This window comes from Streptomyces sp. sk2.1 (assembly GCF_008120935.1).
In the GTDB taxonomy this organism is placed as follows: domain Bacteria; phylum Actinomycetota; class Actinomycetes; order Streptomycetales; family Streptomycetaceae; genus Streptomyces.
The window spans coordinates 967,060-1,023,274 of sequence record NZ_RDBO01000020.1; the positions used below are offsets into that span (position 1 = coordinate 967,060).

Genomic DNA, 56,215 nt, shown 5'->3' on the forward strand with positions numbered 1-56,215 from the left:
GGGCCGGGCGGGTCGCGACGACGACGGTCGCGTACCGCTCCTCGCAGGTGACCACGCGCGGGATCAGGCCGCTGCGGGCCACGGTCTCCTCGGCCCGCGCCGCCTGCCGTTCGCTCGTCTCGACCAGCAGGTGTCCGCCCGGGGCCAGCCAGCGCGGGGCCTCGGCGGCGACCCGGCGCAGGACGTCGAGGCCGTCCGCGCCGCCGTCGAGCGCCACCAGCGGTTCGTGGATGCGGGCCTCGGGGGGCAGCAGTTCGACGTCCTGGGTCGGTACGTACGGCACGTTGGCCAGCAGGATCTCCACCCGGCCGCGCAGCGACGCGGGCAGCGGGTCGAAGAGGTCGCCCTCGTGGACGCGGCCCGCGGCGCCGATGTTGCGGCGGGCGCAGCGCACGGCGGCGGGTTCGACGTCGGCGGCGTGCAGTTCGACCCGGCCCAGCTTCGCGGCGAGCGCGGCGCCGAGGGCTCCCGAACCGCAGCAGAGGTCGACGACGACCGCCCCGGGGCCGGCGAGCGCGGCGGCCCGTTCCACCAGGAACTCGGTGCGGCGGCGGGGTACGAAGACGCCGGGGTCCACGGCGATCCGCAGACCGCTGAACTCGGCCCAGCCGAGGACGTGTTCCAGGGGAAGTCCGGCGACCCGTCGTTCGACCATGGCCGCGAGGCCCGCGGGGTCGGGGGCCGTGGAAATGATCAACTCCGCCTCGTCCTCGGCGAATACGCAGCCGGCGGCGCGGAGCGCGGTGACGATGGCGGGGACGGAGAGCGGTGAAGCGGGTGTCGACATGCGGGCGGAGCCTTTCGGGGAAACCGATGGGCGCTCCGCGGTCGACTACTTCGGGTCGACGCGATCCTGTGGGAGGAGCACCCAGCCTGATCCAGCGGTAATGGGTCTCACCTCCTCGGTCGGGCCCCCGATGTGGGGATGCGTCACCCTACCCCATGCCCAGGTCGTGCACCGCCGCGCACGGCGGTGCCCCGCGCGGTCGCTTCGAGCGCCGGGCGGGGCACCGGGGGGTCGTGTCGACGGTTACAGGTCCACGCTGTCGCGCAGCTTCGTCGGCGTCAGGAACAGGGCGGCGACCACGCCGACCACCGCGATGGCCGCCGAGATGAGGAAGATGGTGCCGGTGGCGTCGCCGTACGCGGCGCGCACCACCTCCTGGATCTGCGGCGGCATCGCGGCGATGTCGAGGGTGGAGCCGCCCGAGGACGAGGCCGCCGGGTCGATGCCGAGCTTCGCCAGGCCGTCGGCGATCTTCGTGGCGACCTGGTTGGCGAGCACCGCGCCCAGCACCGAGACGCCGATGGTGCCGCCGAGCGAGCGGAAGAAGGTGATCGCGCCGCTGGCCGCGCCGAGTTCGCCGAGCGGGACGGTGTTCTGGAGGACCAGGACCAGGTTCTGCATCGACATGCCGACCCCGACGCCGACGGCGAGCATGCCGGCCGAGACGAGGACCAGCGAGGTCTCGTGGTCGATGGTGGACAGGCCCAGGAAGCCGAGGGTCAGGACGACGACGCCGGCGATGATGTACGGCTTGACCTTGCCGGTCCTGGAGACCAGGCGGCCGGCGACGGTGGAGGAGACCAGTACGCCGAACATCAGCGGGATGGTGAGGAGTCCGGCCTCGGTCGGCGAGTAGCCGCGGCCGATCTGGAAGTACTGGCCGAGGAAGACCGCGCCGCCGAACATGGCCATGCCGACCGCGAGGCTGGCGACGATGGCGAGGGCGGGGTCGCGGCGGCGTACCACGTGCAGCGGGACGACCGGCTCCGCGACCCGGTTCTCGACCACGACGGCCGCGACCAGGATCAGGGCGCCGGCGCCGACCATGGCGAGGGTCTGCCAGGAGATCCAGTCGAAGTCGTTGCCTACGAAGGTGACCCAGAGCAGCAGCAGGCTGACGCCGGCGGCGATCAGCGAGGCCCCCAGGTAGTCGACCTTCGTCTCCGACCGCCGGACCTCGTCCAGGTGCAGGGTGCGGGTGAGCATCACGAGGGCGACCAGGGTGAACGGCACGGCGATGAAGAAGCACCAGCGCCAGCCGAGCCACGAGGTGTCGGTGATGAAGCCGCCCAGCAGCGGACCGCCGACGGTGGCGACGGCCATGACCCCGCCCAGGTAGCCGTTGTACCGGCCGCGCTCCTTGGGGCTGATCATCGCGGCGATGATGACCTGGACGAGCACCTGGAGCGCGCCCATGCCGAGGCCCTGCACGGCCCGGAAGGCGATCAACTGCTCGGTGGACTGGGCGAATCCGCAGGCGATCGACGAGACGACGAAGATGCCGATGGATATCTGGAGCAGCAGCTTCTTGCTGAACAGGTCGGCGAGCTTGCCCCAGATGGGCGTGGAGGCCGTGGAGGCCAGCAGGGTCGCGGTGACGACCCAGGTGTACTGCGACTGCGTGCCGTCCAGCGAGCCGATGATCTTCGGCAGTGCCACCGAGACCACGGTGCTGCTGATCATCGCCACGAACAGCACGATCAGCAGGCCGCTCAGGGCCCGCAGCACATGGCGGTGGTCCATCGGCGCGGCGTCGGTCGGCGCGGCCGTTCGTGCGCTCACGCGCAACCTCCGGAGGGTTCGTACGGGGGTGGGAAAGGGTTCACCATACATGCTCATTGGGAAATTTTGCGCACTGAGCAATTATGCCCGGCGGGGAGATAATGAGCCCATGGAGAGCGCTGCGGGACTGCGGGAACGCAAGAAGGAAGCCACCAGGCAGGCCGTGCACGAGGCGACGCTGCGGCTGACCGTCGAGCACGGCTTCGACCACGTCACGGTCGAGGCCGTCGCGGACGCGGCCGGGATCTCCCGCAGGACGTTCTCCAACTACTTCGCGGGCAAGGAGGACGCCCTCCTGTACGGGGAGGAGCGGCAGACCAGGGACCTCGTCCGGGCCGTGCGGGACCGGCCCGCCGAGGAGAGCGCCTGGACGGCGCTGCGGGCGGCCGTGGCCCAGTTCGCCGAGCGGGTCTCGCCACCGGAGCGCGCGTGGGCGGTACGGACCAGGCTGGCGATGCGGCACCCCTCGCTGCTGGCCCGGCAGCTCGCCAACCACGCCGCCCTGGAACGTGATCTGGCCGCGGCGGTGTCGGGGCGCCCGGGCCCGTCGGAGCGGCCGGTCGAGCCGTTGGTGCTGGCCGCGGCGTTCCTGTCCTCGCTGCGGATCGCGATGCGGATGTGGATCGAGGAGGACCTGGCCCGGGAGCCCGCCGAGCTGATCGACGAGATCCTCGACCAGATGTCCTGCCGGTTCGACTGAGCGGTACGACGGGGACGGACGGCGGGGGCGGCACCGTCCGGTGCCGCCCCCGCCGTCCGTGCGTCCGTGCGTCCGGAACTCAGCGCGTCGTCGTGGCCGCCACCGCCACCGGCGACGAGCCGTCCTTCACCGCCATGCGGGGCTTCCCCGTCCCGTCCGCCGGCACGGTCCAGACGTCGCTCTTCCGGCCGGATTCGCCCGGCAGCCCGTAGGCGAGCGTGTCGTCGTCCAGCCAGGCCGCCTGGTCGTCGACGCTGCGCTCCTCCGCGAGCGGCGTCTCGCGCATGGTCCGCAGGTCGAGCACGTACAGCCGCCAGGGCGCGGCCGCGTCGTCGGAGACCTTCTTCTTGAAGGCAAGCCGGGTGTTGTCGGGCGACAGCGAGGGGCACTCGACGTTCTGCCGCAGTGCCTTCGCCGACCAGTCCCGCATGTTCCCCTCGACGAGGTACGTGCGGCCCTTGGTGGAGACGGTCGCGTAGAAGCGGTTGTCGTCGCGGGCGAAGGTCACCCCCCAGTAGTTGACGTCGGGGGCGTGGTAGCGGGCGCCGTCGATGGTGAGCGGGATGGTCTCGATGGACTTGATGAGGTAGCCGGTGCGCAGGTCGAGGATGGCGGTGCGGGTCGAGAAGGACGTGGTGGCGTACGAGTCGCCGGTCGCGAACACCGTCCAGGACAGCATCCGGCCGGAGGCGGAGACCCGGGCCCGGGTGGGGATGCCGGGCACGGTGATCCGGCGCTTCTCGCGCAACCGCCGGTCGAGGACGATCGCCTGGGTCTTCGGCAGCACCCCGGGTCTGGCCCGCAGGCAGAGCGCGCCGTCGCCGGAGGCGTGGAACCGGTCGCAGACGGGTCCGCCGGGGGTGCGGGCCGCGGTGGCGGGGGCCATCGGTCGGTGCGCGACCCGGCCGGTGCCGGTGTCCCGGAAGTACAGCGCGGGCCCGTCGAGCACGAACGAGGCGTCGGCCTCGGCCCGTTCGCCGCCCGTCCGGTGCTCCGCGTGCATCACGTACCCGACGGAGCCGCCCGTGAGGAGCAGCACCGCGGCCACCACGACGGCGATGCGGGCCCGGGGCCCCAGCGGGGCCGCGGGGCGCGGGAACCTGGTTCTCATGCGGTCCGCCTCTCGGAGTTCGGGTCCCCCGGCTCCGCGGGAGCCGGGGAGTCGTACGGGGTGCGCGGGGTGCGCGGCAGCAGTGCCCAGCCGGCCGCGAGCGCGGCGAGCAGGACCGTCGTCGCCGTCCACAGCGCGGGCCCCTCCCCCCACAGCGTCCACGCGGCGCCGAAGCCCGCCGCGGCGAGCATCCGCGCCAGGGCCTGGCCGGTCTGGAGCAGTGCGAGTCCGCCCGCCCTGCCGTCGGCGGGCAGGACGGGCCCGGCGAGGGCCATCAGCACCCCGTCGGTGGTGGCGTAGAAGACGCCCAGCAGGATCAGGACCGGGGCCAGGATCAGCGGGGCCGGTCCGCCGAAGGGGGCGAGGAGGGTGGCGTACACGCCGAGCAGCGCGAGGTGCCCGTACAGGAACGGCAGCCGCCGTCCGACCCGGTCCGCGATCCGGCCCGCCGGGATCGCGAGCAGCAGGTAGCACGCCGCCGCGCCGAGCGGCAGCAGCGGGAACCAGCCGACGGGGAGGTCGAGGCGGCGCTGGAGCAGCAGGTAGACGAAGGAGTCCCCGATGGTCGCGGCGCCGAGCAGGGCGGCGGCCGCGAGGATGCGCCGGAAGGCGGGGTCGCGGAGTGCCTCGAACACCTTGCGGGTGCGCCGGGCCGGTCGCACCGGCGGCGCCGGGGGGTGGCCGGGCACGTACAGGACCAGGAGCAGCACCCCGAGCAGGCCGATGCAGAAGCTGACGACGAACACCGCGTCGTAGGCGTCCGCGGTCGCCCAGAGCAGGGAGAACGCGGCGAGCGGGCCGAGCAGCGCGCCGGTGGTGTCCATCGCCCGGTGCACACCGAAGGACCGGCCGAGCGTCTCGGGCGGGCTGCTCAGGGTGATCAGCGCGTCGCGGGGCGCCGTGCGGATGCCCTTGCCGACCCGGTCGGTGGCCAGCGCCGCCGCGATGCCCGCGGTGGCGCCGCCCGCGAGGAGCAGGCCGAGCCGGGAGAGGGCGGAGAGCGCGTAGCCGATGCCGGCGACCCGTTTGTGGCCGCGGCCGCGGTCGGCGGCGTGCCCGCCGAGCAGCCGCACGATGGCCGCCGCGCCGTTGAACAGGCCGTCCAGGAAGCCGAATTGGAGGGGGGAGAGACCCAGTCCGAGGACCAGGTAGAGCGGCAGCACCGCGGTGACCATCTCGGAGGAGATGTCGGTGACGAGGCTGACCGCGCCGAGCGCGAGGACGGTGCCGGGGACGCGTCGGCCCGCTCCGCCGGTGCGGGGCGGGGCCGGCGCGTCCCGGCGCCCTGTGGTCGCCAGGTACATCAGTGGCAGGAGTACTTCGGTCCGGCGTCCTTGACCTTGCCGTCGGTGCCGACGTAGCTCCAGGTGTAGTCGGTGTCGGTGAAGTCCAGCTTCAGGACGCCGTATTCACCGCTGATCCGCTTCTGACTGTTGGGCTGGACCTCCTCGATGGGGTACGGCTCGGCGCCGCCCATCCCGCCGACGATCTCGGTGATGCCGTCCGCGACGGCCTTGCCGTCGGGGTTCTGCGGGGCGAAGCGCTCGTAGTGGTGGTCGTGCCCGTTGAGCACGAGGTCGGCCTTGGCGCCGTACAGGAGCTTCCAGACCGGCCGGCTGACCGGGTCGTTGCCGTGTCCGCCCGAGGAGTACAGCGGGTGGTGCCAGATCGCGGCGACGCACGCCTTGCTGTTCTTGGCGAGGTCGGCCTTGAGCCAGTCGATCTGGGCGCTCTGGTCGAAGGAGTTGGAGTCGAGGGCGATGAAGTGCCAGTTGCCCTCGTCGAAGCTGTAGTAGCTCTTGCCCTGGGGGTAGGCGATCGACCCGTAGTACGCCTTGTAGCCGGCCAGCGAACCGGCCGGGTCGTACGTCTCGTGGTTGCCGGGCACCGGGTGCGTCTTGTTCTTGAAGACGCCCCAGGTCTTGTCGTAGTAGGCGCGGTAGTCGGAGATCCGGGCGTCGTCGTACTGGTTGTCGCCCATCGTCAGGTAGAACTTGGGGTTGAGCTTCTGGGCGAGCGCGGCGGTCCTGGGGTGGGCGCAGTCGCTGTCGGACGCGGTGCACTGGGCGGCGATGTCACCGGCGGCGACCACGGTGAAGGCACCGGTGGGCTGGGGCGTTTCGCCGAGGGTGCCGTACACCTCGACCTCGTACAGCGAGTAGCCGTAGGAGGTGCCGCGCGCGGTGCCGTACACGCGCAGGTAGCGGCCCTTGCCGGTGAGCCCGGACCACTCGTCGGTGCCGCCGTCGCCGGCCGTCTCGTCGGCGAGCCGGGTCCAGTCGGTGCCGTCGGCGGAGACCTCGATCCGGTACGCCTCGGCGTAGGCGTCCTCCCAGTTCAGCCGCACCCGCGTGATGTCGGCGGTGGCGCCGAGGTCGACGCCCAGCCACTGCGGGTCCTCGCCCTCGGCGCTGGCCCAGCGGGTGGCGGGGTCGCCGTCGAAGGCGTTCTGCGGACCGTACTGGGAGTCCTCCTCGGAGGACGAGGTGGCGGTCTTGCCGCGCGAGATGAGCGGGTCCTCGGCGGCGCCGGCCCGGTCGGGGTGGGCGAATGTCAGGCTGCCGGCGAGCAGCAGCACGGCGGCGACGACCATGCCGACCGTACGGCGCTTCGCGGGTGGGGTGAGGGGAACTGAGCCGTTCGGGTGCATCCCTGGACTCCTGGCCTTGTGGGGGTGGCGAGAGCTGGGCATCAGTGCGTGACCCCGTCCCGGCCCGCGTACGGGCAGGGCGGGACCGTGGTGGCCGGGCCAGAGCTCTCACTGAGCGCGTCATGCCCACGGTGCGGGGCACCGCGCCAGGCCACCGCCGGGAATGCTAGCGAACAGTAAACTTTCCTACCAGTCCCTCAACTCCCTTTGCCCCGCATCGGATTCAGCCCTCGCACACCCGTTTGCACCCGGCTGCGCGAGGGCATGAAAAACGGCTTCGGGCCGACGGTTGGTTCTCCCTACCGCCGACCCGAAGCCGTTCACATCCGTCGGCCCGAAGCCGTTCACGCCTGCCGAGCCGAAGCCGCTCGCGTCTGCCGGGTCGGACCGGCCCCGGTCACAGCACCGGCAGCAGGTTCTTCAGCTCGAAGGCGGTGACCTCGCTGCGGTACTCCTCCCACTCCTGCTTCTTGTTGCGCAGGAAGAAGTCGAAGACGTGTTCGCCCAGCGTCTCGGCGACCAGTTCGCTCTTCTCCATCAGCGAGATCGCCTCGCCCAGGTTCTGCGGCAGCGGCTCGATGCCCATCGCGCGGCGTTCCGCGTCGGACAGCGCCCAGACGTCGTCGTCGGCGCCGGCCGGGAGTTCATAGCTCTCCTCGATGCCCTTGAGGCCCGCGGCCAGGAGCACCGCGTACGTCAGGTAGGGGTTGGCGCCGGAGTCGATGGAGCGGACCTCGACGCGGGAGGAGCCGGTCTTGCCGGGCTTGTACATCGGGACGCGGATGAGGGCGGAGCGGTTGTTGTGGCCCCAGCAGATGTACGAGGGGGCCTCGCCGCCGGCGCCCGCGGCGCGGGAGGAGCCGCCCCAGATGCGCTTGTAGGAGTTGACCCACTGGTTGGTGACGGCGGAGATCTCCGCGGCGTGGGTGAGCAGCCCGGCGATGAAGGAGCGGCCGACCTTGGACAGTTGGTACTCGGCACCCGACTCGTAGAAGGCGTTGCGGTCGCCCTCGAAGAGGGAGAGGTGGGTGTGCATGCCCGAACCGGGGTACTCGGAGAACGGCTTCGGCATGAACGTCGCCTGCACGCCCTGCTCCAGCGCGACCTGCTTCATCACCAGGCGGAAGGTCATGATGTTGTCGGCGGTGGAGAGCGCGTCCGCGTAGCGCAGGTCGATCTCCTGCTGGCCGGGGGCGCCCTCGTGGTGGCTGAACTCGACCGAGATGCCCATGGATTCGAGCATGGTGATCGCCTGACGGCGGAAGTCCATGCCGACGTTCTGCGGGGTGTGGTCGAAGTAGCCGGAGCTGTCGGCGGGGGTGGGGCGGCTGCCGTCGACCGGCTTGTCCTTGAGCAGGAAGAACTCGATCTCCGGGTGGGTGTAGAAGGTGAAGCCCAGGTCGGAGGTCTTGGCGAGGATGCGCTTGAGGACGTAACGGGGGTCGGCGAAGGACGGCGAGCCGTCCGGCATGAGGATGTCGCAGAACATCCGGGCCGTGCCGGGGGCCTCCGCGCGCCAGGGCAGGATCTGGAACGTTCCCGGGTCCGGCTTGGCGATCATGTCGGACTCGTACACCCGGGCGAAGCCCTCGATGGCCGAGCCGTCGAAACCGATTCCCTCGTCGAACGCCTGCTCCAGCTCGGCGGGGGCGACGGCGACGGACTTGAGGTAGCCGAGGACATCGGTGAACCACAGCCGTACGAAGCGGATGTCGCGCTCCTCAAGCGTCCTGAGGACGAATTCCTGCTGCTTGTCCATAGCCACATCCTTGCAGTTCAGACGGTCCGTGCACCACCGCCCGGGGTAGGGGAGGAACTCCAGTATCACGACCCGGGATTTCACCCAGATTACGCACACGACGTGAGATGGAGCACCCGGCCACCCACTACGATCGGCGGCCGTGGCACGCACGGGGCGAAGCGGCTTCGCAACGGCCCCGCACGCGCCCGTTCCCATGATCGGCAGCCGCCCCCGCCCCCTTCCCAGAAGGACCTGACGCCATGAGCTTCGTTCCCGGGCCCCACCCGCAGCAGCCGCACGACGCCCACCGCGCGCGGCAGCGCCGCGACCGCGCCCTGGCCATAGGGCTGAGCGTGCTCGTCGTCGCGGGCCTGGTCGGTTTCGGCTCGTACCTGGTGCTGAACACGTCCGAGGCGTCGGAGCAGAAGCAGGAGCGGGCTCAGGACGCCGGGTCCGCGTCCGGGGCCGGGTCCGAGGACGGCAAGGCGCCCGCGGAGGGCCGGCAGGGGAAGTCGGACGGCGGCCCGATCGAGGGGCTGCGGACGTGGGACGCGGAGAAGCTGACCCGCAACCACGTCACCACCCCCGTCACGTACCCGATGAAGCCCCCGGTCGGGGGTGACCACAACCCCGTTTGGATGAACTGCGACGGCGAGGTGTACGAGAAGGCGATCCCCGACGTGAACGCCGTGCACTCGCTGGAGCACGGCTCCGTCTGGGTGACGTACACCGGCAAGGCACCGGCCGCCGACGTGGCGAAGCTGGCCGAGCGGGTCGGCAGGACGCCGTACTCGCTGATGAGCCCGTACGAGGGACAGAGCGGGACGATCATGCTGAGTGCCTGGGGCAACCAGGTGACGGTGGACGGCGCCGACGACCCGCGGGTCGGCCGGTTCTTCGAGAAGTTCGTGCAGGGGCCGCAGACGCCCGAGCCCGGTGCGACGTGCTCGGGCGGGCTGGGGACGCCGTGACCGCCCCACGGCGCGTCCGGCGCGTCCGATGGGCGGTGGGGTCCGCCGCCGCGCTCGCCCTGCTGTGCGCGGGGGCGGCGACGGTCGCCGCCGCGCGGGACGACGGGGCGGGGCGCCCGGCGCACCACGCCGCCGGCGCTCCGGGCACGCCCGCGGCGGACTCGGCGGACGCCGGTTTCGCCCGCGACATGGCCGTCCACCACCAGCAGGCCGTGGAGATGTCCTTCGTCGTGCGCGACCGCACGCGGGACGAGGAGGTGCGCCGGCTCGCGTACGACATCGCCAACACGCAGGCCAACCAGCGCGGCATGCTGCTCGGCTGGCTGGACCTGTGGGAGTTGCCGAAGACGACGGCCGGGCAGGAGCCGATGGACTGGATGGCGGGCGGCGGGCACGAGGGCCACGCGCTGAACGGCGCGGACGGGGCCGGGAGCGCGGGGAGCGGTCACCGGGCCCACGACGAACCGCTCATGCCCGGCATGGCCACCAGGGCCGAACTGGCCCGGCTGCGCGCGGCGAGCGGCAGGACGGCCGAGGTCCTGTACCTCCAGCTGATGACCGACCACCACAAGGGCGGCGTCGACATGGCCCGCGGCTGCGCCCGGCTGTGCGCGGTGAAGGCGGAGAAGCGGCTCGCCCGCGGAATGGTCGCCGCCCAGCAGTCCGAGCTGGACGCGATGGCCGACATGCTGAAGGCGCGAGGGGCGAAGCCCCGGTCCTGAGGAACTCCCGCCGGACCCCGGCCCCGAGGGGCCCCCGCCGCCGGACCCCGCCCGGGTCCGGCGGCGGTCGCGTGCCCGGCTCCGGCGGCGGGCCCGGCCCCGTCCCTCTCACGCACTCGAAGCAGGCGCGAGCGGTCGCGTACTCCGAACGGGCGTATGACGATGGAATCACTCGGGGTCGTACAGCATGCCCACGGCATTCAGGAGGAAGCCCTCATGACCACCGCCAAGGACATCATGCACACCGGGGCCACGTGGATCCCCGCGCACGAGACGCTCGACCGGGCCGCGCAGCTGATGCGCGACCACAAGGTCGGTGCGCTGCCCATCTCGGCCAACGGCGAGCAGGACCGGATGATCGGCATCCTCACGGATCGCGACATCGTGGTCGGCTGTGTGGCGATGGGCCACGATCCGTCGAAGATGACCGCGGGCGACCTCGCCCACGGCACTCCCCGCTGGATCGACGCGGAGGCCCAGGTGGAAGAGGTCCTGGACGAGATGCAGACCCATCGGATCCGCCGGCTCCCGGTCGTCGAGAACAAGATGCTGATCGGCATGATCAGCGAGGCGGACCTGGCACAGCACCTCACCGAGGAGCAGATCGCCGGCTGGGCGGAGAAGGTCTACGCGCGCGGCTGACCGGCACCCGCGGACACCGGCCCGACGACGGCCCGTCGCCCCCTCGCCCGAGGAGGTGGCGGGCCGCTTCGGTGCCCGCCCGTCCCCGCGTCCGTCGGTTCCGGCACCCGTCCCTCCCGCGGACACCGTTCCGGCACCCGCCCTCTCCGCGCCCGTCCCCCACCCCATCAGGCCCGGAACCATTGGGGCGATACGTTTCCGCACGCCTCCGTGTTCCTCCGCGCGCGAGTGATACCCGGCGGGGGTAGGGTGCTCGACATGACCCTGAGTGGATGTGCGACGTACGGACAGTTGTCCCTGTTCGTCTCGCTGCTCATCGGGATCGCCCACCTCCTCGGGTGCGTCCCGGCGCGGTTCACTCCGGTGGCCGGTCCGGTGCCCCGTCCGGCCCCGGTCCGTCCCGCCCCGTTGTCGGTGCTGCGCATATAGAGGGGCGCGCCTCCCCTCCGCCCCGCGGCAAGGGGACGCCGCCCCTCCTCCAGCAGACCGGAATACCGACAACACCCCGAGGTGCACTCTCGTCATGCGCACTCCCCCCACCCGGCGCGCCGTGCTCGGCGCCGCTGTCGCCACCGTCGGCACGGCAGTGCTGACCTCCTGTTCCGGCGACGGCGACACCGCCGCCGCCGGCAAGAAGACCGTCGGCGCGAACGCCGGTGGCACGAGCCACGGCAGCGTGAACCACGGGGCCGCCCCCGGCAGGAAGACCAAGGGCGAGTACGTCTCCCCCGACGGGGAGGAGGTCGCGCGGGCCGAGGCCCGGCGGGGCTCGGGCCCCGTGCGGAAGGTCGATCTCGTCGCCACCCCGTCCCGGCTCGACCTGGGCGGCCTCACCGTCGGCTCCTGGGCGTACGAGGCCCGGCTGCCCGGCAAGGAACTCCGGGTCACGAAGGGCGACACCCTGGCCCTCACCCTCGCCAACCACCTCCCGCACGACACCTCGCTGCACTGGCACGGCCTCAACGTGCGCAACGACATGGACGGCGTGCCCGACCTGACCCAGCCGCCCATCAAGGCCGGTGCGGAGTTCCCCTACCGGTTCACCGTGCCGCACGCGGGCACGTACTGGTTCCACCCGCACACGGGCGTCCAGCAGGACCGCGGGCTGTACGCGCCGCTGATCGTCGAGGACCCGAGGGAGCCCCTCAAGTACGACAAGGAGTGGGTCGTCGTCCTCGACGACTGGGTCGACGGGGTGGACGGTTCGACCCCGGACTCGGTTCTCGACGAGCTGAGCGGCGGCAGGGGCGGCATGGACCACGGCGGCGGCAGCCACGGAGCGCCCGCCGCCTCCTCGAAGCCCGCCACCCCCTCCAGGTCTGCCGGGCCCTCCGGGGTCGGCAGGGGCCCCGAGTCCACCCCGCGCCGTTCCGGCCCCTCCCGGCTGAAGCGGGGCTCCTACAGCGAACTGCTGAACAGCCACGGGGGCGACGTCGCCTACCCGCACTACCTGATCAACGGCCGCATCCCGAAGTCCCCCACCTCCTTCACCGCCAGGCCCGGCGACCGGATCCGGCTGCGCATCATCAACGCGGGCGGCGACACCGCGTTCCGCGTCGCGCTCGGCGGCCACCGGATGACGATCACCCACACCGACGGCTACCCGGTCCGGCACACCACGACGGACGCCCTGCTGCTGGGCATGGGCGAGCGCTACGACGTGCTGGTCACCGCCGAGGACGGGGTGTTCCCGCTGACCGCGCTCGCCGAGGGCAAGGGCGCTTCGGCGCTGGCCCTGCTCCGCACCGGGAAGGGCACGGCGCCCACCGCGTCCGTACGGCCCGACGAGCTGTACGGAAAGCTGGTGCAGGCGTACGACCTGGACCCGGACGAGTCGGTGATCCTGTCCCGGCGCGAGCCCGACCGGATCATCCGGATCAGGCTGACCGGCAGCATGGAGAAGTACGACTGGGCCTTCGACCACGAGCCGTACGACCCGGAGCGGCGCCGCTCGGTGCGGGAGGGCGAGCGGGTCAGGCTGGAGTTCTTCAACGTCACGGAGATGTGGCACCCCATCCACCTGCACGGGCACTCCTTCGGCCTCGTGGGACCGGCGGGGCCCGCGCACCGGGCCACCCGGCGCGGCCGGACCACCTGGGCGCGCAAGGACACCGCGATCATCCGGCCGAACAACTCGCTGGCCGTGGAGTTCGACGCGGACAACCCGGGGCTGTGGATGCTCCACTGCCACAACATCTACCACTCGGACGTGGGCATGATGACGGTCCTCGGCTACCGCAGCTGACCGGTCCGCCGCCCCGTTCCCGGTGGGCCCGCGGCCCCCGTTCCGCGGCCCACCGGGACATCGCGTCAATCAGACGATTACACTGGTGCGCGTGCCTCAACTACGCCTCGCACTGAATCAGATCGACTCGACCGTCGGTGACCTCGCCACAAACGCCGAGGCGGTCGTCCGCTGGACCCGGCACTCCGCCGAACAGGGCGCCCATCTGGTGGCGTTCCCCGAGATGATGCTGACCGGGTACCCCGTCGAGGACCTGGCCCTGCGCCCGTCCTTCGTCGAGGCCTCGCGCCGGGCGCTGCGGGCGCTCGCCGTCCGGCTCGACGAGGAGGGGTTCGGGGAGCTGCCGGTCGTCGTCGGTTACCTGGACCGTTCCGAGACGGCCCAGCCCCGGTACGGCCAGCCCGCCGGCTCCCCGCAGAACGCCGCCGCGGTGCTGCACGGCGGGCGGGTCGCGCTGGCCTTCGCCAAGCACCACCTCCCCAACTACGGCGTCTTCGACGAGTTCCGGTACTTCGTGCCGGGCGACTCGATGCCGGTCGTGCGGGTCCACGGCGTCGACGTGGCGCTCGCGATCTGCGAGGACCTCTGGCAGGACGGCGGCCGGGTGCCGGCCGCGCGCGCCGCCGGTGCCGGGCTGCTGCTGTCGATCAACGCCTCGCCGTACGAGCGGGACAAGGACGACACCCGGCTGGAGCTGGTCCGCAAGCGGGCCCAGGAGGCCGGCTGCACCACCGCGTACCTGGCGATGATCGGCGGTCAGGACGAGCTGGTCTTCGACGGCGACTCGATCGTCGTCGACCGGGACGGCGAGGTGATCGCCCGCGCCCCGCAGTTCGCCGAGGGCAGCGTCGTCCTCGACCTGGACCTGCCGGCCGCCTCCGCCGAGCCGCCGTCCGGCGTCGTGAACGACGGGTTGCGGATCGACCGCGTGGTGCTCTCCGAGGACCCCCTCCCGGCGTACCCGGCGGAGCTGGCCGGAGGGTACGCCGAGCGGCTGGACGACGACGAGGAGCTGTACTCGGCGCTGGTCGTGGGCCTGCGCGCGTACGCCGCGAAGAACGGTTTCAGCAGCGTGCTGATCGGGCTCTCCGGCGGCATCGACTCGGCGCTGGTCGCCGCGATCGCCTGCGACGCGCTGGGGGCGCAGAACGTGTACGGCATCTCGATGCCGTCGAAGTACTCCTCGGACCACTCCAAGGACGACGCGGCCGAACTGGCCCGCCGCACCGGGCTGAACTTCCGCACCGTGCCGATCGAGCCGATGTTCGACGCGTACATGGGCGCGCTGGGGCTCACCGGTCTGGCCGAGGAGAACCTCCAGTCCCGGCTGCGCGGCACGATGCTGATGGCCGTCTCCAACCAGGAGGGCCAGATCGTCCTCGCGCCGGGCAACAAGTCCGAGCTCGCGGTCGGCTACTCGACGCTGTACGGCGACTCGGTCGGGGCGTACGGCCCGATCAAGGACGTCTACAAGACGTCGATCTTCCGCCTCGCGAAGTGGCGCAACCGGGCCGCGGAGGAACGCGGACAGGTCCCGCCGATCCCGGAGGCATCCATCACCAAGCCGCCCAGCGCCGAACTGCGCCCGGACCAGGTGGACACGGACTCGCTGCCCGACTACGACGTACTGGACCGGATCCTGGAACTGTACGTCGACCGGGACCAGGGCCTGGACGAGATCGTCGCGGCCGGGTTCGACGAGGAACTGGTGGCGAAGACCCTGCGGATGGTGGACACCGCGGAGTACAAGCGGCGCCAGTACCCGCCGGGCACGAAGATCTCCCCGAAGGGCTTCGGCAAGGACCGTCGCCTCCCGATCACCAACCGGTGGCGCGAGACGCGCTGACCGACGGGAACACGGACGGCCGGGGCCGGGGCGCACGTGCGCCCCGGCCCCGGCCGTCCGTGTCCGCCCGTGCGCGTCGTCCCGCGCCCCGGGTCACAGGCGTACTCGGGCCGCGATCGGCAGGTGGTCGCTGGCCGTCCTGTCGAGCGTCCATGACGACACCGGTTCGACGTCCTTCACCAGGATCTGGTCGATCCGCGCCATCGGGAACGAGGCCGGCCAGCTGAAGCCGAAGCCGTCGCCGGCGGCGCCCTGGGTGGAGCGCATCTGGGCGGTGACCGCGTTCAGCGCGCGGTCGTTCATCGTGCCGTTGAGGTCGCCGAGCAGGATCACCTTGTCGAGCGATTCGTGGGAGATGGCCTCGCCCAGGGCGTCCACGCTGTTGTCGCGCTGGTTGGCGGTGAATCCGGCGTGCAGTTTGACCCGTACGGACGGCAGGTGGGCCACGTAGACGGCGACCTTCCCCTTCGGTGTCGTGATGGTGGAGCGCATCGCCCGGGTCCAGCCCATCTTGATGTCGACGGGGCGGGTGGCGCTCATCGGGTACTTGCTCCACAGGCCGACGGTCCCCTGCACCGCGTGGTACGGGAAGCGCTCGGCGAGGGCCGCCTCGTACGCCGACACCTTGCCGCTCGGCAGCTCCTCCAGGGCGATGACGTCGGCTCCGGAGTCCGCGACGTGCCGGGCGGTGCCCGCGGGGTCGGGGTTGTCGGCGTTGACGTTGTGGGTGGCCACGGTGAGGTCGCCGCCGGTGCCGGACTTGTCGGTGAGCAGGCCGCCGAAGGCGTTGAGCCAGACCACGACCGGCAGCAGGAGGGCGATCAGCGCGGTCGCCGAGCGGCGCACCAGGGCCAGGACCAGCAGCAACGGGATGAAGACGGCGCACCAGGGCAGGAACGTCTCGGAGAGGCTGCCCAGGTTGCCGATGGTGTTCGGGATCTCGGAGTGGAGGGCCATCACGAGGGTGAGCAGGACCGAGCACAGGGCGAGGACGATGCCGCGCCGCCAGATGCCCCGGTCGCCGACCAGCCTGTCGCGCAGGGCCCGCAGCCGTGCTCCCGGCCCGCCGCGTCTGGCGGCGCGGCATCGTCCTCGCCCTGTGCTCGGTCCTGCTCACCCTCGTGATGGCCCTCCACTCCGAGATCCCGAACACCATCGGCAACCTGGGCCAGCCTCTCCGAGACGTTCCTGCCCTGGTGCGCCGTCTTCATCCCGTTGCTGCTGGTCCTGGCCCTGGTGCGCCGCTCGGCACCGCGCTGATCGCCCCTCCTGCTGCCGGTCGTGGTCTGGCTCAACGCCTTCGGCGGCCGGGGGCCAGTCCCTCCATCAGGAGCCGGACGATGCGGTCGGTGAGGTCCTCGGGCAACGACGCGTCGGGCCGGTGGACGGTGCGTACGAGCATGGGGCCCAGGAACAGGTCGTTCATCAGCTCCACGTCCAGGTCCGCGCGGAGCTCACCGGCGTCGACCGCGCGCCGCACCGCGGCCAGCATGGCGGCGCGGCGCGGCGCGATGACGGTGCAGTGGTACTCCGCCCACAGCCTGGGGTGGCTCTTCATCTGTGCGAAGACGTTGTGCAGCAGGGCCGAGGAGCGCTGGGCCAGGCCGCGGCGGCGGATCGACTCCAGCAGCAGCCGCAGGTCGGCGAGGCCGGCGGTGCCGGAGACGACGGGTTCGGGCGGCTCGATGTCGCGCAGGACGTCGACGAAGAGCTCCTCCTTGTCGCTCCACCGCCGGTAGATCGTCGCCTTGCCGACGCCCGCGGTCCGGGCTATCCGCTCGATGGACAGGCTGCCGAGCGGTTCGCCCGCCTCCAGCAGCCCGGCGACGGCGTCCAGGATCGCCCGCTCGGCCGCCGCGCTGCGCGGCCGGCCCCGTCGGGGTTCCGGGTCCTTCCGGGACGGCCGATCCCGTTCCTCTTCCTGTGCCCGCACGTCGATCCACCTCTCACCACGCCGTCCGACCGCCGTTCCGATTCTCGCCGACGGCGGTGGCGGTCCCGTCGGCCGCCCTCGGGGCCCGGGGTCGTCCGGGTCCCGGGGGCGGGTGCCTCAGTCTCCCGGGGCCGTCCTCCTCACCGGCCCGCCCCCGCCGCGCGCACCGGTCGGCCGCCCTTCCCGGAGCCGCCGGGCTCCTGTCCCGCGGGCGGCTTCCCGGGCAGGAACAGGGCCACCACGAGGGCGCCCACCAGTGCGATGGTGGCCGAGCCGATGGCGGTGACGTGCATGGCCTTCAGGAAGGCGTCGTTCGCCGCGTCGATCAGCGGGGCGCCCGCCGCGCCCATCCGGTCCGCGACGCCGAGCGTCGCCTCGATCGACTCCCCCGCCGTCTCCCGGAGGCCGGCCGGGAGCGCGTCGAGGTGCCCCTCGATGTCGCCCCGGTAGACGGTGGACAGCACCGAGCCGAGCACGGCGACCCCGAGTGCCCCGCCGACCTGCCGGAACGTGTTGTTCACCGCCGAGCCGGAACCGGCCTTCTCGCGGGGCAGCGCCTGCATCACGGAGACCGTGACCGGCGTCATCACGTGTGCCATGCCCGTGCCCTGCACGAAGAGGAGCAGGCACAGCACCCAGACCGGCGTGGTGCCGTCGAACAGCGCGAACGCCGCGAGCCCGATCGCCACCAGCAGCATGCCGACGGTGCACACGGCACGGGCGCCGAAGCGGTCGACGAGCAGCCGGGCCCGCGGCGCGAAGATCATCTGGGCGGCGGCCAGCGGCAGGAGCATCAGGCCCGACTCCAGCGCGCTCCAGCCGCGCACGCTCTGCATGTAGAAGGCGGAGAAGAAGGTCACCCCCATCAGCGCGAAGAAGACCAGCGCTATGGCGGCCACGGCCGCGGAGAACGACGGCTCCTTGAAGTACGAGATGTCGATGGCCGGGTGGGTGCTGCGCTTCTCGTGCCAGACGAACCCGATCAGGACCAGCAGACCGCCGGCGATCGACAGGAGCACGATGGCGTCGGTGAAGTCGGCGAGTTCGCCGCCGCGGATGATGCCGTACACCAGCAGCACCAGTCCGACGATGGAGAGCAGCACGCCGATCGGGTCGATCCGGCCCGGCCTCGGGTCCTTGGAGTCCGGCACCAGCAGCACCATCGCGATCAGCGCCACGATCACCACGGGCACGTTGACCAGGAAGATCGAGCCCCACCAGAAGTGTTCGAGCAGCAGTCCGCCGGTGATCGGGCCGATCGCGATGGCGAGCCCGACGCTGCCGGCCCATATCCCGATGGCCCGGGGCTGCTCGTCGCGCTCGAAGACGTTCATCAGCACCGCGAGCGTGGCGGGCATGACGAAGGCGGCGCCGAAGCCCATCAGGGCGCGCCAGGTGATCAGCTGGTTCGGCGAGTCCGACATGGCGGCCAGGGCGGAGCCGATGCCGAAGAGCAGGATGCCGAAGAGCAGCACCTTCTTGCGGCCGATGCGGTCGCCGAGCAGGCCCGCGGTGAAGAGGAGCCCGGCGAACACGAGCGTGTAGGAGTTGATCGCCCACTCCAACTCGCTCTGGGTGGCCCCCAGTCCGGTGGGTGCGGGGCTGGCGATGGTCTTGACCGCGACGTTCAGGATCGAGTTGTCCAGCACCACGATGAGCAGGCTGAACATCAGAACGACGAGGATCGCCCAACGGCGGCGGTGGATCGCCTCCGGGACCTGGGGCACGGCGGTGCGAGCGCCGGACGGTATTGACATGTCAGGAGCCTAACCGGTTTCGATACGAGACCGTCTCGTATTGGAAAGACTTTTACGACAAGAGTTCTTTCGACCGTGCCTTGAGCCCGCGTCCGGTGCCCCACTTCCCGCGAAGGGGCACGGGATGCCACCATGGAACCGGTCCGGGGACGCCGTGAGGGCGCCTCGAGATGACGAAGGAGCCCACAGCAATGTCGCTTCAGGCTGCGCGGAACCAGTCCGCGAACACCTCCGCGGGAACCCCCGCCGACAGCAGCAAGGCGCTGTACGGAGGGAAGAGCACCCGCCGCATCTCCGTCCACGACATCGCCGCCGCCACCGGGCGCGGCGAGAAGTGGCCGATGCTCACCGCCTACGACGCGATGACCGCGTCCGTCTTCGACGAGGCCGGCATCCCGGTCATGCTCGTCGGCGACTCCATGGGCAACTGCCACCTCGGTTACGAGACCACCGTGCCCGTCACGATGGACGAGATCGCGATCCTCTCCGCCGCCGTCGTACGGGGCACCGGGCGCGCCCTGATCGTGGCGGACCTGCCCTTCGGTTCGTACCAGGAGGGCCCCGTCCAGGCCCTGCGCAACGCGACCCGGCTGATCAAGGAGTCCGGGGTCGGCGCGGTCAAGCTGGAGGGCGGCGAGCGGAGCCACGAGCAGATCAAGCTGCTCGTCGACGCCGGGATCCCGGTCATGGCCCACATCGGCCTGACCCCGCAGTCCGTCAACGCGATGGGCTACCGGGTGCAGGGCCGCGGCGAGGAGGCCGCCCAGCAGCTGCTGCGCGACGCCAAGGCCGTGCAGGACGCGGGCGCCTTCGCCGTCGTCCTGGAGCTGGTGCCGGCCGAGCTGGCCGCCGAGGTCACCCGCATCCTGCACATCCCGACCATCGGCATCGGGGCCGGTCCCGACACGGACGCCCAGGTGCTGGTCTACACCGACATGGTCGGGCTGACCGGTGGCAAGGTGCCGCGCTTCACCAAGCAGTACGCGAACCTGCGCAAGGTGCTGGGCGACGCGGCGAAGGAGTTCGCCGAGGAGGTCGTGGGCGGCGCCTTCCCGGCCGCCGAGCACACCTTCCACTAGAGCGTGTCCCGGCCCCGGCCCCGACCGCCCGCAGAGGGGCCCTCGCCCCACGAAGGCGCCTCTGACCTGTGAAAAGGGCCGGGAACCAGACCATTTCCCGCACCACCGACAGCCCGCCGACATCCCCCATCGGCGGGCTGTCGGCCTGCTGTCGGCGGGCTGTCGGTGACGGCTGGTGCCATGGTCGGCATGACGCGAATCGACAAGAACCCCAGGAGCGGCCCGAACGCCGTCGAGGTCCGGGGACTGGTCAAGCACTACGGCTCGACCAGGGCGCTGGACGGTGTGGACCTCGACGTGCGCGAGGGCACCGTGCTCGGCGTGCTCGGCCCCAACGGCGCCGGCAAGACCACGCTCGTGCGCTGCCTGTCCACCCTGATCCGGCCCGACGCCGGCCGCGCCGTCGTAGCGGGCTTCGACGTGGTGCGCCAGCCCCGGCAGCTGCGCCGCACCATCGGCCTGACCGGCCAGTACGCCTCGGTCGACGAGAAGCTCTCCGGCCGGGAGAACCTCTACATGATCGGGCGGCTGCTCGACCTGTCACGCAAGGGCGCCCGGTCCCGGGCCGACGAACTGCTCGAACGGTTCTCGCTCACCGACGCGGCCGGGCGCGCCGCGATGGACTACTCCGGCGGCATGCGGCGCCGGCTCGACCTGGCCGCCTCGATGATCGGCCGCCCGGCCGTCCTGTATCTGGACGAGCCGACGACGGGGCTCGACCCCCGTACCCGCAACGAGGTATGGGACGAGGTGCAGCGGATGGTCGCGGAGGGGACGACCGTGCTGCTCACCACCCAGTACATGGAGGAGGCCGAGCAGCTCGCCGGCGAGCTGACCGTCATCGACCGGGGCAGGGTCATCGCCCACGGCGGGGTGGAGGAGCTGAAGACCCGGGTCGGCGGGCGCACCCTGCAGATCCGGCCCTCGGACCCGGCGCACCTGCCCGCCATGACCCGGGCGGTCCGGGAGGCGGGCCTGGACGGGCCCGGGGGCGTGCAGACCGTCCCGGACGAGGGGCTGCTGTGCGTACCGGTCCTCAGCGACGAACAGCTGACCTCGGTCATCGGCCTGCTCGGCGCCCGGGGCTTCCCGCTGGCGCACGTCACCACCGTGCTGCCCAGCCTGGACGAGGTGTTCCTGGCCATCACCGGCGAGAGGACGAGCCCTTCCGCCGTCGACACGATCCCCGAGGAGGTCGCAGCATGAGCACGACGCCCCTGTCCCCCGCTCCCGCCGGCCCGGTCCCGGCGGAGCCGGTCCACGACGAGGGCCGGATCGGGCCGCGCGGCAGCCTGCGCCACATCGGCGCGCTGGTCCGGCGCAATCTGCTCCAGATCAAGAAGGATCCGGAGTCCATGTTCGACGCCCTCCTGATGCCCGTCGTCTTCGTCCTGCTGTTCGTGTACGTGTTCGGCGGCTCGGTCGGCGGCAGCATGGGCGGCGGCCGGCAGGAGTACCTGAACTACCTGGTGCCCGGGCTGATGTCGATGATGGGCGTGAGCATCGCCTCGGCGGTCGGCACCGGGGTCAACGACGACTTCCGCAAGGGCGTCATGGACCGGTTCCGGACGATGCCGATCGCCCGTTCCTCGGTCCTCGTCGCGAAGATCGTGGTCGAGCTGGGCCGGGTGCTGGTCGCCACCCTGATCCTGCTGGGCATGGGCTTCGCGCTCGGCATGGAGCTCCGGAACCCGGTGCTCGGGCTGATCGGGGCGGTCGCGCTGTCGGCGGTGTTCAGCGCCGCCATCATGTGGATCTTCATCCTGCTGGGGCTGGCCATGAAGACGGCCCAGGCGGTCCAGGGAACGGGGATGCTCGTGCTGATGCCGCTCCAGTTCGGTTCCTCGATCTTCGCCCCGACCGAGACGATGCCGGGCTGGCTGCGGACCTTCACCGAGTACAACCCGCTGTCCAACCTGGCGGACGCGATGCGCGGCCTGATGATGGGCGGGCCGGTCTCCCACTCGGTGTGGGTGACGCTCGGCTGGGCCGCGGCGATCACCGCGGTGGCGGCGCCGCTCGCGGTGGCCCGGTTCCGCAGGAAGGACTGACGGACGGTCCCCGGCCGGACTTCTCCTGCCGGCCGAGCCCCCCGCCGGACCTCCCCCGGCCGGGACGGCTCCTCCACGGCCGGGACGCGCGGCTCACCGTTCCCGGTACGTGTGCTCCCGGTACGTCTCCCCGAGGGCGGCGGCCTCCGCCATGGAGAGGCCGCCGCCCTCCGCGTGCGCGGCCTCGTAGGCGGCCCGGCCGAGGACGGCGACGGCGCCGCGTTCCGCCCGTTCCCGGTCGTCCCGCTCCACCCACGTCGGCACGTGGCCCCGGGGCAGCAGGGCCGGACCGGCGCCGAGCAGCCGGGCCGCGTCCGCGGCCCGCCGCTCACCGCCGAGCCCGACCAGGGCCCGGGCCAGGGTGAGGAAGTGGATGACGGGCATCTGGGGCGCCATCATCCGCGTCAGCGGGTCGTGGGACCGCTCCAGCGCCGTCAGGACCCGGCACAGGGCGTCGGCGTACCGCCCGTCCTGGTTGTCCAGCCAGGCCAGTGCGCCCAGTACGAACCCGTCGAAGGCCGCCGCCGTCTCGGAGCGGAACCCCTCGCGCGCCGCGTTCATCTGCTCGCGCGCCTCGCCGGTGCGGCCGCTGCGGCCCAGCCACATGGCGAGGTAGAGGCGGGCGACGGGCATCGCCTCGTGCGCGATCCGCCCTTCCTCGGCGAGCACCTCCCGCAGGATCGTCTCGCCCTCCGCGCCGCGGCCCAGTTCGACGAGCGCGGACGCGTACCGGGTGCGCAGCACCGCCACCTGGGCCCGGGCCCCCAGCCTGCGCGCGTGGCCGACGGCGGCCCGGAAGTCCTCGGCCGCCCGCGCGTGCTCGCCCAGCCGTTCGGCGGCCTCGCCCCTGGAGGAGAGCGCCTCGGACGCGCCCCAGTCGTCGCCGAGCCGGTCGAAGATCCCCAGGCTCTCGTCGGCGTCCGCCAGCGCCTCGGCCGCCCATTCGGGCCGGTTGGCCAGGACGTTGGCCCGCATGTGGAGCGCCGCGGCCAGCTCCCACTCGTAGCCGAGGTCGCGGCAGGCCCGGACCGCCTCGGCCAGCAGTCCCCGCAGGTCCTCCAGTTCGCCGGTGAGCATGACCGCGAAGAACCAGAGCGATGCCGGGACGCGGCAGGTCTGCGGCTGGCCCGCCCGGTAGGTACTCGCGATGACGCGCAGCCGGGCCCGGCCCTTCTCGTCGTGCCAGGTCTCCTTGGTGTGGTCCGCGCTGAGCAGGTGCACCAGGGCCACCTGGCGCCGCGCCTCCTGGAGCAGTTCGGGGTTCATGGGCGGCGGCGCGTCGGTGCAGCGCTCGTACAGGGAGGGCGCGGGCTCGGCGGGCGGGGCGAAGGGGTCGGGCCCCAGCGCGGCGGCCGCGGCGGCCCAGTGCAGCGCGTCGGCGCGCAGGTCGCGTATCTGCCAGTACCAGGCCAGCGAGAGCACCAGGCAGAGCGCCTCCTGTTCGTCGCGGGCGGCGACGGCGTGGCGCAGGGCGGTGCGGAGGTTCTCCTGCTCGCGCTGGAGGAGGTCGATGGCGGACTGCTGCCCCGCGCCGCGCAGCGCGGGATCGGTGGTACGGGCCAGCTCCCGGAAGTGCACCAGGTGGCGCCGCTCCACGGCGTCCCGTTCGCCCGCCTCGTCGAGCCGTTCGGCGGCGTACTCGCCCACGGTCTCCAGCAGCCGGTAGCGCATGGCGCCGTCCGCGGCGGGCGTGGCGACGACGAGGGACTTGTCGACCAGCGAGCCGAGCAGCCCGGCGACCTCGCGCGCGTCCCCGGGCCCGTCCGCGCAGACCTCCTCGGCCGCGGCCAGGGTGCAGCCGCCGGCGAAGACCGACAGCCGGCGCAGCACGGCGCGCTCGGGTGCGTCCAGGAGGTCCCAGGACCAGTCGACGACGGCGCGCAGGGTCTGCTGCCGGGGCAGTGCGGTGCGGGCCCCGTTGGTGAGCAGCCGGAACCGGTCGTCGAGCCGGTCGGCGATCTGGCGCGGGGTGAGCATCCGCAGCCGGGCCGCGGCGAGTTCGATGGCGAGCGGCAGCCCGTCGAGGCGCCGGCAGATCTCGGCCGCGGCGGCCGCGGTGTCCGGGTCCGCGTCGGTCCGGAAACCGGGCCGGGCCGACGCGCCGCGGTCGGCGAGCAGGCGCAGCGCCACCGGGGCGGGCAGCGGGTCGACGGGGCGGACCAGTTCGCCCGGAACGCCCAGGGGTTCCCGGCTGGTCGCGAGCACCGTCAGCCGGGGGCAGTGGGCGAGCAGGTGGTCGGCGAGGGCGGCGACGGCCCCGACGAGGTGTTCGCAGTTGTCCAGAAGCAGCAGCATGTGGCGCCGGGAGCAGTGCTCGGTGAGGCGCACGAGGGGGGTCGCCGGGTTGCGTTCGGCGGCCCGCAGCCCCTCGGCGCCCGCGCCGCGCAGCACGGTCTCGCGGGCGCCGAGCGCGGTCAGCACGGCTTCCGGTACGGCCTCGGGGTCGTCGACGGGGGCGAGTTCGGCCAGCCAGACCCCGTCCGGCCAGGCGTCCGCGACGGATTCGGCGGCCTCCTGGGAGAGCCGGGTCTTGCCCGCGCCGCCGGGGCCCAGGAGGGTGACCAGTCTGGCGTGCGAGAGGTCGTGGTGCAGGGCCCCGATGTCGTCCTCGCGCCCGACGAAACTGGTGAGCCCGGCCCGGAGGTTTCCCCGCGGTGCGGCGGGTGCGCCGGTGCGGGCGGGTGGCGCCGGGGGCTGCGGCGCGGGCCGGGGCGCCGGTTCCTGGTGGAGCAACTCGGCGTGCAGAGACCGCAGTTCGGGGCCGGGATCGGTGCCGAGCCGGTCGGCGAGCAGGGTGCGCACCTCGTCGTAGGCGGCCAGTGCCTGTGCCGTGCGCCCGGCGTCGCGCAGGGCCCGCAGCCGCAGCGCCTGGAGCGGTTCGTCCAGGGGGTGCTCGGCGCACAGGGCGACGAGTTCGGGCAGGGCCTCCTCGGCCCGGCCGAGCGCGAGGGCGGCACCGAGCCCGCCGCGCCGGGCGGCCAGGCGGCGGGCCTCCCAGCGGACCTCGGCGGCGCGCCGGTCGGGCAGGTCGGCCAGGACCGGGCCGCGCCACAGGGCGAGCGCCTCGTCCAGGGTGCTCAGGGCCTTCGCCGCGTCCCCCTCGGCCAGGGCCCGGGTGCCCTCCGTCACGAGCCGTTCGAAGCGGTGGAGGTCGATCGCGTCCGGCTCGGCGGCCAGCCGGTAGCCGTTCTCCGCCGAGGCGACCGCCGCGTGGCCGAGGGCCCGCCGGAGCCGTCCGACGAGCGCCTGGAGGGCGCCCGTCGCGTCGGCGGGCGGGTCGCCGTCCCACACCTCGTCGACGAGCACGGCGGCCGGGACGGTGCGGCCGGGGCGCAGCGCGAGGGCGGCGAGCAGGGCGCGCAGCCGTGCCCCGCCGATGGCGACGGCCGTGCCGTCGTCGCGGAATGCCCGAGTGGTCCCGAGGATGCAGTAGCGCACCCGCCCATTCTCCGCGACCGGCACCGGGAACGACGGACCCGGGACACGGGAGCGGCCGGGACGGAGGGCACGGGGTGCGGGCGTCCGGGCGCGGAACCACCGACCCGGCGCGGGGCGTTCACGGGACGTCCGTGCCGCGCCGCCGGTACGGTCGACGGACCCGCCCCGCCTCCCGGCCCCTCCCCTCCCGTTCCCCGTCTCCCCCGCGCGTCCGTCAGGAGTCCGCCGATGAGCACCGCAGCAGCCCGCAGGGACCGTCGGATCAGCCCGGTCTTCCTCGGCATCGCCGCCGTGGCGGCGGTCGCGGGCTGGGCGGTGTGGACGGACACCGGGTACCCCTACGGGCTCGCGGTCTTCGTCTTCGTCACGGCGGCGTGGGTGGTCTCGCTCTGCCTGCACGAGTACGCGCACGCCCGCACCGCGCTGCACAGCGGGGACACCTCCGTCGCCGCGAAGGGCTACCTCACGCTCGATCCGCTCCGCTACACCCATGCGCTGCTGAGCATCGTGCTGCCGGTGCTGTTCGTGATCATGGGCGGTTTCGGGCTGCCCGGCGGGGCGGTCTTCATCGAGCGGGGCCGGATCCGCGGCCGCTGGAGGCACAGCCTGGTCTCGGCGGCGGGCCCGCTGACGAACGTGCTGTTCGCGCTCGTGTGCACGGCGCCGTTCTGGCTGCACGCGCTGGACGGCGTCCCGAGGGAGTTCCGATACGCGCTGGCGTTCCTGGCCCTGCTCCAGGTCACCGCGGCGATCCTGAACCTCCTGCCGGTCCCGGGGCTGGACGGGTACGGGGTGGTCGAGCCCTGGCTGCCGTACCGGATCCGCCGCCGGGTGGAGCCGTTCGCGCAGTTCGGGCTGCTCGCGGTGTTCGGCCTGCTGTGGATCCCGGAGGTCAACGAGGTCTTCTTCGGCGCGGTCCACGGCCTGCTGGAGGCGCTGGGCGTGGACCGGCTCGGCGCGGAGTGCGGTCGTGCCGCGTACCAGTTCTGGGAGAACTGGAACGAGGAGTACCCGGTCTGCGCGACGGCCCCCTGAGCGGGGCCGGTGCTCAGCCGGCGGACTGTGCGGCCTGCTCGGCCCGTACGCGCTGCCGGCGCAGGTAGAACCACGCCATGTTGGACGAGAGCCCGACCAGCAGCACCCAGACGATCCCGAGCAGGAGGCTGCCCCGGACGAACGAGATCACCGCCGCGACGACGGCCAGGAGGCAGACGACGGCGGAGTAGAGAGCGAGTCGGGGCATGGGGAGCGGCTCCTGTCCGGAGTGGTGCACGGGTCCCGTCCAGTGTCCCCCATGCCCCGTTCCGCCCGTCGCCGGGCCGGGCCGGAGCGGGGCGGTCGCGGCTCAGATGTCGGTGACGCGGAGTCCGGCGTGCGCCTTGTAGCGGCGGTTGACCGAGATCAGGTTGGCGACCAGCGACTCGACCTGGTGGGCGTTGCGCAGCCGGCCGGCGTAGATGCCGCGCATGCCGGGGATGCGGCCCGCCAGCGCCTGGACGGTCTCGACGTCGGCGCGGACCTCGCCCAGCACCAGCACGTCGGTGTCGATCTCCTCGATGGCCTCGTCCTGGAGCAGCACCGCCGAGAGGTGGTGGAAGGCGGCGGTGACCCGGGACTCCGGCAGCAGGGCCGCGGCCTGCTCGGCGGCGCTGCCCTCCTCGGGCTTCAGGGCGTAGGCACCCTTCTTGTCGAAGCCGAGCGGGTTGACGCAGTCGACGACGATCTTGCCCGCGAGTTCGTCGCGCAGCGACTCCAGGGTCTTGGCGTGGCCGTCCCACGGCACGGCGACGATCACGACGTCGCTGCGGCGGGCGCACTCCGCGTTGTCCGCGCCCTCCACGCCGTGGCCCAGTTCCCCGGCGGCGGTCCGGGCCCGGTCGGCGGCCCGGGATCCGATGATCACCTTCTGTCCGGCGCGGGCGAACCGGTAGGCCAGTCCGCGGCCCTGCGGTCCGGTTCCGCCGAGCACGCCGACGGTCAGCCCGGAGACGTCGGGGAGGTCCCAGGGGTCCTTGGCGGGGGGCTTGGCCGCGCCACCGTTGTCATTCGTAGTCATGGCTCCGACATTAGCCGGACCGGCAACCGGTGACCCGCCGTCGTCCCGGTGCCCCGTTCGGCTGGTCCGGTGCCGTTCTCCGGTGCGGGGCACGGGTGCCGGGGCATGATGCCGGGCCATGGATGCCGTACGTGTCGCCCTGTTGCGCGAAGTGCTCGCCGGGACCGAGTGGCCCGCCGCGACCCGGAGGTTCGCCGGGGCGCTGAGGTCGTCCGTCGTCCCGCACGGCGGCGGGCTGCTGCTGGTGGGGACGGCGGAGTACGAGCCGTGGCACCTGGCGGCCCATCTGGTCGACGAGTCCGCCTGGTCCGGGCTGCCGGAGCTGGTGCCCACCCTGGTGCGCCACCGGGTGGAGCCGGGCGGCCCGGCTCACCTGGCGGTGGGCCTGGGCCGGATCGAGGCGGCCGGGCGGGGCGAGACGCTGCTCCTGGTGGCCCCGGAGCGGCCCGGGGAGGGGTTGCTGGAGCGGGTGCACGACYCGCGGCGCGCCGGGGCCACGGTGCTCTCGCTGGACGGCGGCGACCCGGAGGTGCGGGGGCTGGCCCACGAGACGCTCGCGGTGACCGCTGCCGACGACATCGACCTGGACACCGTGCAGCATCTGGTGAGCGCGGCCGCCGGGGAGAACGGCGCGCCCGCGCCGCGCGGCCGTCGCGGCTTCCGGGACCGGCTGTCCCGTCTCGTCGACCAGCTGACGGCGCCTCCCCCGCCCCGCTGGTGAGCCGCGGGCCGGGCCCGCGGGCCGGGTGCCCCCGGTGGGCCGCCCGCCACCGCGGCAGCCACCGCCTCCTCCGCCGCCGCCGCGAAAAGTTGTTGCACCGTGCGACCGCCGCGTCGGAGCATGGCCCCTCGTGACCTCTGCACCGCCCCCGGCCGCCGCGTCCCCGGTCGCCCGGCTCCTGGCCCTGCTGCCCGACCTCACGCCCCTGCGCTCCCACGCCGACTTCCGGCTGCTGTGGATCCAGGGCCTGGTGACGTACTTCGGCAGCTTCATGGCGCTGATCGCGCTGCCGCTCCAGATCAAGGAGCTGACGGGTTCCCCGCTGGCCGTCGGCGCGATGGGGGCGGTGGAGCTGGTGCCCCTGATCGTCTTCGGCCTGTACGGCGGGGCGCTCGCGGACGCCGTGGACCGCCGCAAGGTGATCCTGGCGACGGAGGCGGGGCTGGGGGTGCTCGCCCTGGTGCTCCTGGTCAACGCGGCGCTGCCGAGCCCACTGCTCTGGCCGCTGTACGTGGTCGCGGCCGGGGTCTCCGCGCTCTCCGGGCTCCAGCGGCCGGCGCTGGACTCCCTGATGGCCCGTATCGTGCCGCACGAGCAGCTGACCGCGGCCGCCGCGCTGAACTCGCTGCGCTGGCAGTTCGGCGCGATCACCGGCCCGGCGGTGGCGGGGCTGGTGGTCGCCTACGCCGGGCACGCCACGGCGTACACGGTCACGGTGGCCACCTTCGCCGTCTCCGTGCTCCTGTGCCTGCGCCTGGCGCCCGCACCGCCCGTCCGGGACAACGCGAAGCCGTCGCTGCGCGGGATCGTGGAGGGCGCGAAGTACGCCTGGAGCCGGCCGGTGCTGCTGGGGACGTACGCGGTGGACATGGCCGCGATGTTCTTCGCCTTCCCGAACGCGATCTTCCCGTTCCTGGCGGACGACCTGGGCGCCGACTGGTCGCTGGGCCTGATGTACGCCGCGGACTCGGTCGGGTCGCTGGTGCTGGGGCTGACCAGCGGCTGGACGTCGCGGGTGCGGCGGCACGGGCTGTTCGTGGTGTTCGGGGCCGCGGTCTGGGGGCTGGCGATCGCGGGGGCCGGGTGGTTCGGCAACGTGTGGCTGGTGCTGGTCTGCCTGGCGGTGGCGGGCGCGGGCGACATGCTCAGCGGGCTCGGCCGCTCCACGATCTGGAACCAGACCATCCCGGAGGAGCTGCGGGGCCGGCTGGCGGGCATCGAGGTGCTCTCGTACAGCGTCGGACCGCAGCTGGGTCAGGTGCGGGCCGGTGCGATGGCGGGCTGGACGGGGACCAGGGCGGCGATCTGGAGCGGGGGCGTGGCCTGTGTGGCCTCGGTCGCGCTGCTCGCCGCGACCCTGCCCAAGCTGCTCACGTACGACTCCGAGACCGACGAGGACGCGGTGCGCAGGCGGGCGCAGCGCGAGGCGGAACAGGCCGGGCGGACGGAACCGGCCGCGGGCGGCGCGGAGGCCGGTGCCTCCGGCGCCTGAGCGGCGGGAAGCCCGGGACCGGCCCCGAAGGGCCCGGTCCCGGGCTTCCCGAGCGGCTCCGGGCCGGGGACCCTCACGCCTCCGGGTCCGTGGGGGTGTCCCGGTCGTGCCACTTGGGGTCGTTCTCCCACTCCAGATTCCGTTCCCGCGCGGTGTCCATCGCGTGCTGCGCCTCCTGACGGGTGGCGTACGGCCCGAAACGGTCCTTGGCCGGGCACTCGGGGCCCTCCTCGACCTTCTGGTGCTGCAGGCAGTAGAACCACTCGCCGGGCTTGCCCACGGTGCGCTTCTTGAACAGGGCCATCACGGCTCCTTCCCTCGGGGCCATGCTGCCCCAAGCACGCTGGTTAGACTCGCTGGCATGTCTGGCCAGTCGCTGCTCGTACCCGGGGAGATCACTCCCATCCGCACCGTTCCCGGAAACATCCGGCGCCCCGAGTACGTGGGCAAGCCGGCCCCGACGCCGTACACCGGCCCGGAGGTCCAGGACGCCGACACCGTCGAGCGCATGCGCGTCGCGGGCCGGATCGCCGCGCAGGCGATGGAGGAGGCCGCGAAGCACATCGCACCGGGCGTCACGACGGACGAACTCGACCGGGTCGCCCACGAGTTCATGTGCGACCACGGGGCCTACCCGTCGACGCTCGGCTACCGGGGCTTCCCCAAGTCGCTCTGCTCCTCGCTGAACGAGGTGATCTGCCACGGCATCCCGGACTCCACGGTGCTGCGCGACGGCGACATCGTGAACCTCGACGTGACGGCGTACATCAACGGCGTGCACGGCGACAACAACGCCACGTACCTCTGCGGCGACGTGGACGAGGAGTCCCGGCTGCTCGTGGAGCGCACCCGGGAGGCCCTGAACCGGGCCATCAAGGCGGTCCGGCCGGGGCGGCAGGTCAATGTGATCGGGCGGGTCATCGAGTCGTACGCCAAGCGCTTCGGCTACGGGGTGGTGCGGGACTTCACCGGGCACGGGATCAATTCCTCGTTCCACTCCGGCCTGATCATCCCGCACTACGACAGCCCGCACGCGACCACGGTGATGAAGCCGGGGATGACGTTCACCATCGAGCCGATGCTGACGCTGGGCACCCACGACTACGACATGTGGGACGACGGCTGGACCGTCGTGACGAAGGACCGCAGGCGCACCGCCCAGTTCGAGCACACGCTGGTGGTGACGGACACGGGCGCCGAGATCCTGACGCTCCCGTGACCGTGCCGTAGAAGTCCCGCCGAAGCGGCCGTCCTCCCCGGGGGGCGGCCGCTTCCGCGTGTCCGCCCCGGGACCCGCCCCTCCCCCGGGCACGGAATCAGGCGTATCGTTTTTACCGACAGCCTGTCGGAAACTTTCCCGACAGGACGTCGGGAAGCTGTTGACTTAGGTAAGCCTAAGTAGCAGGATCGGGGATGTCGACGGCAGCCTCCGCACGGGGGCCGCCGTCGGTGTTCCCCTCTCCCTTCCCGGACTGCCCGTCCCCCTCGGCCCCGGAGGCCCGCCTTGGACGCAACCGCCGCCACACCCTTCTCGACGCTCATCCGCACCGCCTCGCACGAGCAGCACACCGAGGCGGAGACCTCGTCCTTCATGAGTGACCTGCTGGGCGGACGGCTCGGGGTGGACGCCTACACGCGCTACACCGAGCAGCTGTGGTTCGTGTACCGGGCGCTGGAGGAAGGCGCGCGGGAGCTGGGCGCCGACCCGGTGGCCGGACCGTTCATACGGCCCGAGCTGATGCGCACCGCCGAGCTGGAGCGGGACCTGGCCCATCTGCGGGGCGCCGACTGGCACGCGGGCCTGGAGCCGCTGCCCGCCACCGCCGCGTACGCCGCCCGGGTCGCCGAGTGCGCCCGTTCCTGGCCCGCGGGATACGTCGCGCACCACTACACCCGCTACCTCGGCGACCTCTCGGGCGGCCAGATCATCCGCGACCGGGCGGAGCGCGCCTGGGGCTTCGCGCGCAAGGGCGACGGCGTGCGGTTCTACGTCTTCGAGCAGATCCCCAACCCCGCCTCGTTCAAGCGGGACTACCGCGAGCTGCTGGACGGGCTGGCCGCGGACGACCTGGAGAAGCAGCGCGTCGTCGGTCGAGAAGGGGCGGGTCCTAGTCGGCGTTCCGCCGGGCGCCGCGGCGGCGGGCGAGGTACAGGGAGCCCGCGGCGGCGGCGAGGACGGCCGCGCCGCCGATGACCGGGTACAGGACGGTGCCGGGACCGGATTCGGCGGCCGGGGCCGGGGCGGCGGCCTTCTCCACCGGCGGCGCGGACGGCTCGGCGGACGGGTCGGGGGCGCTGCCCAGGTCGGGCAGGGCGGGGAGTTCGGCCCCGGCCTCGACGGCCACGGCCAGCGAGACCGGGTCCATCGCGGTGCCCTTCCGGTAGAGCCCGCCGAACGCCTCGGCGCCCTCGGCGGTGAGGGTCGCGGGGGCCTCGGTGAGGACCGCGAGGCCGTTCCCCGGCGCGAAGTCCTTCGCGGTGAAGGTGACCAGCGGGACGGCCTTTCGCCGGTCGCCGTCGCCGCGCACGTCGGCCAGCAGCGTGCCCCGCCCCTTCTCGACCCGGACCGCGACGGCGGACAGTTCCAGATCGAGCCCGTCGGCGGCGGTGAAGCGGACGCTGCCGGCGAAGTCGGCGTCCAGGGACCGCCCCCGGGGGTCGTACGTGCCCTTGCCGCGCGGGAAGCGGAAGAGCGCCCCGCCGTCCCGGGCACCGTCGGCGAGGGCCCATCTCCCCTTGCCGACGGAGCCGGTGACGTACTCGCGGAAGGTGCGGCGGACGCCCCAGTCGACGGCGGCGTCCTCGAAGCGCCCCGCCGCCCCGCCGGTGCCGTCCTTCTTCGGATCCGACTTCTCCTTCTTCTCCGGGGACTTGGAGGCGGCCGGCCTCCCCGCCGGGGCGGTGGTGTCCACGGAGAGGCTGACCGGGTCGAGCGGGGTGCCCGCCGTGTAGTAGCCGGCGAACGCCCTGGCTCCCTGCGCGGTCAGTGTCGCGGGGACGTCGCGGAGGGCGATGGGGGTGGAACCGCCCTTCATGTCGATCCCGGACAGGCCGAGCGTGGCGAGCGGCACCTGGGCGGTCGAGGTCACCCGGCCGCTCCCCCGGTCCTTGCTGACCATGTCGGCGTACACGGTGCCGCTGCCGCCCGTGATGCGGACGGTGGGGCGGCTGATGGTGAGGTCCAGTTCATGGCTGCCGTCGGCCTTCCGGTGGCCGACGAAGTGGACCCCGCCGGAGAAGGACGAGCCGAAGGCTCCGGTCGCCGGGTCGTAGGAACCGGTGGCGGAGTGGAAGCGGAACCGGCTGCCGCCGGCCGTGGCGGCGCCGCCGGTCAGGCTCCAACTCCCGTTCGCCACGGGGCCGGTGACATAGCTCTGGAAGGAGGACTTGATGCCCCAGTCCAGTCTGCCGCCCTGCACCGGGCGGGCCGCCGCCTGCGCCTCGACGGCCGGGAGCAGGGCCGCCGACACCGTCGCGAGGAGCGCGACGACGAGTGCGCGGGCAGGTCTGGACGGCAGCATGGAGCCCCTCCGAGGTCTGGAAAGTGAGGTAAGGCTAACCTAAGCTACATGCATCCCGTGGTGGTACCCCCTTTCACCACATCACTCGCAAACCATGACCAACGCCCCACGGCAGAACGACAGGACGGTGCCCCAGTGCGCTTCTCGCAGGACTTCGCCCCACCGGGCCAGGGCGGCGACCGGCGGCCGGGGCACCGGCCCGGCCGGGCCCGGGGCCCGCTGGGGGCACTGGCCGCCGCACTCGCCCTGTCCCTCGCCCTGACCGGCTGCGGCAGCGGCACCGGTACGGACGCCCGTACCGGAACCGGCGCCGCCCGTCCGGAGCAGGCCGTCGACCGGGTCGAACCGCTGGCCACCACGCCCGGACCGCGGCTGCCCGCCACCGTGAAGTCCGCCGACGGCACCCGGGTCACCATCGGCTCCGCGGACCGGATCGTCCCGCTGACCGGCGGCCTGAGCGAGATCGTCTTCACGCTCGGCCTCGGCGATCGGGTGGTGGCCCGCGACATCACCGCCACCTTCGAACAGGCCGCGGAGCTCCCGGTGGTGACCCGCGCGCACGACGTCTCGGCGGAGAGCGTGCTGTCGCTGCGGCCGACCGTCGTCCTGGCCGAGACCACGACCGGACCGGCGGAGGCCGTCGAGCAGATCCGGGACGCCGGCATCCCGCTGGTCGTCGTCGCCCCGGCCGAGGAGCTCTCCGACGTCGACCGCCGGATCGACGCCGTGGCGGCCGCCCTGGGCGTGCCGGACGCCGGTACCGAGCTGAAGAACCGCACCCGGTCCCGGATCGAGGCGGTCCGCACGTCCGCGCCCGCCCCCGCGAAGGGCCGGGGAAAGCCCCGGGTCGCCTTCCTCTACCTGCGCGGTTCCGCCTCCGTCTATCTGCTGGGCGGCCGGGATTCCGGGGCGAGTTCGCTCATCGAAGCGGCGGGGGCCGTCGACGCCGGCAAGGCGTCCGGACTGAGGAAGGACTTCACCGCCATCACCAGCGAGGCACTCGCGAAGGCCGCGCCCGACGCCATCCTGGTGATGCGCAAGGGGCTCGAATCGGTGGGCGGCGTCGACGGGCTGGTGAAGATCCCGGGCGTCGCCGAGACCCCGGCCGGGATGGACCGGCGGATCGTCTCCATCGACGACGGGGTGCTGCTGAACTACGGCCCGCGCACCGACCGGGTGCTGAGCGACCTGATCGCGCAGCTCCACCCGGAGGACGGGGCGGACGGATGACCGCCACCTCCCCGGAACACCCCCGGACCGACGCCGCCGCACCGTCGGAGCACACCCGTTCCGACGCCGCCGCACCGTCAAAACAGCCGTCGGAACGGCTGCCGGAACGGCTGCCGGAACGGTCGTCGGCACCAGGGGCCCGGCGCCCCCGCACCCTCGTCCTGACCGCCGTCCTGCTGGCCGCGCTCGCGGTGGCCTGCCTGCTCTCCGCCGGTCTCGGCGCGTACCACATCCCGCTCGGCGACGTCCTCTCCTCCGTCCAGCACCGGATCGGCCTCGGCGGCGCCGCGCTGGACCGGGTCGGCGAGAGCGTGCTGTGGAACGTACGGCTGCCGAGGGTCGTCCTCGCCCTGCTGGTCGGGGCCTCGCTGGGCTGCGCGGGCGCCCTGATGCAGGGCGTGTTCGGCAATCCGCTCGCCGAGCCCGGGGTGATCGGGATCTCCTCCGGGGCCGCCGTCGGCGCGGTCGGCTCGATCGCGCTCGGGCTGACCTTCCTCGGCAACTGGACCATCACCGTCTGCGCGTTCGTCGCCGGGCTCGCGACCGTGCTGCTGGTGTACGCGCTGTCCCGGTCGGGCGGGCGGACGGAGGTGGTGACGCTGATCCTCACCGGCATCGCGGTCAACGCCTTCGCGGGCGCGCTGATCGGGCTGTTCGTCTTCTTCGCCGACAACGCGCAGATCTCCCAGATCACCTTCTGGCAGCTGGGTTCGCTGGCCCAGGCGACCTGGCCGAAGGTGCTCGCCGTACTGCCCTGCGCGGCACTCGGACTGCTCGTCGCGCCGTTTCATGCCCGGAAGCTGGACCTCCTCGCGCTCGGCGAGCGGCCCGCCAGGCATCTGGGGGTCGACGTCGAACGGCTGCGGATCGTGCTGGTGCTCGTCGTGGCGCTGCTGACCGCCGCGGCGGTGGCGGTCGCCGGGATCATCTCGTTCGTGGGGCTGCTGGTGCCGCATCTGCTGCGGATGGCGAACGGCCCCGGGCACCGCTTCCTCGTGCCCGGCAGTGCGCTCGGCGGGGCCCTGGTACTGGTGGTGGGCGATCTCGCGGCCCGTACCGTCGCGGCCCCCGCCGAACTGCCGCTCGGTGTGCTCACCGCGTTCTTCGGCAGCCCGTTCTTCTTCTGGCTGCTGCGCAGGACCCGTCGCAAGCAAGGTGGTTGGGCATGAGGGCCCCGAGAAATCCGTTCCGGGCACGCGCACGGCGCCTGCCGCCCGCTCCCGTCCCCCCGGGCTCCCCCGTCGCCGAGGCGCGCGGGCTGCGGGTGCGGCTGGGGCAGCGGCCGGTGCTCGACTCCATCGACCTGACCGCGCACGCGGGCGAGGTGCTGGCGCTCGTCGGGCCCAACGGGGCCGGGAAGTCGACCCTGTTGGCCGCGCTGGCCGCCGACCTGCCCGCCGGGAGCGGCGAGGTCCGGATCGACGGGCGCCCGGTCGCCGACTGGCCGGCCGCCGACCTGGCGCTGCGCCGGGCCGTGCTGCCGCAGTCCGCCGCGCTGTCGTTCCCGTTCCCGGTCGAGGACGTCGTCCGGATGGGGCGGGCGCCGTGGGCGGGCACCGCGCGGGCGGACGAGGACGACGCGGCCGTCGCCGGGGCGATGGCCGCGACCGAGGTCGCCGACTTCGCCCCGCGCCCCTTCTCCGCGCTGTCCGGCGGCGAACGGGCCCGGGTCGCCCTGGCCCGGGTGCTGGCGCAGCGCGCCCCGCTGCTGCTGCTCGACGAGCCGACCGCCGCGCTCGACCTGCGCCACCAGGAACTGGTGCTGCGGATCTGCCGGGAGCGGGCCGCGGCGGGGGACGCGGTCGTGGTGGTGCTGCACGACCTGGGGCTGGCCGCGGCGTACGCGGACCGGGCGGCCGTGCTGCACCGCGGGCGGATCGCGGTGGCGGGCCCGCCCGGCGAGGTGTTCACGGACGGGCTGCTGGGCGAGGTCTACCGGCAGCCGGTCGAGGTGTTCCCGCACCCGCGGACCGGGGTGCCCCTCGTCGTACCGACCCGCCCCCGTCCGACCCGGACCGACCGGACCGAATCCAGGAGCGCTTGACCATCGCTTGACCATTCCGTGGGCCCCTCATGGGGCACTCGTGATCACCCCGTTCCCGGGCCCCGGGGATGAGAGCTGAATCACTGCACGGGTGGGTACCGGTCAAGTAAGCCTCGGTTAAGTTAGGTCCGCCTCACTTGCCTTTGTCCGTTCTTCTCCCCCTCCCTCAGCCTTGTGGAGCCCGCATGCGAGCCGTTCGTTTCTCCGTCGTCACCGCCGCCGCGGCCGCGGCCGCCCTGACCGCCGTCACGGGATGCGCGGAGAAGAGCGACGGCAAGGGAGACGGCGCCGTGCAGGTCGTCGCGAAGGACGACGCCTGCGAGGTGTCGAAGAAGGAGCTGCCGGCCGGTCACATCGAACTGGCCGTGGAGAACAAGGGTTCCAAGGTCACCGAGGTCTACATCCTCTTCCCGGACGACCGCATCGTCGCCGAGCGCGAGAACATCGGCCCCGGCACCAAGGCCAACATCACCGCCGAGATCAAGGCCGGTTCGTACGAGATCGCCTGCAAGCCCGGCATGAAGGGCCACGGCATCCGGCAGAAGCTCAAGGTCACCGGCGGCACCGCGGTCAAGCGCAGCCCCGAGATGGACAAGGCGGTCGCGGAGTACCGCACCTACGTCCAGGCCCAGGCCGACGAGACGCTGCCGAAGGCCAAGAAGTTCACGGACGCCGTCGCCGCCGGTGACATCGAGACCGCCAAGAAGCTCTACGCCGACTCCCGGCTCGGCTGGGAGCGCACCGAGCCGGTCGCCGAGTCCTTCGGCGACATCGACCCCAAGGTCGACATCCGCGAGGACGGCCTGGAGGACGGCCAGAAGTGGACCGGCTGGCACCGCCTGGAGAAGGCGCTGTGGCAGGACAAGAAGCTGGGCGCCGAGGAGAAGGCCCTCGCCCCGCTCCTGTACAAGGACCTGCTCGACTGGCAGAAGCGGGTCGGCACCGCGGAGATCACCCCGACCTCGATGGCCAACGGCGCCAAGGAGCTCCTCGACGAGGTCGCCACCGGCAAGGTCACCGGTGAGGAGGAGCGCTACAGCCACACCGACCTGGTCGACTTCAAGGGCAACGTCGAGGGCGCCCAGAAGTCCTACGAGCTGCTGAAGCCGATCGCCGCCAAGAACGACGCGGCCCTGACCACCGACCTGGACAAGCGGTTCGCCGAGCTGAACACGCTGCTGGACAAGTACCGCGCGGACAAGGGCTCCTACGACTTCACCTCGTACGACAAGGTCGGCAAGGCGGACCGCAAGGAGCTGTCGGACGCGGTCAACGCGCTGGCCGAGCCGCTGTCCCGGCTCGCCGCCGCGGTCACGAAGTAACGAGCGGGAGGGCTCTGGTCATGTCCGAACAGGCACCGGCCGACGAAACCCCGAAGCGGACCTCCGGACCCGCCCCGTCCCGCCGGGCACTGCTGGGCTGGGGCGGTGCCGGGCTCGCGCTCGGCGCGGTCGCGGCCGGCGGCACGGTCGCCGCGGTGCGGTCCGGCGACACGGCGGTACCGGCCGCGGACAGCGGCGCGGCGGTGCCGTTCCACGGCGCGCACCAGGCCGGTATCGCCACCGCCGTGCAGGACCGGCTGCACTTCGCCGCGTTCGACGTGACGACGAAGGACCGCGCCGAACTGATCGCGCTGCTCAAGGAGTGGACGCGGGCGGCGGAGCGGATGACGGCCGGTCACGCGGTCGGCGACGGGGCGTACGGCGGCCTTGCCGAGGCCCCGCCGGACGACACGGGCGAGGCGCTGGGGCTCAAGCCGTCCCGGCTCACCCTCACCATCGGCTTCGGCCCCTCGCTCTTCGCCAAGGGCCGGTTCGGCCTGGAGGACAGGCGGCCCGAGGCGCTCGTCGACCTGCCGAAGTTCCCCGGCGACAACCTCGACACGGCACGCAGCGGCGGCGACCTCTGCGTCCAGGCGTGTGCGGACGACCCGCAGGTCGCGGTGCACGCCATCCGCAACCTCGCCAGGATCGGCATGGGCCGCGTCGCGATCCGCTGGTCCCAGCTGGGCTTCGGCAAGACGTCCTCGACGACTCCGGACGCCCAGACCCCGCGCAACATGTTCGGCTTCAAGGACGGCACCCGGAACATCTCCGGCACCGACACCGCCGCCCTGGACAAGCACGTGTGGGTGGGCGGGAAGGACGGGGCGGGCTGGATGGCCGGGGGGTCGTACCTGGTGGCCCGGCGCATCCGGATGCACATCGAGACCTGGGACCGTACCTCGCTCCAGGAGCAGGAGGACGTCTTCGGCCGCGACAAGGGCGAGGGAGCCGCGGTCGGCAAGTCCAAGGAGCACGAAGAGCCGTTCCTGAAGGCGATGCTGCCGACCGCGCACGTGCGCCTCGCCCACCCGGACAGCAACGACGGTGCGACGATCCTGCGCCGCGGCTATTCGTTCACCGACGGCACGGACGGCCTCGGCCGGCTCGACGCCGGGCTGTTCTTCATCGCCTACCAGCGCGACACCCGCAAGGCCTTCGTCCCGCTCCAGCGGCGCCTCGCGGCGCACGACGCGCTCAACGAGTACATCCAGCACGTGGGTTCGGCGCACTTCGCCGTCCCGCCGGGCGTCCGCGACAAGGACGACTGGTGGGGCCGGGCGCTGTTCTCGTAACGGGTCGAAACGGAAAGGAGAACCAGGACGTGTTCAGCAACTTCCTGATCGGCCTGCGCGAGGGACTGGAAGCCAGCCTCGTCGTCTGCATCCTCATCGCCTACCTGGTGAAGACCGGCAACCGGAACAAGCTGGTGCCGATCTGGACCGGGGTCGGGATCGCCGTCGTCATCAGCCTGGCGTTCGGCGCCGGGCTCGAATTCGGTTCGCAGGAGATGACGTTCAAGGCCCAGGAGGCGCTCGGCGGTTCGCTGTCGATCCTCTCCGTCGGCCTGGTCACCTGGATGGTCTTCTGGATGCGGCGCACCGCGCGGCACCTGAAGTCGGAGCTGCACGGCAAGCTCGACGCGGCGCTCGCCATGGGCACCGGCGCGCTGGTCGCCACGGCGCTGCTCGCGGTGGGCCGGGAGGGCCTGGAGACCTCGCTGTTCGTGTGGCGCGCGGTGCACGCGGCGGACGACGGCTGGCACCCGATGATCGGCGCGTTCCTCGGGATCGCGACCGCCGTCGTGCTGGGCTGGCTGTTCTACCGGGGCGCGCTGCGGATCAACCTGTCGAAGTTCTTCACCTGGACCGGCGGCATGCTGGTGGTCGTGGCCGCGGGTGTGCTCGCGTACGGCGTCCACGACCTGCAGGAAGCCGAGTTCGTCGGCGGTCTGCACAACCGGGCGTTCGACATCAGCTCCACGATCCCGCCGGACAGTTGGTACGGCACGCTGCTGAAGGGCACGTTCAACTTCCAGCCCGACCCGACCGTCCTCCAGGTCACGGTGTGGGCGCTGTATCTGATACCCACGCTCGCGCTGTTCCTCGCCCCGGTAGGGTTCGGACGGTCAGGGGCCCCCTCCGGAGGGGCGACGGATCAGAAGGCGCGGAAAGCAACGGATGAGAAGCCTGAGGCCGATTCGGCTGGCGACGGGGCTCGCGACGGCGACGGTGCTGTCCTTGACGGCGAGCGGGTGCGTGACGGTGCACGGCGAGCTGGAAGTGGTGCCGACGGCAACCAGGTCTGAGGCCGCGCAGGCACTGAAGGACTTCACCGCCGCGTACAACGCGGCGGACAAGGCGTACGACCCGGCCCTGGACGCGGACCGGGTCACCGGCCCGCTCGGTGCGATCAACCAGGCCGGGCTGAAGGCGCGGCAGAAGAACAGCCCGGACGGCAACCCGGAGCACACGCCGCTGGAGCTGACCGACGCCACGTACGTCATCCCGAAGAAGGCGGGCTGGCCCCGGTGGTTCCTCGCGGACACCGACTCCAACCGCGACCGGGACAGCGGGAAGCTGGACACCCGCTGGCTGCTCGTCTTCACCAAGGCCGGGCCCGACGCCGGGTGGAAGGCCGCCTACCTGGCGGTCGTCGCCCCCTCCCGGATGCCCGAGTTCGCGAAGGACGACGAGGGCCGGGCCACGCCGGTGGCCGCGGACGCCGCCGGACTGGCGGTGGCCCCGGAGGGCCTGGGCAAGCAGTACACGGACTACCTGCAGCAGGGCACCCCGGACGTCTTCGCCCCCGGCGCCACCACCTCGGGCTGGCGGGAGACCCGCCGGAACACCCGGCGGGCGGGCTTCTCGTACCAGTACATCGACCAGCCGCTGAACCGCGACACGTTCGGCCCGCTGGGTCTGCGGACGAAGGACGGCGGGGCGCTGGTCTTCTTCAGCAGCAAGCACTTCGAGCGGCAGACCGCGGCGAAGGGGCTGCGCCCGCCGGTCAACGACGACGTGTCGGCGCTGCTGACCGGTGAGGTGAAGTCCACCCTCACCAAGGAGCGGATCTCCAGCCAGCTGGTGTACGTCCCGAAGAAGGGCGCGACGGAGAACGACGGCAAGGTGGTCGTGCTGAACCGGCTGCCCGGCCTGACGGCGGCGAAGGGCTCGTGACGGTGCCGGGACGGCCGTGACCCGGCGGCTGCGAGCCGTACGGGGCGGCCCGCCCGGCACCGGACCGTCCCGAGCCGCCCGGCCGGTGGTCCAGCGCCTCGGCTCCTCAACGGCTCAACGGCCAGGCCACCGCGTCGTGGTCGAGTTCGCTCTGGTCCGCGGCGTCGGCGTACTGCGCGCACGCGTCGGTGAGCGTCTCCAGCAGCGTCAGCGGGTCGGGCAGCGGGTTCTCCGGTCCGCGCACCCATCGCACGTCCAGCTCGCCCGGCAGCCTGGCCGGCGGCAGGAGCACGTAGCTGCCCCGGCAGTGCCACCGCATGCCGGGGTGTTCGTCCATGGTCTCGGGGTGGCAGTCCAGCTCGCACGGCCACCATTCGTCCTCGTCCTCGGGCGTGCCCCGGGTGGCGGTGAAGAAGAGCATCCGGTCGTCGCCGGACCGGGCGACGGGGCCGACGTCGATGCCCGCGGCGAGGAGTCGCTCCAGCGCCTGCTCGCCGGCGGCCAGCGGCACGTCGAGGACGTCGTGGATCATGCCCGTCGCGGTGATGAAGTTGGCCTGCGGCTGGCTGCGGGCCCAGCGCTCGATCTGCGCCCGGTCGGTGGTGGACTGGGTCTGCCAGGCGAAGGAGACGGGATGGCGGGCGGGCGTGGGACAGCCGATGCGTTCGCACGAACATCGGTACCCGACCGGGTGAGCGGCCGGCGCGATCGGCATTCCGGCTTCGGCGACAGCCAGGAGCAGCGCCTCCCGGGCGGTGTCGTCGACCTCGCTCTGGTGCGGTTTGGGTCGGCGGCGAAGCCATTGGGAAAACTTGCTCTCTGAGCCGCGATTACGGCCGAAATCGGCGCCCATCTATCCCCTTACCTGAATGTTGCCCCCACCCATGGTCCCACCATCCTGCGCCTCGGGTGGCCGGACTTCCGAAGCGGGGTACGGACGACGACACCACGACCCGGACACAATGCACCCTCTTGTCATGAAATGACGAGTGCGTCTCGGGGCGGCCTCAGAGCCTGTCGGGTGGCCTTCGATCGGGCTCTCAAGGATTCAGCAGCCCCCGCAGGACGTGGTCGACGATCGCGTCCGCGTAGTCGTGGGTGAGCGGGGCGGTGCGCAGCAGCCAGCGGTGGGTGACCGGACCGACGAGGAGTTCCAGGGCGACCCGCGGGTCGGCGTCGGCGCGCACCTGTCCGGCCTCCTGGGCGGCCCGCAGCCGTGCGGCGTACAGCTCGAACGAGGGGGCGAGCAGCTTCTCGACGAATTCGGCGCCGAGCCGCGGGTCGACGATCCCCTCGGCGGCCAGCGCCCTGGTGGGCGCCTCGAAAGCGGGGTCGTTCAGTTCGTCGACGGTGGCCCGCAGGACGGTTCCCAGGTCGGCGGCGAGGTCACCGGTGTCGGGAAGCGCGGGGGCGGGCTCCCCCTCGGCCCGTCCGGCGGTCCGTTCGCCGAGGGCGATGAAGGCGTCCAGGAGGACGGCCGCCTTGGACGGCCACCAGCGGTAGATCGTCTGCTTGCCGACGCCGGCCCGGGCGGCGATGGCCTCGATGGTGGTCTTCGGGTAGCCCACCTCGCCGACCAGGCCGAGCGCCGCGTCGTGGATCGCGCGGCGCGAGCGCTCGCTGCGGCGGCTGGAGTCGGGCGTCCGGTTCTCTGTCATGCCGGCCAATCTAGCAACGCCACGAGGCGATACGTATCGTCTCCCCCGGGCCCGCCCCCTCGGCCCGTTCTCCCGCGGCTCGTCCCCCGTCGCGCGGAACCACCCGATCGGATCACTGTGCGCCGGGCCCCGGAGAGCGGACCATGGGCTCACCCACGCACACACCCGTGCGCTGTCCCCGGCAGGCGACCCCTGCCTTTCGTGAGGAGCATGCATGCCTCGTGAAGCCACACCCCGCCGCTACCTGATGTGTGCCCCCACGCACTTCAGGGTGACGTACTCCATCAACCCCTGGATGGACCCCAGCAAGCCCGTGGACCTCCCCCTGGCCCAGACCCAGTGGGAGGACCTGCGCGACCGGTACCGCGCCCTCGGGCACACCGTGGAGCTGCTCACGCCCCGCCCCGACCTGCCCGACATGGTGTTCGCCGCCAACGGCGCCACCGTCGTCGACGGCCGGGTGCTGGGCGCCCGGTTCGCGTACCGGGAGCGGTACGAGGAGGCGGGGGCCCACCGCGAGTGGTTCCGGGCCAACGGCTTCACCGAGGTCCACGAGCCGGACCACGTCAACGAGGGCGAGGGCGACTTCGCGGTCACCTCGTCGTACGTCCTGGCCGGGCGGGGCTTCCGGTCCAGCCCGCTCTCGCACGGCGAGGCGCAGGAGTTCTTCGGGCGCCCGGTGATCGGGCTCGACCTGGTCGACCCGCGCTACTACCACCTGGACACGGCCCTGTCCGTGCTCGACGACGCGGGCGACGAGGTCATGTACTACCCGGAGGCGTTCTCGCCGGGCAGCCGCGCGGTGCTCGCCCGGCTCTTCCCCGACGCGTTGATCGCCCGGGAGGCGGACGCCGCGGCGTTCGGCCTGAACGCGGTGAGCGACGGGCTCCACGTGCTGCTGCCGCAGGGCGCGACGGGGCTCTTCGACCCGTTGCGGGCGCGGGGCTTCGAGCCGGTTCCGATGGATCTGGGCGAGCTGCTGAAGGGCGGCGGCAGCGTGAAGTGCTGCACGCAGGAGCTGCGGGCGTGAGCGGGCGGGCCGCCCGTCGACGGGCGGCCCGCCGGGGCCTGCCGGGCGGCCGCCCGGCAGGCTCTCAGTCCTGCTCGCCGGGCGGCGGCCAGGCGTCGCCCCACGCGACGTCCCGGGCTGCCCGGTACAGCTCGCCGTGCCGCTTGGTGACCGTGGAGCGCCGCAGGGCCTCGTCGCGGGTGCACAGGTCCAGCAGCACCTGCCCCTTGCGGATCTGCGGCTTGCGGACGACCCGTTCCCGGACGGGCCGCGCCTCGAAGCGGGTCGCCACTACGTAGCTGAACTTCTCGTCCTCGTACGGCAACGAGCCGCCCTTGACCTGCCGGTGCAGCGAGGAGCGGCTGACCCGGGCCGAGAAGTGGCACCAGTCCGTGCCCGGTTCGATGGGACAGGCGGCGCTGTGCGGGCAGGGCGCGGCGATCGTCAGGCCGGCGGCGATCAGCCGGTCGCGGGCCTCGATGACGCGGGCGTAGCCGTCGGGGGTGCCCGGTTCGACGACCACGACCGCCCGCGCGGCCGCGGCGGCGGCGTCCACGAGGGCGGCGCGGGTGTCCGCCGTGAGTTCCTTGAGCACGTAGGAGACGGTGACCAGGTCCGTGGCGGCGAGGCCGGGGCCCTCGCCGATCCGGGCCCGGCGCCACTCGACGGCGCGCAGGGCGGGTACGCCGGAGAGCTCCGCCAGCTCGCGGCCGAGGGCGAGCGCGGGCTCGGACCAGTCCAGCACCGTCGTCCGGGTCCCTTCCCAGGCCCCTGCCACGGCCCAGCCGGCCGCTCCGGTGCCGCCGCCCACGTCGGTGTGGGTGGCGGGTGCCCAGTCGGGGGCCGCCTCCCGGAGGGCGTCGAGGGCGGACCGTACCGCCTCGAAGGTCGCGGGCATCCGGTACGCGGCGTACGCGGCGACGTCGGAGCGGTCGCGGAGCACCGGCGCGTCGGTGGGGGTGGTGCCGCGGTAGTTGGCGATGAGCCGCTCGACGGCCCGGGCCGCCTGCCTGGGCGGCAGGCCGTCGAGCAGTCCGGCCAGTGCCGCACGCAGTGTTTCCGCATTGGGGAGGGTGGCGTTCACCGACGAATTGTAGGCAAAGACGACGCACCCGGCGCCGCCGCGCTATCCGCGTAGAACTGCGCGGAATCCGAACTGCCGCGATGCCTGCCCAAGTTGCTACGCTGACCGCCGCGAGGTCGGGATTACCCATCGAGGGGAACCATGAGACAGAAGATCGTGCGCCTGGTTCTGGTCGGCGGAGTACTCGTGCTTGTCATGCTTCTTCTGTTGGCCACATGCGGAAGTGGCGGGAAGAACGACGACGAGCCGAAGAAGCAGACCAAGAAGGGCCCGGCCGAGGTGACCCAGCTCACCGTTCCCTCCGCGTACGCGCCGGAGAACGGCTGGGAACTCATCGGCACATCCCCCGACTACGCGCTGTCCCGGACGACAGGCCGTCTCGCCTATCTGGTGCGGGAGTCGGACACCAAGTACCAGCTGCGGACCATCGATTCGAAGACCGGGCAGCCCGGCTGGCACGGGGAGAGCTGGCGGCCCCCGTCCCCGAAGCACTTCCCGCGGCTCCTCCAGGTCACCGTCGACGACCACGAGTACTTCGTGACGTGGGCGTACGGAAAGGTCGGCGAGAACGCGCTGACCCCCGCCGACACGATCGTCTCGCTGGACGTCTACGACGTGGAGGACGGCTCCCGGCGGCGCGTCGAGGTGCCCTGGAACTCCGTGCCGACGGTCTCCACCACCGGCCCCGGCATCCTCATCAGCGACGGCCGGACCAACAGCACGGTGGTCGACCCGGTGACCGGCCGGGTGTCGGACGTGAAGCCCTCGACGCTCAAGTACCCGAAGGGCTGCAAGACCTGCAAGCAGCTCACCGAGGTGCGCGGGCTGACGCAGAAGGGGGTGCTGGTCAGCGGGTCCAGGGAGTTCTGGGTGCAGGGCGGCTGGTTCAGCCGCAACGTCGCGCCCAAGGGGACGGACAGGGTCAGTGGGATCCCGACCTCGGTGATCCCCGGTCTGATCCTGGCGAAGTGGCAGCTCGACAAGAAGGCCAAGCGCGCCGCCACCCACGACCTGTGGGCGGTGCACGACGCGGAGTCGGGCAAGACGCTGGCCTCGGTGCAGTGCAGCAAGCCGGCGATAAAGCCGGGCCAGTACCCGCAGCTGATCGCCGCCCCGTCGGGCAGCTACCTGGTGGCCGGGCCGCTCGCCTTCGACCTGGCCACGAAGCGCGGGTTCTGCTTCGAGGGGGCGGACGGCACGAAGCCGCTGACGCTGGCGTCCGTGAACGACGAGGGCGTCGCGTACGGCGCGACGAGCGCGCGCAACGCGGCCGACGTCCTGGCCGGCGGCGGCACCCCCGTCGCGGTCGCGGTCCGCAGCGGTTCGACGGGCGCCCTGCCGTCCAACGTGCGGCTGCCGGGCGCGGAGACGGCGGACGGGGTCGGGCTGTTCCGCTGGACGGACGAGAAGGACCGCCCGCACCTGATCGGCTACCCGAGGTCGGCCTCGTAGGGCCGCCCACCGGACCATGACGGGCCGGACGGACCGGGCGCACCGCCCGGGCCCGTCCGGCCCGTCCGGCCTTCCGGGGCTCTTCCGGCCTCCCGGAAACGCGGTCGCGCCGGGCCGTGCCCCGTTGCTACAAGGGGGGCATGGGAATATGGACCGACGCCTTCATCGCGCCCCCGGAACCGACCCTCCTGCGGCCGGAGGCGTTCGGCCGGCTCGCGGTCGAGCTGGCGCGCGAGCGTGTGGTCCGGCCCCCGTGGGCGCTCATCGCGGGCAGGCTCTGTGTCAACGCGAGCCTCAACTGGGGCAGCGTCAGCGGGCAGGCCCGCTGGGACCGGCCTCCCGTGGGCACGGTGCTGCGGACCGAGGAGTACCCGGGAGAGGTACCGGACCCGGACGACGATCCCCCGCCCTGGGGCCCCTCGCACGAGGAGGCCCGGCTGCTCGCCTCCGGCGAGAAGGTGCTCGACCTGCTGCCGGCGCTGCGGGCCGCCCCGTACGGCGACGAGGACATCGCCGTCGTCTTCGCCCACATGGACTTCGGCAACCGGGCGATCACCGACTACTTCCAGTACGAGGACCACCGCACGACTCTGGTCTGCTTCGCCCTGGCGAGCCCGCAGGACCGGCCGCTGTCCACCAACGACTGCGGGGAACCCGGCGGGCCGACCCTTCCGGTGCGGACCTGCGTGGTCCACACCTTCAAGCACGCGCTGGGCCACCTCGGACTGGAGGGCGGCCCGGTACCGGCACTCGCCTCCGTCACCTCCCGCTGGTTCGGACCGGAGCAGGTCGGCGGCGAGACCTGGGGCTGAACCCGCCCCGGCCCCGCACCGAGCCTTCGGGCTCTCGACCATCGTGCTGGCCGCCACCGCGCTGCTGCTGATGACGTCCGGGGTCTTCGGGGACGTGGGCCTGGTACCGGTCGCGAGGCCCGCGTCAGGAGGTCGGCGAGGTCCGCTGCCAGGGCCGGCACATCCCGAGGAAGCAGGCCAGCGCGCCCACCCCGCACACCAGCTGCACCAGGGCCATCGGAACGGCCGTGTCCTCGCCCGCGATCCCGACGAGCGGGGAGGCCACGGCACCGATCAGGAACGACGAGGTACCGAGCAGCGCGGAGGCGGACCCGGCGGCGTGCTTCGTGCGCATCAGGGCCTGCGCGTTGGTGTTCGGCGCCGCGAGCCCCATCGCCGACATCAGCACGAACAGCCCGGTCGCGACCGGTACCAGGCCCACGTCCCCGAAGACCCCGGACGTCATCAGCAGCAGCGCGGTGGCGGCCAGCACGATGGTCGAGAGCCCGAAGGTCAGCACCTTGTCCAGGCTGACCCGGCCGACCAGCAGCTTGCCGTTGATCTGGCCCACGGCGACCAGCCCGATCGAGTTGATGCCGAAGAGCAGGCTGAACGTCTGCGGCGAGGCCCCGTAGATCTCCTGCATGACGAACGGCGAGGCGCTCACGTACGCGAAGAGGCCGGCGAAGGCCAGGCTGCCCGCGATCATGTAGCCGGTGAAGACCCGGTCGGCGAGCAGTCCGCGCATGGTGCGCAGGGTGTCCCCGATCCCGCCGGTGTGCCGGTCCTGCGGCGGCAGGGTCTCGTGCAGCCACTTCCAGACGACCAGGGTGAGGACCACGCCGACGAGGGTGAGGACGGCGAAGACGCCCCGCCAGTCGGTGAACCGCAGCACCTGCCCGCCGATGAGCGGCGCGATGATCGGCGCGACGCCGGAGATCAGCATCAGGGTGGAGAAGAACTTGGCCATCTCCACGCCGTCGTACATGTCGCGCACCACGGCGCGGGCGATGACGATGCCCGCCGCGCCGGCCAGGCCCTGGAGCAGGCGGAAGCCGATGAGGAGTTCGACCGTGGGGGCGAAGACGCAGATCGCGGTGGCGACGACGTAGACGATCATGCCGAGGAGCAGCGGCCCGCGCCTGCCCCACCGGTCGCTCATCGGTCCGACGACGAGCTGTCCGAGCGCCATGCCGGTGAGGCAGGCGGTGAGGGTCAGCTGGACGGTCGCGGCCGGGGCCCGCAGGGACTCGGTGACCGCGGGCAGGGCCGGGAGGTACATGTCCATGGAGAGCGGCGGCAGTGCGGTGAGGCCGCCGAGGACGAGGGTGACCAGGAGGCCGGTGCGGCGGGCCGCCCGGGTGGCGGCCGGCCCGCCCGGGGGCGTTTCGGCGGTGTCGGCGGCGGCCGTGTCGGCCCGGTCCGCCCGGCCGGTCCCGTCCGCCCTGCCGGTCCGGTCGGTCTTCCGGTCCGTGGTTCCGGCGCCGGGGGCGGTTCCCGGCTCCGCCGTCCCGGTCCCGGTGGTCGATATGTGTGTACGTTCCTGCTGGGCCCGGCTTGCGCCGCTCTCCGGCATTGTCATCTCCATGTCGTTGAATCCGCATCTATGCTCTCAGCTCAGCTGGACTGGTCGAGACCTTCCTTGGGAGCAGTCATGACGGGCATGGACAGGGTCGTGCGGTGGGGCGTGCTGGCCACCGGCGGCATCGCCGCGACATTCGCCGAGGACCTCCGGTCGTTGCCGGGTTCGGAGGTGGTGGCGGTCGCGTCCCGTACGGAGACCTCCGCGCGGGCGTTCGCCGAGCGGTTCGGGATACCCCGGGCGTACGGCGACTGGGCCGCCCTCGCCGCCGACGACGAGGTCGACGTGGTGTACGTGGCGACGCCGCACTCGGCGCACCGGGAGGCGGCCGCGCTCTGCCTGGAGGCCGGCAAGCACGTGCTGTGCGAGAAGGCGTTCACGCTCAACGCCCGGGAGGCGGAGGAGCTGGTGAAGCTCGCCCGGGACCGGGGGCTCTTCCTGATGGAGGCCATGTGGACGTACTGCAATCCGGTCGTCCGGCGCATGACGGAGCTGGTGCGGGACGGCGCCATCGGCGACATCCGCACCGTGCAGGCCGACTTCGGGATCACGGGTCCTTTCGGGGCCGGGCACCGGCTGCGCGACCCGGCGCTGGGCGGTGGCGCGCTGCTGGACCTCGGGGTCTACCCGGTCTCGTTCGCGCAACTGCTGCTGGGCGAGCCGGACCGGGTGCAGGCGGACGCGCTGCTCTCCCCCGAGGGCGTCGACCTGCACACCGCGATGCTGCTGGGCTGGTCGGAGGCGGGCGCCACGGCGCTGCTGAACTGCTCGATCGTGGCGGACACCCCGCGGACCGCCTCGATCACCGGTACGAAGGGGCGGATCGACTTCCCGCCCGGCTTCTTCCACCCGGAGCGGTTCGTGCTGCACCGGCCGGGGCACGACCCCGAGGAGTTCACCGCCGAAGGCCACGGAGCCGCCGGTGGGTCCGGCGGCTCCGGTGAGGGGCTGCGCGGCCTGCAGTTCGAGCAGGCCGAGGTGGCGCGGGCGCTGCGGGCGGGCGAGACGGAGTCGCCGCTGGTGCCGCTGGACGGTTCCCTCGCCGTGATGCGGACGCTCGACGCGGTGCGTGACCGCATCGGCGTCCGCTACCCGGCCGACGGCTGAGAGCCTGTCGGGCGGCTCTGGGTCACGCGGGCGTGAGGCCCTGGTTGCCCACCTCCGTGACGAAGGAGGCGGCGGTCGAGAGCGGCGCGCCGGGGGTGGTGACGGCCGACACCGTGCGGTAGTCGGCGCGCGCCTGCTTCTGGTCCAGTGTGACGACGGCGTAGCCGCGTCGGCCGTTGAAGAACTTCAGGTGCGGGTTGGCCTGCATCTGGTTGTTCCAGCTGCCGGGCTTGTCCGAGCCGTCCTTGCCGCTGGTGATGGACGTGGCGACGATCTCCGTGCCGACGGTGCGCGAGGACGGGTCGCCGAAGTCCTTCTTCAGGTCGAAGCCGTAGCCGACGTGCACGTCGCCGGTCAGCACCATCAGGTTGTCGATGCCCGCCGCCTCGGCGCCCCGCAGGATCCGCGCCCGGGAGGCGGGGTAGCCGTCCCACGCGTCCATGGACACCTTGAACGCGTCGGTGGGGACGTCGTGCCGCTGGGCGAAGACGACCTGCTGGGGCACGACGTTCCAGGTGGCCCGCGAGGCGTGCCAGCCGTCGAGCAGCCAGCGTTCCTGGGCGGCGCCGGTCATGGTGCGCGACGGGTCCTCGGACTCCGGTCCGGGCTTCTGCCAGCCGTCGCCGTACGCCTGGTCGCTGCGGTACTGGCGGGTGTCGAGGATGTCGAACTGGGCGAGCCGGCCGAACTGGAGGCGCCGGTAGAGCTTCATGTCGGGGCCGGTCGGCCGCTGCGGGGTGCGCAGCGGCTGGTTCTCCCAGTACGCGCGGTAGGCGGCGGCCCGGCGCAGCAGGAACTCCTCCGGCGGGACGTTGTTCTCGGGGGTGCCGCCCGCGTAGTTGTTCTCGGTCTCGTGGTCGTCCCAGGTGACGACGAAGGGGTGCGCGGCGTGGGCGGCGCGCAGGTCGGGGTCGGACTTGTAGAGGGCGTACCGCAGCCGGTAGTCCTCCAGCGTGACCGTCTCCCGGTTGAAGTGGGCGGGGAGCCTGCGGTCGGTGTAGTTGCGGGCCCCGCCGGTGGCGTTGACGGCGTACTCGTAGAGGTAGTCGCCGAGATGGAGGACGACGTCCACGTCCTCCTCGGCGAGGTGCTTGTACGCGGTGAAGTAACCGTCGTGGTATGCCTGGCAGGAGACGGCGGCCAGGCTCAGCTCGCTGTTGCGGGCGCCGCGGGCGGGGGCGGTGCGGGTCCGGCCGACGGGGCTGATCCAGGTGCCGGCGCGGAAGCGGTAGTAGAGGACGCGGTCGGCGTCGAGGCCCTTGACCTCGACGTGGACGCTGTGGTCGAACTCCGGGTGGGCGGTGACCGATCCGCGCCGGACGATGCGGGAGAAGCGCTCGTCGCGGGCGAGTTCCCAGCGCACCCGCACCCGGGCCCGGGGCAGTCCGCTGTCGGCCTCGTACGGGCGCGGCGCGAGTCTCGTCCACAGCAGGACCGAGTCGGGCAGCGGGTCGCCGGAGGCGACGCCGAGGGTGAACGGATCGTCGGTGATCCTCCGGGCGTCCAGCTCGGCGGCGCTCGCGGTGCCCGCGGTCGGCAGGTTGACCGAGAAGGCGAGCGCGGCGGCGGCACCGGTGACCGTGAGGAAACGGCGGCGGCCGATGCTCCTGGCGGCGTCGCGCATCTCCTGCCGGTGCGATGAGTGCGTCATCTGTCCCTCCCCTTACTGGTGGTGTACTCGGCCAGTCCACCGGTCCGGCGCATCGAGCGGCTGTCGTGTTCGCGTCGATCGGGCGTCGGGGGGATGAGTAATGCGGCAGGAACGGGTCCACGGGACAAAGCACCCATTCAAGGCCGGGAACGGGGCCCGCCCCCGGCGGCCGGCCGAGGGGCGAACCTCCCGCCCCGCGCGACTCCTTGACCCCTTATGCCCCCATGCGTCCCGGGCGCCCCGGGGCGTGAAGGGCGTACGCTGCGGCCCCATGAGCAACAAAGCGTTGAACTCGGATGCGAAGACGGCGGTCGTGACGGGCGCGGGTTCCGGGATCGGCCGCGCGGTGGCGCTCGCCCTGACCGGCGCCGGCTGGTCGGTGGCGCTCGCGGGCCGGCGCCCCGGCCCCCTCGCCGAGACCGCGATGCTGGCCGGGGCGGACGCCCGGGTGATCACCGTTCCCGCCGACGTGTCCCGCCCCGAGGACGTGGCCGCGCTCTTCTCCTCGGTGCGGGAGTGCTTCGGCCGTCTCGACCTGCTCTTCAACAACGCGGGCACGTTCGGCCCGGGTGCCGTGCCGGTCGAGGACCTCGCGGTGGAGGACTGGCGGGCGGTGGTGGACGTGAACGTGACGGGCGCTTTCCTGTGCGCGCAGGCCGCGTACCGGCTGATGAAGGAGCAGCACCCGCAGGGCGGCCGGATCATCAACAACGGCTCGATCTCCGCCCACGCGCCGCGCCCCCACTCGGTCGCCTACACCACGACCAAGCACGCCATGACCGGGCTGACGAAGTCGCTGTCGCTGGACGGCCGTCCGTACCGGATCGCCTGCGGCCAGATCGACATCGGCAACGCGGCCACGGACATGACCGAACAAATGCGGACCGGCATCCTCCAGGCCAACGGCGAACTCGCGGTCGAGCCGGTGATGGCGGCGGCGGACGTGGCCCGGACGGTGCTCCACATGGCGGAACTGCCACTGGAGGCGAACATGCAGTTCGCCACGGTCCTGGCGACGACGATGCCGTACGTGGGACGCGGCTGAGGGCACGCGCCGGACGCGGCCGACGGCTCCCGCCCGAACCGGGCCCCGGGCGGGAGCCGTTGGCGTCCGCCGGGATGCACCCCCCGGCCGGGCCGCCCGCACCGCCCCCTATGCTCACAGTTCTTCACGAAAGCTCCACGGAAGGACCACAGCATGCGCATGCGCGTCGCGGCACCCCTCGCCCTGGCCGCCGCCACCGCCCTGACCGGCCCCCTGTTCGTCACGGCCCCCGCGTCGGCCGCCCCGCACCGGACCGGGCTGCACCTCGGGAAGATCCAGTACGACAGCCCCGGCAAGGACAACCGCAGCAACACGTCCCTCAACGCCGAGTGGGTGGACATCCACAACAACGGCAAGTCCAAGCTCCAGCTCAAGGGCTACAAGCTCAAGGACAACACCGGCTACACGTACACCTTCGGCAGCTACACCATCGGCGCCGGCAAGACCGTCAAGGTCCACACGGGCCGGGGCAGGAACGCGTCGGGCCACGTCTACTGGAACCGCGGTTCGTACGTCTGGAACAACACCGGCGACAAGGCCCGGCTGATCAAGCCGAACGGCAAGCTCCAGGACTCCTGCTCCTGGACCGGGTCGAGCAAGGGCACCAAGAACTGCCACTGACCCCGGTTCGCGTCGCGGCCCGCCCCGGCCCGGTCCGACTCGGCCCCGGATCGGGGTCGACCGATGCCATTCGGAGCAATTCGGTTCATTGGTGACCGGTCGGGGAATGGCCCGGGCCGCGACGGAGTTGATCAGCGGCATGACTCAGAATTCGGCCGCCGAGGTCCTGCGCTACACCGCGTTCTCCGCCGACCCCCGGGGCGGCAATCCGGCAGGAGTCGTCCTGGACGCGTCCGGTCTCGACGGGGCCGCGATGCTCGCCGTCGCCGCGGAGCTGGGCTACAGCGAGTCCGCGTTCCTGACGGGACGGTACGAGCCGGCCGGCGCGGGCTCCCGGACCGGTGCGGATTCCCCGGACGACGCGGCCCCGGCGCCCGTCCGGGGGTACACCATCCGCTACTTCAGCCCGAAGGCCGAGGTCCCGTTCTGCGGCCACGCCACCGTGGCGACGGCCCTCGCGCTGGCCGAGCGCGACGGCCCCGGCGAGCTGGTGTTCAGCACGGCCGCGGGCCCGGTGCCGGTCACCGTCGCCCGGGAGGGCGGCGAGCTGCGCGCCACGCTCACCAGCGTCGAACCGCACGTCGCTCGGATCGCTCCCGACGACCTGGCCGAGGCGCTCGCCGCCCTGGACTGGCCGGCCGCCGACCTCGACCCGGCCCTGCCGCCCCGGATCGCCTACGCGGGCGCCCGCCACCTGGTGCTGGCCGCCGCGACCCGCGAGCGCCTCGCCGACCTCTCCTACGACTTCGCGCGCCTCGAAACCCTCATGCACCGACTGGACCTGACGACGATTCAGTTGGTGTGGCGGGCGGCGCCGGACGTCTTCCACGTCCGCGACCCGTTCCCGGTCGGCGGTGTGGTCGAGGACCCCGCCACCGGCGCGGCGGCCGCGGCCTTCGGCGCCTATCTGCGCGCGGAGGGCCTCGCCCCGGACAGCGCGGTCCTCACCCTCCACCAGGGCGAGGACATGGGCCGCCCCGGCACCCTCACCGTCGAACTGCGCGCGGGCGACCCCCGGGTGCGGGTGAGCGGAACGGGAACCCGGATCGACGCCTGACGGCCCCCGCCGGGGCGGGTGGCCCGGAGGCGGCTCCGGGCGGCGCCGCCTCCGTCACGCGCCCCGGCCGTCGATCATCGACATCAGCAGCGCGTGGGTGTCGGCGTCCGCGGCGGCCACGAGCCCGCGGCCGCCCCGTTCGACCGGGACGCCGTCGACGCCGGTGACCACGCAGCCCGCGGCCCTGCACAGGGCGATGCCGGCCGCGAAGTGGACGCTCCCGGACAGGTCGCCGCCATCGGTGACGTACGCGGCGCGCCGGCCGGCCGCGACCCAGGCCAGGGCCAGCGTCGTGGACCCCACCCGAGGCCGAAACCGTTCGACGAACCCGGGGCGGGCCAGCAGGTCCGTGGCCCGGAACGCGGGCGCGCCCGGGAACGGCGGGTCCAGGTTGACGTCCACCAGCCGGGTGTCGGCGGTGGGCACCAGGGGCGTGTCGGCCCCGTCCTGCCGCACCCGGGCGGTCTTCCCGTCGGTGAGGAAGACCTCGCCGCCGAAGGGGTCGGCCACGGCCGCCGCCCCGCCGCGCAGCGCCACGTTGACGGCCACCAGCATGGTGCCGGCCGCGTAGTTGAGCGTGCCGCACAGGGGGTCGACCAGCCACTGGCGCACGGAGTCGGCCGCGCCCCGCTGTCCGCCCTCCTCGCCGAGCACCGCGTCCTCGGGCCGGGCCGCCCGGATGACGTCGAGGATCGCCTGCTCGGCCGCCACGTCGGCGGCGGTGGCGAAGTCCCCGGCACCCTTGTCGATGCGGTCGAGCCGTCGGCCGTACATGCCGCGCACCACGTCCGCACCGGCCCGTGCCGCGGCTGCCGCGACCTCGGAATCATCTTGATCCGCACAGGAGTCGACCATGCCGTGCGGGGTAACGGCGCCGCCCGCCGGGAGGGTCCGGGCCTGCCCTCGGAGCCGCTTCTCCAGCAGGGTGACCCGGTAGGTGCGGCCGAGGCCGCCGTCCTTCGGGCGCTCGCGGACGATCTCGTACCCCGCCGCCCCGTAGTACTCCCGGAGCCGGGCGTTGCCGGCCAGGCAGTCGAGCCGGCAGAGCGCGCGGCCCGCTTCGGCGATCCGGGCCTCCGCCCGTGCCAGCATCCGTCGCCCGGTGCCCGGGGGCGCGACGCGGCGGTCCGTCATGAGCCGGTGGACGTAACCCGCGTCCGGGGCCTGCGGACCCCAGGCCGCCGGGTCGTCCCACCACAGCTCCCAGGCCCCGGCGACGGGCCCGTCCTCCCCCAGCACGGCGAGCCAGACCTCGCCCTCGTCCAGCCGGTTCCGGAAGTGCCGGACACCGAGTTCGCCCGGCTTCCACTGGTCGATGCCGTGCGCGATCTGCCACCGCGCCGCGTCGTCCCGCAGCCGGACCAGCTCCGGCAGATCGGACTCGCCCGCGCGACGGAAGCCCAGGGGCACCTGCTCCGCCGTGCCGGACCGGGAAAGAAACTGGCCATCGGACATCTCGTTGCTCACAGCCCGGCACTCTATGACCGTCGGCAGGTGGTACGAAGTCCGTCCCGGGCACCGGCCCCGAGTGCCGGGTTCCGGATCCCGGGCCCCATGACCGGTCCTCACCACAGGAGTTGTCGATGTCCGTCCGCAGAGTCGTCCCCAACATCCGCACCACCGGCGTCCCCACCGCCGAGGGAATGCGGCGGAGCACGGAGTTCTACGGCCGGCTGGGGCTCCAGGAGGTCATGAACCACGGCTGGATCGTGACGCTCGCCTCGCCGTCGGAACCCTCGGTGCAGCTGAGCCTCATGGGCTCCGACGCGACCGCCCCGGTCTCGCCGGACATGAGCGTGGAGGTGGAGGACGTGGACGCGGTCCACGCCGCCATGAAGGAGAGCGGCGCGGAGATCGTGTACCCCTTGAGCGACGAGGAGTGGGGCGTGCGCCGCTTCTTCGTGCGCGACCCGGACGGCCGGGTCGTCAACGTCCTGGGGCACCGCTGACGGCCTCCGGCGCGGCGACGGAGTCGTCCTCGTACGGGAGGATCCGCCGCAGCAACCCCTTGGGATGACCTCGTTTGCGCCATTCCCTCGGGTAGCCGATGGAGACCTCCTCGAAGCGGACGCCGTCGTACCGGGTCGTGCGGGGGATGTGCAGATGGCCGTAGACCATCGCCGCCACGTTGAAGCGCC

51 protein-coding genes and 1 pseudogene (1 of these 52 cut by a window edge) are annotated in these 56,215 nt (G+C 72.7%); 31 read left to right on the plus strand and 21 right to left on the minus strand.

What is annotated here, in order from left to right; translation table 11 throughout:
- The coding region (locus EAO76_RS07830) for a putative protein N(5)-glutamine methyltransferase (RefSeq protein ID WP_148835626.1) at positions 1-787 on the minus strand (787 nt) is incomplete at its 3' end.
- 243 nt (positions 788-1,030) lie between these two features.
- Positions 1,031-2,530 (minus strand): MDR family MFS transporter, encoded by a 1,500-nt coding sequence (locus EAO76_RS07835; protein WP_187438541.1) that lies wholly within the window; start codon positions 2,528-2,530, stop codon positions 1,031-1,033.
- Between the two features lie 148 nt (positions 2,531-2,678).
- On the opposite strand from EAO76_RS07835, the gene EAO76_RS07840 reads away from it, so the two are divergent.
- On the plus strand, positions 2,679-3,269 hold the full coding sequence (locus EAO76_RS07840; RefSeq protein WP_148834672.1) for a TetR family transcriptional regulator: 591 nt from the start codon (positions 2,679-2,681) through the stop codon (positions 3,267-3,269).
- Between the two features lie 79 nt (positions 3,270-3,348).
- Here the strand turns inward: EAO76_RS07840 and EAO76_RS07845 are convergent, their stop codons facing one another.
- From EAO76_RS07845 to glnA, 4 genes are all read right to left on the minus strand, one after another.
- Entirely contained in the window at positions 3,349-4,380 is a 1,032-nt protein-coding gene (locus EAO76_RS07845; protein WP_148834675.1) for a hypothetical protein, read from the minus strand.
- Entirely contained in the window at positions 4,377-5,684 is a 1,308-nt protein-coding gene (locus EAO76_RS07850) for an MFS transporter (RefSeq protein ID WP_148834677.1), read from the minus strand. Before EAO76_RS07850 ends, EAO76_RS07845 begins: the two co-directional genes overlap by 4 nt.
- Positions 5,684-7,030: a discoidin domain-containing protein gene (locus EAO76_RS07855; protein ID WP_148834678.1), complete on the minus strand. Its 1,347-nt coding sequence runs from the start codon at positions 7,028-7,030 to the stop codon at positions 5,684-5,686. The genes EAO76_RS07850 and EAO76_RS07855 overlap by 1 nt, the downstream gene beginning before the upstream one ends.
- 397 nt (positions 7,031-7,427) lie before the next feature.
- Positions 7,428-8,789, minus strand: coding sequence for a type I glutamate--ammonia ligase (gene glnA / locus EAO76_RS07860; protein WP_148834680.1), 1,362 nt, complete (start codon positions 8,787-8,789; stop codon positions 7,428-7,430).
- Positions 8,790-9,031: 242 nt separating this feature from the next.
- Between glnA and EAO76_RS07865 the strand changes: the two genes are divergently transcribed.
- From EAO76_RS07865 to EAO76_RS07885, 6 genes are all read left to right on the plus strand, one after another.
- Entirely contained in the window at positions 9,032-9,742 is a 711-nt protein-coding gene (locus EAO76_RS07865; RefSeq protein ID WP_148834682.1) for a DUF3105 domain-containing protein, read from the plus strand.
- Complete coding sequence (locus EAO76_RS07870) at positions 9,739-10,464, plus strand: DUF305 domain-containing protein (RefSeq protein WP_148834684.1); 726 nt, start codon at positions 9,739-9,741, stop codon at positions 10,462-10,464. Before EAO76_RS07865 ends, EAO76_RS07870 begins: the two co-directional genes overlap by 4 nt.
- Positions 10,465-10,680: 216 nt before the next feature.
- The gene (locus EAO76_RS07875) at positions 10,681-11,106 is read left to right on the plus strand and encodes a CBS domain-containing protein (protein ID WP_148834686.1); all 426 of its coding nucleotides are present in this window, start codon (positions 10,681-10,683) and stop codon (positions 11,104-11,106) included.
- Between the two features lie 258 nt (positions 11,107-11,364).
- Complete coding sequence (locus EAO76_RS44395) at positions 11,365-11,535, plus strand: hypothetical protein (RefSeq protein ID WP_187438496.1); 171 nt, start codon at positions 11,365-11,367, stop codon at positions 11,533-11,535.
- 94 nt (positions 11,536-11,629) lie between these two features.
- The gene (locus EAO76_RS07880) at positions 11,630-13,351 is read left to right on the plus strand and encodes a multicopper oxidase family protein (protein WP_148834688.1); all 1,722 of its coding nucleotides are present in this window, start codon (positions 11,630-11,632) and stop codon (positions 13,349-13,351) included.
- Between the two features lie 91 nt (positions 13,352-13,442).
- Positions 13,443-15,197, plus strand: coding sequence for an NAD+ synthase (locus EAO76_RS07885; RefSeq protein WP_148834690.1), 1,755 nt, complete (start codon positions 13,443-13,445; stop codon positions 15,195-15,197).
- A gap of 93 nt (positions 15,198-15,290) precedes the next feature.
- Here EAO76_RS07885 and EAO76_RS07890 read toward each other — a convergent pair whose 3' ends face one another.
- A complete protein-coding gene (locus tag EAO76_RS07890; RefSeq protein ID WP_399461839.1) occupies positions 15,291-16,238 on the minus strand; it encodes an endonuclease/exonuclease/phosphatase family protein in 948 nt (315 codons plus the stop codon).
- A 32-nt stretch (positions 16,239-16,270) separates the two neighbouring features.
- On the opposite strand from EAO76_RS07890, the pseudogene EAO76_RS45970 reads away from it, so the two are divergent.
- Positions 16,271-16,454: pseudogene (locus EAO76_RS45970) on the plus strand (hypothetical protein); the annotation flags it as partial.
- A 34-nt stretch (positions 16,455-16,488) separates the two neighbouring features.
- On the opposite strand, the gene EAO76_RS07900 reads toward EAO76_RS45970, so the two are convergent.
- Both EAO76_RS07900 and EAO76_RS07905 read right to left on the minus strand, forming a co-directional pair.
- The gene (locus tag EAO76_RS07900; RefSeq protein WP_262375304.1) at positions 16,489-17,130 is read right to left on the minus strand and encodes a TetR/AcrR family transcriptional regulator; all 642 of its coding nucleotides are present in this window, start codon (positions 17,128-17,130) and stop codon (positions 16,489-16,491) included.
- A 140-nt stretch (positions 17,131-17,270) separates the two neighbouring features.
- Positions 17,271-18,887 carry an MFS transporter gene (locus EAO76_RS07905; protein ID WP_148834696.1) on the minus strand — a complete coding sequence of 539 codons (1,617 nt, stop codon included), beginning with the start codon at positions 18,885-18,887 and terminating at the stop codon, positions 17,271-17,273.
- A gap of 191 nt (positions 18,888-19,078) precedes the next feature.
- Here EAO76_RS07905 and panB point away from each other — a divergent pair, with 191 nt between their 5' ends.
- The 3 genes from panB to EAO76_RS07920 all read left to right on the plus strand — a co-directional run bounded on the left by panB (position 19,079) and on the right by EAO76_RS07920 (position 22,017).
- A complete protein-coding gene (gene panB / locus EAO76_RS07910) occupies positions 19,079-19,966 on the plus strand; it encodes a 3-methyl-2-oxobutanoate hydroxymethyltransferase (protein WP_148834698.1) in 888 nt (295 codons plus the stop codon).
- A gap of 180 nt (positions 19,967-20,146) precedes the next feature.
- Positions 20,147-21,172 (plus strand): ATP-binding cassette domain-containing protein, encoded by a 1,026-nt coding sequence (locus tag EAO76_RS07915; protein WP_148834700.1) that lies wholly within the window; start codon positions 20,147-20,149, stop codon positions 21,170-21,172.
- A complete protein-coding gene (locus EAO76_RS07920; protein WP_148834702.1) occupies positions 21,169-22,017 on the plus strand; it encodes an ABC transporter permease in 849 nt (282 codons plus the stop codon). Before EAO76_RS07915 ends, EAO76_RS07920 begins: the two co-directional genes overlap by 4 nt.
- A gap of 93 nt (positions 22,018-22,110) precedes the next feature.
- On the opposite strand, the gene EAO76_RS07925 is transcribed toward EAO76_RS07920, so the two are convergent.
- A complete protein-coding gene (locus EAO76_RS07925; protein WP_148834704.1) occupies positions 22,111-25,455 on the minus strand; it encodes a BTAD domain-containing putative transcriptional regulator in 3,345 nt (1,114 codons plus the stop codon).
- 228 nt (positions 25,456-25,683) lie between these two features.
- On the opposite strand from EAO76_RS07925, the gene EAO76_RS07930 reads away from it, so the two are divergent.
- Entirely contained in the window at positions 25,684-26,490 is an 807-nt protein-coding gene (locus EAO76_RS07930) for a site-2 protease family protein (RefSeq protein WP_148834706.1), read from the plus strand.
- Positions 26,491-26,503: 13 nt separating this feature from the next.
- Here the strand turns inward: EAO76_RS07930 and EAO76_RS07935 are convergent, their stop codons facing one another.
- Both EAO76_RS07935 and npdG read right to left on the minus strand, forming a co-directional pair.
- Positions 26,504-26,698, minus strand: a complete 195-nt coding sequence (locus EAO76_RS07935) for a hypothetical protein (protein ID WP_148834708.1) — start codon at positions 26,696-26,698, stop codon at positions 26,504-26,506.
- 102 nt (positions 26,699-26,800) lie between these two features.
- A complete protein-coding gene (npdG, locus tag EAO76_RS07940; protein ID WP_148834710.1) occupies positions 26,801-27,511 on the minus strand; it encodes an NADPH-dependent F420 reductase in 711 nt (236 codons plus the stop codon).
- Positions 27,512-27,629: 118 nt separating this feature from the next.
- Here npdG and EAO76_RS07945 point away from each other — a divergent pair, with 118 nt between their 5' ends.
- Both EAO76_RS07945 and EAO76_RS07950 read left to right on the plus strand, forming a co-directional pair.
- The gene (locus EAO76_RS07945) at positions 27,630-28,232 is read left to right on the plus strand and encodes a hypothetical protein (RefSeq protein WP_148834713.1); all 603 of its coding nucleotides are present in this window, start codon (positions 27,630-27,632) and stop codon (positions 28,230-28,232) included.
- Positions 28,233-28,362: 130 nt separating this feature from the next.
- On the plus strand, positions 28,363-29,724 hold the full coding sequence (locus tag EAO76_RS07950; protein ID WP_148834715.1) for an MFS transporter: 1,362 nt from the start codon (positions 28,363-28,365) through the stop codon (positions 29,722-29,724).
- Between the two features lie 73 nt (positions 29,725-29,797).
- On the opposite strand, the gene EAO76_RS07955 is transcribed toward EAO76_RS07950, so the two are convergent.
- Positions 29,798-30,028 carry a hypothetical protein gene (locus EAO76_RS07955; RefSeq protein WP_148834717.1) on the minus strand — a complete coding sequence of 77 codons (231 nt, stop codon included), beginning with the start codon at positions 30,026-30,028 and terminating at the stop codon, positions 29,798-29,800.
- Positions 30,029-30,085: 57 nt separating this feature from the next.
- Between EAO76_RS07955 and map the strand changes: the two genes are divergently transcribed.
- On the plus strand, positions 30,086-30,943 hold the full coding sequence (map, locus tag EAO76_RS07960; protein ID WP_148834719.1) for a type I methionyl aminopeptidase: 858 nt from the start codon (positions 30,086-30,088) through the stop codon (positions 30,941-30,943).
- A gap of 285 nt (positions 30,944-31,228) precedes the next feature.
- Entirely contained in the window at positions 31,229-31,918 is a 690-nt protein-coding gene (locus EAO76_RS07965) for a heme oxygenase (biliverdin-producing) (RefSeq protein WP_148834721.1), read from the plus strand.
- Here EAO76_RS07965 and EAO76_RS07970 read toward each other — a convergent pair.
- The gene (locus EAO76_RS07970; protein ID WP_148834723.1) at positions 31,833-33,245 is read right to left on the minus strand and encodes an HtaA domain-containing protein; all 1,413 of its coding nucleotides are present in this window, start codon (positions 33,243-33,245) and stop codon (positions 31,833-31,835) included. The genes EAO76_RS07965 and EAO76_RS07970 overlap by 86 nt on opposite strands.
- Before the next feature lie 135 nt (positions 33,246-33,380).
- Between EAO76_RS07970 and EAO76_RS07975 the strand changes: the two genes are divergently transcribed.
- The 7 genes from EAO76_RS07975 (at position 33,381) to EAO76_RS08005 (ending at position 41,020) form a co-directional block, all read left to right on the plus strand.
- Positions 33,381-34,475 (plus strand): hemin ABC transporter substrate-binding protein, encoded by a 1,095-nt coding sequence (locus tag EAO76_RS07975; RefSeq protein WP_148834725.1) that lies wholly within the window; start codon positions 33,381-33,383, stop codon positions 34,473-34,475.
- A complete protein-coding gene (locus tag EAO76_RS07980; protein ID WP_262375306.1) occupies positions 34,472-35,644 on the plus strand; it encodes an iron ABC transporter permease in 1,173 nt (390 codons plus the stop codon). The genes EAO76_RS07975 and EAO76_RS07980 overlap by 4 nt, the downstream gene beginning before the upstream one ends.
- A complete protein-coding gene (locus EAO76_RS07985) occupies positions 35,641-36,519 on the plus strand; it encodes a heme ABC transporter ATP-binding protein (protein WP_148834727.1) in 879 nt (292 codons plus the stop codon). Before EAO76_RS07980 ends, EAO76_RS07985 begins: the two co-directional genes overlap by 4 nt.
- 185 nt (positions 36,520-36,704) lie before the next feature.
- Positions 36,705-37,841, plus strand: a complete 1,137-nt coding sequence (efeO, locus tag EAO76_RS07990) for an iron uptake system protein EfeO (RefSeq protein ID WP_148834729.1) — start codon at positions 36,705-36,707, stop codon at positions 37,839-37,841.
- A 20-nt stretch (positions 37,842-37,861) separates the two neighbouring features.
- Positions 37,862-39,136, plus strand: a complete 1,275-nt coding sequence (gene efeB, locus EAO76_RS07995; RefSeq protein ID WP_148834731.1) for an iron uptake transporter deferrochelatase/peroxidase subunit — start codon at positions 37,862-37,864, stop codon at positions 39,134-39,136.
- 29 nt (positions 39,137-39,165) lie between these two features.
- Positions 39,166-40,149 (plus strand): iron uptake transporter permease EfeU, encoded by a 984-nt coding sequence (efeU, locus tag EAO76_RS08000; protein WP_148834733.1) that lies wholly within the window; start codon positions 39,166-39,168, stop codon positions 40,147-40,149.
- A complete protein-coding gene (locus EAO76_RS08005; RefSeq protein ID WP_262375307.1) occupies positions 40,082-41,020 on the plus strand; it encodes a hypothetical protein in 939 nt (312 codons plus the stop codon). Before efeU ends, EAO76_RS08005 begins: the two co-directional genes overlap by 68 nt.
- 106 nt (positions 41,021-41,126) lie before the next feature.
- On the opposite strand, the gene EAO76_RS08010 is transcribed toward EAO76_RS08005, so the two are convergent.
- Entirely contained in the window at positions 41,127-41,873 is a 747-nt protein-coding gene (locus EAO76_RS08010) for a bifunctional DNA primase/polymerase (protein WP_148834735.1), read from the minus strand.
- 187 nt (positions 41,874-42,060) lie between these two features.
- Complete coding sequence (locus EAO76_RS08015) at positions 42,061-42,678, minus strand: TetR/AcrR family transcriptional regulator (protein WP_148834737.1); 618 nt, start codon at positions 42,676-42,678, stop codon at positions 42,061-42,063.
- A gap of 214 nt (positions 42,679-42,892) precedes the next feature.
- Here EAO76_RS08015 and ddaH point away from each other — a divergent pair, with 214 nt between their 5' ends.
- Positions 42,893-43,708 carry a dimethylargininase gene (ddaH, locus tag EAO76_RS08020; protein ID WP_187438498.1) on the plus strand — a complete coding sequence of 272 codons (816 nt, stop codon included), beginning with the start codon at positions 42,893-42,895 and terminating at the stop codon, positions 43,706-43,708.
- Positions 43,709-43,772: 64 nt separating this feature from the next.
- Here ddaH and EAO76_RS08025 read toward each other — a convergent pair whose 3' ends face one another.
- Positions 43,773-44,771, minus strand: a complete 999-nt coding sequence (locus EAO76_RS08025; protein WP_148834739.1) for a small ribosomal subunit Rsm22 family protein — start codon at positions 44,769-44,771, stop codon at positions 43,773-43,775.
- Between the two features lie 141 nt (positions 44,772-44,912).
- Between EAO76_RS08025 and EAO76_RS08030 the strand changes: the two genes are divergently transcribed.
- Positions 44,913-46,223, plus strand: a complete 1,311-nt coding sequence (locus tag EAO76_RS08030; protein ID WP_148834741.1) for a hypothetical protein — start codon at positions 44,913-44,915, stop codon at positions 46,221-46,223.
- A 140-nt stretch (positions 46,224-46,363) separates the two neighbouring features.
- Positions 46,364-47,035: a hypothetical protein gene (locus tag EAO76_RS08035; protein WP_148834743.1), complete on the plus strand. Its 672-nt coding sequence runs from the start codon at positions 46,364-46,366 to the stop codon at positions 47,033-47,035.
- 124 nt (positions 47,036-47,159) lie between these two features.
- Here the strand turns inward: EAO76_RS08035 and EAO76_RS08040 are convergent, their stop codons facing one another.
- Positions 47,160-48,590, minus strand: coding sequence for a Bcr/CflA family multidrug efflux MFS transporter (locus EAO76_RS08040; protein WP_148835630.1), 1,431 nt, complete (start codon positions 48,588-48,590; stop codon positions 47,160-47,162).
- An 87-nt stretch (positions 48,591-48,677) separates the two neighbouring features.
- Here EAO76_RS08040 and EAO76_RS08045 point away from each other — a divergent pair, with 87 nt between their 5' ends.
- On the plus strand, positions 48,678-49,703 hold the full coding sequence (locus EAO76_RS08045; protein ID WP_187438543.1) for a Gfo/Idh/MocA family protein: 1,026 nt from the start codon (positions 48,678-48,680) through the stop codon (positions 49,701-49,703).
- A gap of 22 nt (positions 49,704-49,725) precedes the next feature.
- Here EAO76_RS08045 and EAO76_RS08050 read toward each other — a convergent pair whose 3' ends face one another.
- The gene (locus tag EAO76_RS08050; protein ID WP_148834745.1) at positions 49,726-51,354 is read right to left on the minus strand and encodes an alkaline phosphatase; all 1,629 of its coding nucleotides are present in this window, start codon (positions 51,352-51,354) and stop codon (positions 49,726-49,728) included.
- A gap of 271 nt (positions 51,355-51,625) precedes the next feature.
- Between EAO76_RS08050 and EAO76_RS08055 the strand changes: the two genes are divergently transcribed.
- The 3 genes from EAO76_RS08055 to EAO76_RS08065 all read left to right on the plus strand — a co-directional run bounded on the left by EAO76_RS08055 (position 51,626) and on the right by EAO76_RS08065 (position 54,077).
- Complete coding sequence (locus EAO76_RS08055) at positions 51,626-52,399, plus strand: SDR family oxidoreductase (protein WP_148834747.1); 774 nt, start codon at positions 51,626-51,628, stop codon at positions 52,397-52,399.
- Between the two features lie 153 nt (positions 52,400-52,552).
- Complete coding sequence (locus tag EAO76_RS08060; RefSeq protein ID WP_148834749.1) at positions 52,553-53,020, plus strand: lamin tail domain-containing protein; 468 nt, start codon at positions 52,553-52,555, stop codon at positions 53,018-53,020.
- Positions 53,021-53,159: 139 nt separating this feature from the next.
- Positions 53,160-54,077: a PhzF family phenazine biosynthesis protein gene (locus tag EAO76_RS08065; RefSeq protein ID WP_148834751.1), complete on the plus strand. Its 918-nt coding sequence runs from the start codon at positions 53,160-53,162 to the stop codon at positions 54,075-54,077.
- 54 nt (positions 54,078-54,131) lie between these two features.
- Here EAO76_RS08065 and EAO76_RS08070 read toward each other — a convergent pair whose 3' ends face one another.
- Positions 54,132-54,932: an inositol monophosphatase family protein gene (locus tag EAO76_RS08070; RefSeq protein ID WP_148835632.1), complete on the minus strand. Its 801-nt coding sequence runs from the start codon at positions 54,930-54,932 to the stop codon at positions 54,132-54,134.
- A 728-nt stretch (positions 54,933-55,660) separates the two neighbouring features.
- Between EAO76_RS08070 and EAO76_RS08080 the strand changes: the two genes are divergently transcribed.
- On the plus strand, positions 55,661-56,026 hold the full coding sequence (locus EAO76_RS08080; protein WP_148834753.1) for a VOC family protein: 366 nt from the start codon (positions 55,661-55,663) through the stop codon (positions 56,024-56,026).
- On the opposite strand, the gene EAO76_RS08085 is transcribed toward EAO76_RS08080, so the two are convergent.
- Positions 56,004-56,215, minus strand: partial view of a metallophosphoesterase gene (locus EAO76_RS08085; RefSeq protein WP_148834755.1) — the 3' portion only. The gene runs 688 nt beyond the window's last position; only the last 212 of its 900 coding nucleotides appear in the window; the start codon falls outside the window, past its right edge; the stop codon is at positions 56,004-56,006. The genes EAO76_RS08080 and EAO76_RS08085 overlap by 23 nt on opposite strands.

Bases quoted from the DNA above. Each gene is read 5' to 3' on its own strand.
- EAO76_RS07915 (WP_148834700.1), top strand. From the start codon at position 20,147: ATGGTCGGCATGACGCGAATCGACAAGAACCCCAGGAGCGGCCCGAAC.
- EAO76_RS07970 (WP_148834723.1), bottom strand. From the start codon at position 33,245: ATGCTGCCGTCCAGACCTGCCCGCGCACTCGTCGTCGCGCTCCTCGCG.
- efeO (WP_148834729.1), top strand. From the start codon at position 36,705: ATGCGAGCCGTTCGTTTCTCCGTCGTCACCGCCGCCGCGGCCGCGGCC.
- glnA (WP_148834680.1), bottom strand. From the start codon at position 8,789: ATGGACAAGCAGCAGGAATTCGTCCTCAGGACGCTTGAGGAGCGCGAC.
- EAO76_RS08080 (WP_148834753.1), top strand. From the start codon at position 55,661: ATGTCCGTCCGCAGAGTCGTCCCCAACATCCGCACCACCGGCGTCCCC.
- map (WP_148834719.1), top strand. From the start codon at position 30,086: ATGTCTGGCCAGTCGCTGCTCGTACCCGGGGAGATCACTCCCATCCGC.
- EAO76_RS07835 (WP_187438541.1), bottom strand. From the start codon at position 2,530: ATGGACCACCGCCATGTGCTGCGGGCCCTGAGCGGCCTGCTGATCGTG.
- EAO76_RS07875 (WP_148834686.1), top strand. From the start codon at position 10,681: ATGACCACCGCCAAGGACATCATGCACACCGGGGCCACGTGGATCCCC.
- EAO76_RS07955 (WP_148834717.1), bottom strand. From the start codon at position 30,028: ATGGCCCTGTTCAAGAAGCGCACCGTGGGCAAGCCCGGCGAGTGGTTC.
- EAO76_RS08035 (WP_148834743.1), top strand. From the start codon at position 46,364: ATGGGAATATGGACCGACGCCTTCATCGCGCCCCCGGAACCGACCCTC.
- EAO76_RS08015 (WP_148834737.1), bottom strand. From the start codon at position 42,678: ATGACAGAGAACCGGACGCCCGACTCCAGCCGCCGCAGCGAGCGCTCG.
- ddaH (WP_187438498.1), top strand. From the start codon at position 42,893: ATGCCTCGTGAAGCCACACCCCGCCGCTACCTGATGTGTGCCCCCACG.
- EAO76_RS08010 (WP_148834735.1), bottom strand. From the start codon at position 41,873: ATGGGCGCCGATTTCGGCCGTAATCGCGGCTCAGAGAGCAAGTTTTCC.
- EAO76_RS08065 (WP_148834751.1), top strand. From the start codon at position 53,160: ATGACTCAGAATTCGGCCGCCGAGGTCCTGCGCTACACCGCGTTCTCC.
- EAO76_RS07935 (WP_148834708.1), bottom strand. From the start codon at position 26,698: ATGCCCCGACTCGCTCTCTACTCCGCCGTCGTCTGCCTCCTGGCCGTC.
- EAO76_RS07840 (WP_148834672.1), top strand. From the start codon at position 2,679: ATGGAGAGCGCTGCGGGACTGCGGGAACGCAAGAAGGAAGCCACCAGG.
- EAO76_RS07905 (WP_148834696.1), bottom strand. From the start codon at position 18,887: ATGTCAATACCGTCCGGCGCTCGCACCGCCGTGCCCCAGGTCCCGGAG.
- EAO76_RS07920 (WP_148834702.1), top strand. From the start codon at position 21,169: ATGAGCACGACGCCCCTGTCCCCCGCTCCCGCCGGCCCGGTCCCGGCG.
- EAO76_RS07880 (WP_148834688.1), top strand. From the start codon at position 11,630: ATGCGCACTCCCCCCACCCGGCGCGCCGTGCTCGGCGCCGCTGTCGCC.
- EAO76_RS08030 (WP_148834741.1), top strand. From the start codon at position 44,913: ATGAGACAGAAGATCGTGCGCCTGGTTCTGGTCGGCGGAGTACTCGTG.
- panB (WP_148834698.1), top strand. From the start codon at position 19,079: ATGTCGCTTCAGGCTGCGCGGAACCAGTCCGCGAACACCTCCGCGGGA.
- EAO76_RS08070 (WP_148835632.1), bottom strand. From the start codon at position 54,932: ATGGTCGACTCCTGTGCGGATCAAGATGATTCCGAGGTCGCGGCAGCC.
- EAO76_RS07985 (WP_148834727.1), top strand. From the start codon at position 35,641: ATGAGGGCCCCGAGAAATCCGTTCCGGGCACGCGCACGGCGCCTGCCG.
- EAO76_RS07850 (WP_148834677.1), bottom strand. From the start codon at position 5,684: ATGTACCTGGCGACCACAGGGCGCCGGGACGCGCCGGCCCCGCCCCGC.
- EAO76_RS07865 (WP_148834682.1), top strand. From the start codon at position 9,032: ATGAGCTTCGTTCCCGGGCCCCACCCGCAGCAGCCGCACGACGCCCAC.
- EAO76_RS08055 (WP_148834747.1), top strand. From the start codon at position 51,626: ATGAGCAACAAAGCGTTGAACTCGGATGCGAAGACGGCGGTCGTGACG.
- EAO76_RS44395 (WP_187438496.1), top strand. From the start codon at position 11,365: ATGACCCTGAGTGGATGTGCGACGTACGGACAGTTGTCCCTGTTCGTC.
- efeB (WP_148834731.1), top strand. From the start codon at position 37,862: ATGTCCGAACAGGCACCGGCCGACGAAACCCCGAAGCGGACCTCCGGA.
- EAO76_RS07845 (WP_148834675.1), bottom strand. From the start codon at position 4,380: ATGAGAACCAGGTTCCCGCGCCCCGCGGCCCCGCTGGGGCCCCGGGCC.
- npdG (WP_148834710.1), bottom strand. From the start codon at position 27,511: ATGACTACGAATGACAACGGTGGCGCGGCCAAGCCCCCCGCCAAGGAC.
- EAO76_RS08040 (WP_148835630.1), bottom strand. From the start codon at position 48,590: ATGCCGGAGAGCGGCGCAAGCCGGGCCCAGCAGGAACGTACACACATA.
- EAO76_RS07855 (WP_148834678.1), bottom strand. From the start codon at position 7,030: ATGCACCCGAACGGCTCAGTTCCCCTCACCCCACCCGCGAAGCGCCGT.
- EAO76_RS07980 (WP_262375306.1), top strand. From the start codon at position 34,472: ATGACCGCCACCTCCCCGGAACACCCCCGGACCGACGCCGCCGCACCG.
- EAO76_RS08060 (WP_148834749.1), top strand. From the start codon at position 52,553: ATGCGCATGCGCGTCGCGGCACCCCTCGCCCTGGCCGCCGCCACCGCC.
- EAO76_RS08045 (WP_187438543.1), top strand. From the start codon at position 48,678: ATGGACAGGGTCGTGCGGTGGGGCGTGCTGGCCACCGGCGGCATCGCC.
- EAO76_RS08050 (WP_148834745.1), bottom strand. From the start codon at position 51,354: ATGACGCACTCATCGCACCGGCAGGAGATGCGCGACGCCGCCAGGAGC.
- EAO76_RS07930 (WP_148834706.1), top strand. From the start codon at position 25,684: ATGAGCACCGCAGCAGCCCGCAGGGACCGTCGGATCAGCCCGGTCTTC.